Source organism: Arthrobacter sp. D3-16 (assembly GCF_054408515.1).
The window spans coordinates 1,700,249-1,757,227 of sequence record NZ_CP096437.1 but is presented as its reverse complement, the minus strand read 5'-3'; the positions used below and the strand labels follow the sequence as shown (position 1 = coordinate 1,757,227).

Genomic DNA, 56,979 nt, shown 5'->3' with positions numbered 1-56,979 from the left:
CCTCGCTGACGAGGTGGTCGGCGCTGCCCGTAAAGGACCGCGGCTCGAACCGGGCGGCGGTGGCGATGGTGGCGGCGAGGTCCGCCTGGTTTTCGAACAGCAGCGCGGTGTGGAAGAGTCCGGCTTCTCCCCTGCCCGGGAGGTTCAACCCCGGAGCTGGGGCGAGGTGCACGAGCGGTTTCTGCAGCCGGCCGAGGTAGAGCCCGCCGTCCTGCTCGGCAATGACCTCAAGACCGAGGGCGCGCTGGTAGTAGTCCGTCATCACCTTCATGTCGCCCACCTTGAGCATCACGGTGCCCATGGTCAGGTCGGCAGGAAGAAGATCCTGGCTGATGGCTTCTGCAGTCATTGAACGCTCCTGGTGTTGGCGGCCGTCCGGATGAGGCTGCCTGTCACAGTTAAAATTACTTGAACCTTCAATTTATTCCAAGTGCTTTTCCTGAATGGGAAATCAGCGGATGACGCGGCCCCCGAGCACGACGTGCGCCAGTTCGCTGACCGTTCCAGGAGCCTGCCGCGGATCTTCCCGGCACAGCACGACGTCGGCACGGGCGCCCTCCTGCAATCCCTCGGCACCCAGCCAACTCCGGGCACCCCAGCAGGCGGCGTCGAGGGCAGCGGCCATTGGCAGGCCTGCACGGTGAAGGGCCAGAATCTCATCGGCGATCCTGCCGTGCCGTATAACGCTGCCCGCATCGGTACCGGCGTAGATCTGCACTCCTGCTTCGTACGCCTCCAGTACCCGCTCCGCCCGGCGCTCCCACAATGCCCGCATGTGTGCGGCGTACCGGGGAAACTTGGGCTCCGCCTGGGAGGCGATATCCGGAAACGTCGCGATGTTGATGAGGGTGGGCACAATCGGAACGCCCTGCTCGACGAACCTGGGCAGATGCCGTGGCAGGAGCCCAGTGGCATGCTCGATGCAGTCGATCCCGGCGTCCAGCATCTGGTCCAGCGTTTCTTCGGCAAAGCAATGGGCGGTAATCCGCGCGCCTTCATCGTGCACCGCCTGTGCGGCGTCCCTGACGACGGCGGCAGGAAAGGACGGCGCCAGGTCACCGGCGCCGCGGTCAATCCAGTCCCCCACGAGCTTGACCCAGCCGTCGCCGTCGCGGGCCTGTTTCCGGACAGCTTCCACCAGGCCGTCCGGTTCAACTTCCTCGGCGAAGCCCCGCAGATACCGCCGGGTCCTGGCAACATGCCTGCCGGCCCGGATGAGTACAGGGGCGTTCGGGCTGTCCTGCAGGAAGCGGGTGTCAGCAGGGGAACCGGCGTCCCGCACCAGCAGTGTTCCAGCGTTCAGGTCGGTTCTGGCCTGTTCCTCCGCAACTGCTGCCTCCACCGCCCCACCGGCTCCCAGCCCGATATGGCAGTGGGCATCCACGAATCCCGGCAACACCCATCCGTCCAGGACCGTGCGCGGTTCCCCTGCCGGCCGCTGGAATGTCAGCCTGCCGTCAACGGACCACAATCCCCGCCGCTCGCTGTCCGGCCCGGTGAGGACGGTTCCCGTGAAGTGGACGATCTCTGCCATGGATTTACCTCTTTCCCGCCCCGACAGGCTAGCACCGCCGCATGTGGCAGGAGCCCTTCGGCCTTGTCCCACCCTGGCCCTCCGGGGTCTGTGGTAGCTTTCATCTTGACCACACGGGTGCCCCTGCAGGGGCTGAGATCGGGCTGACGCAGCCTGCGACCGTTGAACCTGTCCGGGTAATGCCGGCGAAGGAAGTGAGTAAACCTTGAGTACACCCATTGCACCGTTGAACCCTGCCCACACTCTGTCCGGTACGGCGGAAGGCGGCCAGGACCAGGCTGCTGTCACGGAGTCGCTGAAGTCCCATTCCCTGGCCTTTGTCCGCGATGCCGCATCCGGCATACAGGTGCCCGTTACGGAGATAGCCCTGGCGCCTTCACCCAACGGCGACTCCAACGGTCCGTTCCGGATCTACCGCACTGCCGGCCCGGGGGGCGACCCCGTCCGGGGCCTCAACCCGTTCCGCTCACCATGGATAGAAGCGCGCGGCGACACGGAAACCTACGGCGGCCGCGGCCGGAACCTGCTCGACGACGGCCGCTCGGCTGTCCGCCGGGGTGCGGCCAGCGTGGAGTGGAAGGGCGCCCGTCCGGTGCCCCGCCGCGCCGTCGAAGGCAGGACGGCGACGCAGATGCACTACGCACGGCAGGGCCTCACCACCCCCGAGATGCGTTTCGTGGCGCTGCGGGAGAACTGCGATGTGGAACTGGTCCGCAGCGAAGTGGCCGCCGGCCGGGCGATCATTCCGAACAACATTAATCATCCCGAGTCTGAACCGATGATTATTGGCAAAGCCTTCCTGGTGAAGATCAACGCCAACATTGGCAACTCTGCTGTCACCAGTTCCATTGCCGAAGAAGTGGACAAGCTGCAGTGGGCCACCCAGTGGGGCGCAGACACCGTGATGGACCTTTCCACCGGCGACGATATCCACACCACCAGGGAATGGATCATCCGCAACTCACCCGTTCCGATCGGCACCGTCCCCATCTACCAGGCCCTCGAGAAGGTTAACGGCGAAGCAAACGCGCTGACGTGGGAAATCTTCCGCGACACCGTCATTGAACAGTGCGAACAGGGCGTGGATTACATGACCATTCACGCCGGCGTCCTGCTCCGGTACGTTCCCCTGACCGCCAACCGCGTGACGGGCATCGTGTCCCGTGGCGGATCGATCATGGCCGGCTGGTGCCTGGCGCATCACCAGGAAAACTTCCTGTACACGCACTTCGATGAGCTCTGCGAAATCTTCGCGAGGTACGACGTCGCGTTTTCCCTGGGCGACGGCCTGCGGCCGGGGGCAACGGCCGATGCCAATGATGCCGCGCAGTTCGCCGAACTGGACACACTGGCCGAACTGACGCAGCGTGCCTGGGAATACGACGTGCAGGTGATGGTGGAAGGCCCCGGCCACATACCGTTCCACCTGGTCCGGGACAACGTCGAACGCCAGCAGGAGCTGTGCAAGGGCGCGCCCTTCTACACTTTGGGCCCGCTCGTTACCGACGTGGCGCCGGGGTACGACCACATCACCTCAGCGATCGGCGCCACGGAAATCGCCCGCTACGGAACGGCCATGCTGTGCTACGTCACTCCGAAAGAACACCTGGGCCTGCCTAACAAGGACGACGTCAAAACAGGAGTGATCACGTACAAGATCGCAGCGCACGCCGCAGACCTCGCCAAGGGCCACCCGGGGGCGCACGAACGCGATGACGCACTGTCCAAGGCACGCTTCGAATTCCGCTGGCGGGACCAGTTCGCGTTGTCCCTGGACCCGGTGACCGCCGAGGCCTTCCACGACGAGACCCTCCCCGCGGAACCCGCCAAGACAGCGCACTTCTGTTCCATGTGCGGTCCCAAGTTCTGTTCCATGAGGATCAGCCAGGACATCCGGGACGAATACGGGTCAGCGGAGTCGCAGGCAGCGGTGGCGGAAATGGCAGCAGGAATGCGGGGAAAAAGTGAGGAATTCCTTGCAGCGGGCGGCAAGGTCTACCTCGCGGAGCTGGCTGTTCCGGTGAACGACCGCCCGTAGCTGCACCACAATTTCCGTCCGGCAGGCTATTGGGGGCCTGCCGGACGGGGAAGCTGCCCGCGGCAGGCCTCAGGAAGCCCTGGCAGGCTGGCTCCTGCTGACCCCGCTGATGAAGGAGCGGATGATGCGGTCACCTTCCGGGGAGTCATGGGGCCGGTGCCCTCCCGCCGCCGTGCGGTGCAGGGAGCCGGTCTCACGCAGGTAGCCGGCAATCTCCTCGTAGAGCGGCTCCCATCCCCCGGTGAGGACCAGGGTGGGGACGCCGGGAACAATGTGCAGCGGAGCCTCCCAGGAAGGAGCCTGCAGGCGCAGCCTCCTGGCGGACCGCTTCTCCTCCGCTGTGGCCGGCTGCTGCAGGTCCGTGGCATAGACCCGCCGGACGAACTCGCGCTGGAAATCCTGGTCGCTCATGTGGTGCCGGGCCTCGAACAGGGGTTGCATCAGCTTGATATGGGCCGCCGTGGCCGGCAGTTCCGCGGTGAGCGACAGGCAGGCGGGCTCCACCAGGGTCAAGGACAAGACAAGGTCGGGACGTTCGACGGCGGCCATCATCGCTGCGATGGCTCCCTGTGAGTGCGCAACGACGTGTCCGCCCGCGGCGCCCCTGCCGTCGTCGGCAAGGGACTGCAGCACAATGGCGGCGTCCTCCTCGAAGGAGGACTCAACGGGTTCAGCCACAGGATGGTACCCGTGGCGGCGCAGGAACAGTGCGTCATAGGACAGTGCCATACCGTGCTGGCGCGGCCAGGCCGCAGAGCCGAAGCTGCCGGCGCCGTGCACGAACACTACCCTCTGCTTGAACATGACCCAACCCTATTCGACGGCACCGATAACCCAGGAGAGTAACGCCAAGTGTCGTTCTGACCGCTCAAAACGAGGCTTGGCGCTACCAGGCAGCAGATGTGGTTACTGGCCGAGGAACTTGTCGAAACCCTTGGGCAGGTTCAGCTGCGAGGGATCAAAGTCGCCCGGCTGCTGGCCAAAGGCGGCCCCGGTGGGCAATGCCTTGGCTGCGTTCGCACGCCGGGCCTCGGCCTCCTTGCGTTCCTGGGCAGCCTTGGCGGGGTTACCTGACTTGGCCTTTTTCTTGGGGGCGTTCTTGGCGTTCTTCCGCGCGCCACCGCCCGCACCCGGCATGCCGGGCATACCAGGCATTCCGGGCATGCCGCCCTGGGCCATCTTCTTCATCATCTTCTGGGCCTGCGCGAACCGCTCCAGGAGGCCGTTGACCTCGGAGACGTGCACGCCGGAACCGCGGGCGATGCGGGCGCGGCGGGAGCCGTTGATGATCTTGGGAGCGACGCGCTCATGCGGCGTCATGGAGCGGACGATTGCTTCGACACGGTCGATTTCGCGCTCGTCGAACTGCTCAAGCTGCTGGCGGATGTTTTGCGCGCCCGGCATCATCATGAGCATCTTCTTCATGGAGCCCATGTTGCGGATCTGCTGCATCTGCGCCAGGAAGTCGTCCAGGGTGAAGTCTTCCTGGTCGGCGAACTTCTTCGCCATCCGGGCAGCTTCATCCTTGTCCCAGGACTTCTCGGCCTGCTCAATGAGCGTGAGGACATCGCCCATATCGAGGATGCGGGACGCCATCCGGTCCGGGTGGAAGAGCTCGAAGTCGTCCAGGCCTTCACCGGTGGAGGCGAACATCACTGGCTTCCCGGTGACTGACGCAACGGAAAGTGCGGCACCGCCGCGGGCATCGCCGTCGAGCTTCGACAGGACGATGCCGGTGAAGTTGACGCCCTCATCGAAGGCGTGCGCCGTGTTGACGGCGTCCTGGCCGATCATGGCGTCCAGGACGAACAGCACTTCGTTCGGCACGATGGCCCGGCGGATCTGCCGTGCCTGCTCCATCATGTCGGCATCAACGCCGAGGCGGCCGGCGGTGTCCACGATGACAACGTCGTGGAGTTTCTGGCGGGCTTCCTCAACACCGGCGCGGGCAACCTCGACGGGGTCGCCGGCCGGGTGCTCAAGCTCGGTGGAGGTGGCACCGGGGTGCGGCGCGAACACCGGAACCTTGGCGCGCTGGCCGACTACCTGCAACTGGGTGACGGCGTTGGGGCGCTGCAGGTCGCAGGCCACCAGCATGGGGCTGTGGCCCTGGGCCTTCAGCCATTTGGACAGCTTCCCGGCGAGGGTAGTCTTACCGGCGCCCTGGAGGCCGGCCAGCATGATGATGGTGGGCCCGTTCTTGGCCAGGCGGATCCGGCGGGTCTCGCCGCCGAGGATTTCCACCAGCTCCTCATTAACGATCTTGACGATCTGCTGGCTTGGATTCAGGGCCCCGGAAACTTCGGCACCCAGGGCGCGTTCGCGCACCCGGCCGGTGAATTCACGGACAACGGGAACGGCAACGTCCGCGTCCAGCAGGGCACGGCGGATCTCCCGGACTGTGGCGTCAACGTCCGCCTCCGTGAGGCGGCCTTTGCCGCGGAGATTCTTGAAGGTTGCTGTCAACCGGTCAGAGAGTGAATTGAACACGCGCCGTGCACTTCTTTCAGTGGATGATCAGGACTCGACTATCTAGGGTACCAAGTCGGGCCCGCAAGGTGGCATGCTGGCAAAATGACGAGCCAAACAACAGTGAAAACCCTGCTCATCCTCGGTGCTTCCGGCGACCTTACCGGGCGGCTGCTCCTGCCCGGCCTGGCGCGGCTTGTGGCCACAGGCCGCGCGGCAGGGCTCCGTCTCGTGGGGGCCGGCTCCGATTCCTGGACCCCGGAACAATGGCGGGACAGGGTCCGTACGTCCTTCGCGGCCTCCGCAGAGTCGGCTTCCCCCGAAGGCCTGCGGGCATTGGAGGACCTGGAAAAAGAGACCGTCTACCACCAGCTGGATGTCACGGCCGGCGTCGCGCTTGCATCGCTGCTCGCCAGCCTTGAGGGGCCCACGGCCGTCTACTTTGCCCTGCCGCCCAGGATCAGCCAGCTGGCCTGCGAAGCCCTCCGGCCGGACCAGGTACCGTCCGGAACGAGGCTGGTGATGGAAAAGCCCTTCGGTTCCAGTGAGGAGTCCGCCCGCTCGCTCAACCAGACGCTGGTGCGCCTGGTACCGGAGGACCATATCCACAGAGTGGACCACTTCCTGGGCAAGGCCACGGTGCTGAACATCCTGGGCCTGCGCTTTGCCAACAACTTCCTGGAGCCCGTGTGGAACCGTGAGCACGTGGAGAAGGTGGAGATCATCTTTGACGAGGACCTCGCGCTCGAGGGCCGGGCCCGCTACTACGACGGTGCGGGTGCGCTCCGGGACATGATCCAAAGCCACCTGCTCCAGATCATGGCGCTGATGGCGATGGAGCCGCCGTCGAGCATCAGCGAACGGGACCTGCGCGACGCCGTTTCCACGGTCCTGCGGGCGGGCAGCGTCCCCGCTCCCTATGCAGCTTCCACCCGCAGGGCGCGATACACGTCCGGGACGGTGGCCGGGAAGGAAGTGCCGGACTACGCGAAGGAGGACGGCGTGGACGCGTCGCGGGGAACGGAAACCCTGGCGCAGATCCAGGTGGGGATTGATAACTGGCGCTGGAAGGGTGTTCCATTCATCCTTCGCTCCGGGAAAGCCATGGGCGTGAAGCGCAAGGAGGCCGTGGTGACGTTCAGGCCCGTCCCCCACCTTCCCAAGGGTTTCACGGGGGTGGATTCGCCGAACCAGCTCAGGATCGGTTTCGGACCGGACACGCTCGAATTCGACGTCGATGTGAACGGGCCCGGCGAAATCCTCAGCCTCAGCCGGGTCACCCTGGAAGCGGAACTGAGCGCCTCCGAACTCCTGCCCTACGGTGAAGTGCTGGAGGGCGTTCTCACCGGCGATCCGCTGCTCTCAGTCCGGGGCGATACGGCAGAAGACTGCTGGCGGATTGTGGAGCCTGTCCTGAAGGCCTGGCAACAGGGCACCGTCCCGCTTGAGGAGTACGACGCCGGATCGGCCGGGCCCTCGGAACTGTCCAGTAGCGTGCGGGCCGGGTAAAACGCGGGCGTCCCCAGCGGGTGCGCCGAGCAGCGGACATAAGAGGGCACAACGGAAGAGCGGGCGGGAAACCCTTCCGGTTTCCCGCCCGCTCTTCCCTGGCTGTTTTCCTGCTTGTCGCCCGCCTAGATGGCGGCGACTCCCCGTTCCCCGGTCCGGACGCGCACTGCCTCAAAGACGTCCATGGTCCAGACTTTGCCGTCCCCGGCCCGGCCGGTGTTTGAGCTTGCGATGATGACATCCAGGATGTCGTCGGCCTGCTCGTCGGTGGCCAGGACTTCCACCCGGATCTTCGGCAGGAGGTCCACGTTGTACTCGGCTCCGCGGTACACCTCCGTGTATCCGCGCTGCCGCCCGTAGCCGCTGGCCGCGCTGACCGTCAGGCCCTGTACGCCGTAGGCTTCCAGTCCTTCCCGGATGGCTTCGAGCTTTTCCGGCCTGACGATTGCGGTGATCAGTTTCATGCCCCCACGCTTTCCTTGCCTGTTGTTGATTCGGTCTTCCGGGCGTCCCCGGCGGCCTCGGCAGCCTCCGGCTGGGTCTTGCCCGTAATCATGTCGTGCAGCGGCTGGAAGCTTCCGCCGTGTCCGCCGACGCCGAACTCGTAGGCGGTCTCGGCGTGCAGGCTGAGGTCCACACCCACCGTTTCCTGTTCCTGCGAAACCCGGAAGCCCATGGTCTTGTGGATCGCCAGGGCGATGATGGCCGTGAGGATCGCCGAGTAGGCGATGGCGATGCCGGCAGCTGCGAGCTGGGCCCACATTTGGGTCATGCCGCCGCCGTAGAAGAGGCCGCCGCCCACGCCGTCTGTGGGCAGTGCGATGAAGCCCAGGGCCACGGTGCCGATGATGCCGGAGACCAGGTGAACGCCGACGACGTCAAGTGAGTCATCGAAGCCCCAGCGGAACTTCAGGCCGACAGCGAGGGCTGAGGCCACACCGGCCACAACACCGAGGCCGAGGGCGCCGACCGGGCTGACGTTGGCGCAGGCGGGGGTGATGGCCACCAGGCCGGCGACAACACCTGAGGCTGCACCCAGTGAGGTGGGGTGGCCGTCGCGGATACGTTCGGTGACAAGCCAGCCGAGCATGGCGGCAGCAGGTGCGGCGAGCGTGTTGACCCAGATGAGGCCGCCCTGCTCAGCAGTGGTGGCGGCGCCGCCATTGAAACCGAACCAGCCGAACCACAGCATGGCTGCGCCAAGCATCACAAACGGGATGTTGTGAGGGCGGTGGTTGGGATCCTTGCCGAAGCCCTTGCGGTTGCCGATGATGAGGACAAGTACCAGTGCGGCTACGCCTGCGTTGATGTGGACCACGGTGCCGCCGGCGAAGTCGATGGCCGGGCCGAGTGCCTGGCCCACGGCGCCTTCAGGACCGAAGAGTCCGCCGCCCCAGACCATGTAGGCCAGAGGGCAGTACACCAGGGTGACCCAGACGGGAACGAAGACGCTCCAGGCGCCGAACTTTGCCCGGTCCGCGATGGCACCGCTGATGAGTGCGACGGTGATGATGGCGAAGGTGGCAGCGTAGCCGATCTTGATCATTCCGTCAGGAGTGTCGATACCCTCGAGGCCGAAGGTGGCGAACGGGTTGCCGACGATCTGCAGGAACCCGTCACCGGAGCTCATGGAGGCGCCCCACAGGACCCAGACAACGCCCACCATGCCGATGGAGATGAAGCTCATCATCATCATGTTCAGGGCGGCCTTGGCACGGGTCATGCCGCCGTAGAAAAATGCCAGACCCGGCGTCATCAGCAGCACGAGGGCTGCCGACACCATGATCCATACGTGACCTGCGGTAAGTTCCATGGTGCACGTCCTCTCTGGTCGAATATTGCGGAGTCCTCCGCCTGCCAACGCCTTTTTGCGTCCTGTAACGAGTTTGTCCGCGCCGTGTTTCGCCCACGGAGGATTTAGATTGCCGGCCTGTTACAACAACCTCTAGGAAGTAAATGGTGCATATCGCGCTTGTTACGGTTGTGTTTCATCGTTTCCGCCGACCCCCGGCCCTCCAGATTGCAAGGATTTGCGCATCATGACGGCACCACCCCGCGGCAGCGGCGCCACTTCAAGGATCCTGGCCCGGCTGCGGCCGCAGCGGGAGCGGCTACCCCGCGATATTAAGGTGATGCTCGTCGCGGCGTTCCTGATTGCGCTGGGATTCGGGCTTGTTGCGCCTGTATTGCCTCAGTTCGCCACCACGTTCGGGGTGGGCAACACCGAGGCATCCGTGATTGTTGCCATCTTCGCGTTCATGCGGCTCGTGTTTGCCCCGGCGGGCGGCAGCCTCATCGGGCGGTTTGGTGAACGCCCTGTCTATGTGGCCGGATTGCTGATTGTGGCAGTATCCACGGCGGCGTGCGCGTTCGCCCAGGATTACTGGCAGCTGCTGCTTTTCCGCGGGCTCGGCGGCGCGGGGTCGGTGATGTTCACCGTGGCGTCCATGGCCCTGGTGATCCGGTTGGCACCGCCGGAGAGCCGGGGCAGGGTGTCCGGCGCGTACGCGTCAGCGTTCCTGATCGGCAATGTCTGCGGGCCGATTGTGGGCGGGCTGCTGGCCGGATTCGGCCTCCGGGTACCGTTCCTGGCGTATGCCGCAGCCCTGATCGTTGCCGCCCTGGTGGTCCAGACGCAGCTCAGCCATCAGCGCCGCGGGTCGGGGGAGGCGCAGCAGCGGGCGCCGGAGATGAAGCTTGGCGAGGCCCTGGCGACAGGACCGTACCGGGCTGCGTTGATATCCAGCTTCGCCAACGGCTGGGCCAGTTTCGGCGTACGCATGGCCACCGTTCCCCTGTTTGCCGCTGCCGCCTTCGGGGCCGGGCCCGAGGCGGCAGGGCTGGCCTTGGCGGTGTTCGCCGCAGGCAACGCCGTGGCGCTGACCTTCTCAGGCCGGCTCGCGGACAGCATGGGGCGCAAGCCCATGATGATCTCGGGCCTGCTGGTGGCTGCCGCTTCCACTGCCGGTATCGGCTTCGCCGGTGAGCTGGCGTGGTTCCTGGCAGCCTCGGCGCTTGCCGGCGTCGGCTCCGGCCTGTTCGGGCCCGCCCAGCAGGCCGCCGTCGCCGACGTGATCGGCAACGGGCGGTCCGGCGGCAAAGTCCTGGCGGTGTACCAGATGACATCCGACGTCGGGGCGATCGTCGGGCCCGTGCTGGCCGGCCTGCTGGCGGACCGCCTCGGCTACGGCTGGGCTTTCGGCGTCACCGGCGGCGTCCTGCTGGTTGCCGCCTGCAGCTGGTTAAGCACGCGCGAGACCCTTCGGGCAGGCAAAGCCGCGGACGGGCGCTAGTTCAGCAGTGCGTCCACAAACGCTTCAGCCTCGAACGGAGCAAGGTCGTCAGCGCCTTCGCCCAGTCCAATGAGCTTGACTGGCACGCCGAGGGTCTTCTGGATGGCGACGACGATGCCGCCCTTGGCCGTGCCGTCCAGCTTCGTCAGGACGATACCGGTGATGTTGACAACTTCCGAGAAGACTCGGGCCTGGCTCAGGCCGTTCTGGCCGGTGGTTGCATCCAGCACCAGGAGGACCTCATCCACCTCGGCCAGCTTCTCAACCACGCGCTTGACCTTCCCCAGTTCGTCCATGAGGCCGACCTTGTTCTGGAGCCGGCCTGCTGTGTCGATCATCACCACGTCGACTTCCTGGTCGATACCGGCCTTCACTGCCTCGTAGGCAACGGATGCCGGATCGGCACCCTCGATGTCCGACTTCACGGTGGGGACGCCCACCCGCTGGCCCCACGTGGCCAGCTGCTCAGCGGCCGCAGCACGGAAGGTGTCCGCGGCGCCGAGGAGCACGTCCTTGTCTTCCGCCACGAGCACGCGGGCGAGCTTGCCCACGGTGGTGGTCTTGCCGACGCCGTTCACGCCTACCACCATCATGACGGCCGGCTTGTCAGCGTGGCGCTGCACGTTCAGGGTTCGGTCCATGGTGGGGTCCACAAGCTTGATGAGTTCCTCCCGGAGCAGCACCTTGACCTGCTCCGGAGTCCGGGTGCCCAACACCTTGACGCGCTCCCGCAGGGCGTCCACAAGCTGCATGGTGGGCTCGGTGCCAAGGTCCGCCAGGAGGAGGGTTTCCTCCACTTCGTCCCAGACGTTCTCGTCGATCTGGTCGCTGGAAAGCAGTGCGAGGAGGCCCTTGCCCATGATGTTGTTGGAGCGGACCAGCCGTTCGCGAAGGCGGATGAGGCGGCCGGCAACGGGCAGCGGCGTCTCGACCGGGATGACTTCAAGGCCGGCTGCATCGTCCGGCACCGTGGTGGTGTCCAGACCCTCCAGGTCGACGCCGTCGGGGGCCCGGCGGTCGGTTACCGGGGCCGGACTGTCATCGACCGCTGTGCTCCCGCTCCGTGGCAGGACGGGGTCGTTCGCATCCCGCGTGTCCGGGTACTGGGTGATGTTCTTCCGCGTCTTGAGCAGGACCGGAATCAGCCCGCCAATAACCGCCAAGGCAGCAACAATGGACAAAATTATGGGGAGGATGTCATTCACTCCCCTAGCTTCTCATAACGCAGCAGGCGTTACGGGCGGCGCCGGGGCGGCCCTGGGGACAGCGCGCCTACACCTCGGCGCCCAGGCGCTGGCTGATGACGGTTGAGACACCGTCGCCCCTCATGGTCACGCCATAGAGCGCATCGGCTACTTCCATGGTCCGCTTCTGGTGGGTGATGACGATGAGCTGGCTGGACTCCCGGAGTTCCTCGAAGATGGTGATGAGGCGGCCAAGGTTTGTGTCGTCCAAAGCGGCTTCCACCTCGTCCATCACGTAGAACGGCGACGGCCGGGCCTTGAAGATCGCAACCAGCAGGGCCACTGCCGTCAGGGATCGTTCACCGCCGGACAAGAGCGAAAGCCGCTTGATTTTCTTTCCGGCAGGGCGGGCTTCCACTTCGATGCCGGTGGTGAGCATGTCCCCCGGATCGGTGAGTACCAGCCGTCCTTCACCGCCGGGAAACAACCGGGCGAAGACCCTGGTGAACTGCGCCTGGGTGTCCTCGAAGGCTTCCGTGAAAACCCGCTGGACGCGGTCATCCACTTCCTTGATGATGTCCAGCAGGTCCTTCCGGCTGGCCTTCAGGTCCTCCAGCTGCGAGCTGAGGAACTGATGGCGCTCCTCAAGCGCGGCGAATTCCTCAAGCGCCAAGGGGTTGACCCTGCCCAGGCTGGCGAGGTCGCGTTCTGCTTTGCGAAGCCGTTTCTCCTGCTCCTCCCGGACGTAGGGCTTGCCCTCGATGATGTCCGCTCCGGCGGCGTCCACCGGTGCGCGCAGGGCGGCCCACTTGTCGCCGTTTTCTTCGGCAGGGACCGGAACGGGGACCTGCGGCCCGTAGTCCGACACCAAGGCATCGGGGGTGATTCCGAGTTCATCGATGGAACGGCTTTCCAGGGCTTCGATGCGGCCCCGTTGCTGGGTGCGGGCGAGTTCATCGCGGTGAACGTTGTCCGTGAGCTCGGCAAGTTCCCGGGCGAACAGGTCGTTCGCGCTCCGGAGGTGCAGCAGTTCCTTGTCCCGCTGTTCCCTGTTCTCTTCAGCAAGGTCGCGTTCGTGCCTTGCCAGGTCCACGGACAGATCCATGTACTGGAGTGCCAGTTCAACTGCGGCGGCCACAGCGGCAGCGCGTTTCGCCTGGGCCCGGCGGCGGCGGGCGCGTTCGGCTGCTTCCTCCCGGGCACGGCGCTCGGTGGCAGCGGCCCGTTCCAGCGAATCAACCCGGTTCCGGGTTGCTGTTAGCTGCTCTTCGGCGCTGCGCAGCGCCAGCCGTGCCTCCACCTCGGCGGCACGGGCTGTGGAGGCTGCCTGGGCGAGGGCATCCCGGTGTTCGGTGGAGGGCTCCTGTTCCAGGGGCGCCTCCTGGGCTGCGGCAAGCCGCGCCGCCACGGCGGCGAGTGCCTCCTGCTCTGCCACGACGTTCGCTTCGGCTCGAGCCAGTGACGCCGCCAGCCGGTCGCTTTCGCCCACTGCGCTGCGGAGTACAGAGTTGAGGTGGCCGAGGCGTTCCGCCACGGCCGCCAGCCTGGCATCTGATTCGTGCAGCCGGTCGAGTGCCGCATCGGCGCGTTCCTGCGCCTCCGCACGCCGCGCCTCTGCCCCGGCAAGGGCGAACCTGTTCCGCTCCAGCTCGGCCGTGACGGACGAAAGCCTGCTCTCGGCGTCGTCCACGGCGGCTTGGACTTCAAGGAGCGACGGCGCCTTCGCGGAGCCGCCCGTGGCTGAAACCGCAGTGAAGACGTCCCCTTCCCGCGTCACCGCGGTGATACCGGAGCGTGCGGACACCAGCGCTGCGGCCGCCCGGACGTCGGTTACGACGGCGGTGCCTGCGAGCAGGTGCCTCACCGCCGGGGCTGCGCGTCCGGCGTCCTGCACCAGGCCCGCGGCCCATCGGGCACCTTCCGGCAGGGGCGGTGCTTCATCCGCCTCCGCTCCGTGCGCGGCGCCCCCGGCATGGAGCAGGAACGATGCCCGCCCGGCGTCGTCGTCCTTGAGGAGTTGAACCACACCGGCGGCTGCCTCATGGTCTTGTACGAGGACGGCGTCCGAGGCTTCCCCCAGGGCAGCGGCTATCGCCGTTTCATAGCCGGGTTCCACCGCCAGTTCCCCGGCGAGGGTGCCAAGTACTCCTGCCAGTCCGGAGTCGAGGACGTGCCCTCCCCCGTCCTTCCGGTTGAGCCCAAGTTGAAGGGCGTCACGGCGCGCCACCAGGGCATCACGCTTGCGGATTCCCTCGCTGACGGCCGCCTTGAAGCCGGAGATCTCCTGAAGCACTGCATCGAGTGCTTCACTGGCCGCCTCATAATCGGCGTCAAGGGATTCCTCCCCTTCTTCCACGCCGGCCACCTGGTTTTCCAACGCCGTGAACTCGGACTGGGCGCGGGCACGCCGTTCCGCCCCGGCAGCCTGGGATTCCCGGAGCCTGCCCAGCTCGGCTTGCGCGGATTCCACCCGTGACCTCGCTGCAGCCACCTGGCCGGCCAGCCGGGCCAGTCCTTCACGCCGGTCAGCGGCTGCCCGCAGCACCGCAGTGAGCCTTTTGTCCTCTGCCAGTGCGGCTGCCTCTGCCTCCGCCTTCGCGGCGCTGGCGGCCTCAAGGGCACTTCGCATACTGAGGATGTCACGTTCGAGCCCGGCAAGTTCCCCGCGGACCCGTGCGGCCTGCCGCTCCAGCTGCTCAGGATCGCGGCCCGCTGCCGGGGGCTCCGCCGACCCGAGCAGGCGGGTGCGTTCCTGCGCCAACGTACCGAGGGAACGGAACCGTTCACGCGAGGCCGTCAGCCGGTACCAGGTGTCCCTTGCCGCGTTCAGCTTCGGGGTTGCTTCCGCGGCCAACTGCTCCAGGGCAGCCTGATGCCGGCGCCCGGTTTCCAGTTCCTGCTCGACGGCGGCCCGCCGGGATTTCAGCGCGGCTTCGTCCGCGACGTCCTGCGCCAGCGCTTCCTGGAGCTGGACGAGGTCATCAGCGAGCAGCCGCGCCCTGGCATCGCGGACGTCGAACTGGACGCGCTGGGCCCGCCGGGCCACCTCGGCCTGTTTACCCAGCGGGGTCAGCTGGCGCCTGATTTCGCCGGTCAGGTCAGTGAGCCGCTGCAGGTTGGCCTGCATGGCTTCCAGCTTGCGGACTGTCCGCTCCTTGCGGCGCCGGTGTTTGAGGATTCCGGCGGCTTCCTCAATGAAGCCCCGGCGGTCTTCGGGGGTGGCGTGGAGGACCCGGTCCAGCTGGCCCTGGCCCACAATCACGTGCATCTCCCGGCCCAGGCCTGAGTCAGACAGCAGTTCCTGGATGTCGAGCAGCCGGCAACCCGCGCCATTGATGGCGTACTCGGAACCGCCGGCCCGGAAGAGCGTCCGCGAGATAGTGACTTCGCTGTACTCGATGGGCAGTGCACCGTCAGTGTTGTCAATGGTCAGCGACACGTGTGCACGCCCCAGTGGGGGCCGGCCCGACGTTCCGGCGAAAATGACGTCTTCCATCTTGCCGCCGCGCAGGGTTTTGGCCCCCTGCTCCCCCATGACCCAGGCAAGGGCGTCCACTACGTTGGACTTGCCGGAGCCGTTGGGGCCCACTACGGCGGTTACACCAGGTTCAAAATTGAAGGTGGTGGCGGACGCAAACGACTTGAACCCCCGGACGGTCAGGCTTTTGAGGTGCAAGGCTTTTGGATCTCCTGGATGGCTGGGACGGATGCTTCCCTGCACCAAATCTACTGCTTACCGGTGAAATGGCCCGGATTGACGGGCCACTGCTCCTGCGCGACGGCACCGGGACGTCCAGCCTGCCTTCCTGTTACCAGCGGCCGTTGCGGGGACGGGGCTGGCACACGGGGCAGGTGTGTGAGGACCGGTTCATGAACTGGTCCCGGCGGATGGTGGCGTGGATTCCCGCAGCGGCGCACCGCTTGCACGGCTGCCCCTCCCGCCCGTAGGCGTTAAGGGCCCGGTCAAAGTATCCCGAGGCGCCGTTGACGTTCACGTACAGGGAGTCGAAGCTGGTTCCACCCGCAGCCAAGGCATCCAGCATGACCTCCCGCGCGCTGCCCAATACCCTTTCAGCGTCGGCGCGGCGCAGGGTGTCAGTAGGCCTGGCGAAGTGGAGACGGGCGCGCCACAACGCCTCGTCGGCATAGATATTTCCGATGCCGGACACCAGGCCCTGGTCCAGCAAGGCCCGCTTCAGGCCTGTTTTGCGTTTGCGGAGGCGGCGATAGAAAAGGTCAAAGGAAAAGGCCGGATCCAGGGGGTCCCGTGCAATGTGGGCTGCTTCTTCCGCGATGAGCGGAAGAGGCGATTCTGCGAGGCCGCCCGGACCGCCGTCGTCCGTGGGGACCAAAGCGGTGACGAACAGGCCACCGAAGATCCGCTGGTCCACGAACCGCAACTGTTCCGGCATGCCTTCGCGCGGCCTCAGCCGGATCCGTACCTTGAGGTGTTTCTCGTCCGCAACGCAGCCATCCTGCATCAGCAGCTGGCCGCTCATGCCAAGATGGGCCATCAGCGCCACTTTCGGGGGGCCGTCACTGTCACCCGGACGTGGCCCGCCAGGACGGGCGGAGGCATCAAGCAGCGGCATCCAGAGGAACTTGCCCCGCCGCACGACGTCGGCCACGGTTGCACCTTCGAGGTTTCCGATGAAATCCTCGGTGCCCAGTGCGTGACGGCGGATGGAGCGCTGGTCCAGGACTTCCACGTGTTCGATGGTCCTGCCGCGGACCCAGCTGACCAGGCCGCGGCGGACCACCTCAACCTCAGGAAGTTCGGGCATGTCGCCTACTGGGCAGCGATCGAACCGGCCGACTTGCCCGCCGGCGCGGAACCGGCGCTGCCGGTGAGGGCACGCCAGGCGTCGGCAGCAGCTTCCTGCTCCGCTTCCTTTTTCGAGTGGCCGGAGCCCTTGCCGTAGGCCGTGCCGCCAATGTGCAGGACGGCGGCAAATATCCGCGCGTGGTCCGGGCCGGAGCCCTCTACCGCGTAGTGGATGGTTCCGAGCTGGCGGCTTGCTGCGAGTTCCTGGATGCTGGTTTTCCAGTCGGTTCCGGCACCCAAAGCGGCGGCGTCCTTGAGCAGGGGCCCGATCAGCCGCATCACCAACTGGCGGGCGGTCTCGATGTCGTTGGACACGTACGTGGCACCAATCAGCGCTTCCATGGTGTCCGCCAGGATAGAGGCCTTGTTTTTGCCCTCGGTCAGCTTTTCGCCCTGCCCGAGGTAGATGTAGTCGCCAATGCCGAGGCTGCGTCCGATGCCGGCGAGGGCACGGGTGCTGACCACGGCGGAGCGCCGCTTCGCAAGGTCGCCTTCGGGCAGGTCAGGATTGTCCCGGTACAGAGCGTCCGTCACGGAGAAGCCAAGAATGGAGTCCCCGAGGAATTCAAGCCGCTCATTGGTAGGGATGCCGCCGTTTTCGTAGGCGTAGGAACGGTGTGTGAGCGCAAGACGAAGCGTCCCGGCGTCAATAGAGACACCGAGACGCTTCAAAAGCTCTTCAGTTGAAGACATCATGTCAGCCGGAGGGGCCGATTAGACGTCCGCGACCTTGCGGCCCTTGTACTCAAGGAACAGCGCGGTGCCGGCCGAGTCGGTGACAACCTTTGCCTGGTGCGGCAGGCTGTAAGTAACCTGGCCGTTCTCCACGGTCTTCACCAGGTGGGGGGCGGTCGCCTTCCACTGCGAGCGGCGGGCGCGGGTATTCGAGCGAGACATTTTCCGCTTGGGAACAGCCACGGCTAACTCATTTCTCTCTAGACAAACACGTACAAATCAATTTTGCCGGTCAGGCTTAGCCATATCAGCTAGGGCAGCCCAGCGAGGATCCAAGACCTCGTGGTGGTGCCCCGGCTCGTCTTCCAGGCGAACTCCGCATTCGGAGCAAAGGCCCTGGCAGTCTTCCCGGCACACCGGCTGGAACGGCAGATTGGTGACAACCGCGTCCCGCAACACCGGTTCAAGATCGATTACATCGTGCTCGACTCGACGTTGCTCTTCATCATCTTCTTCGTCCGAAAGCTCTGCGCCTTCATAGAAGAAAAGTTCTTGCACATTGACCTCAAGGTCATACGCAAGGGGATCCAGGCATCGCCCGCATTCACCGGTTACTTCGGCAAGCGCGGTTCCTGATACCAGAATTCCTTCGTGTACGGCCTCAAGCCTCAGATCCAGCTCGATATCCGAGCCTTCCTGAACACCAATAAGCGCCACACCAAGATCACTTGGTGCGGGTACATGTTCCTTCAGTGTCCGCATGCTTCCCGGACTGCGTCCGAGGTCCTTGACGTCGAACGCCAGGGGCGAACCAGCATCTCGTTTAATGAGAACTCCTGTTGAACATATGACCGACGTACCATCTTAGCCTGAAGAGCCGCAGGGACTCAAACCAGGTAGCCGGCGGCGCCGAAGTACCCGACTAGCCTACCCTCTTGGCTGCTGTTCGGGCGCCGACTCGCCTGCAAGCATTCTCCGGTGCACGGACCTGGGCACGTAGTCCGAAACGCTGCCGCCCAGGCTCGCGACCTCTTTGATCAGGGTGGAGGACAGATGGACGTAGTGGGCCTCGGCCGGCAGGAACACTGTTTCCACGCCGCTGAGCTGGCGGTTCATGGTGGCCATGGGGAGCTCGTAGTCGAAGTCCGAAGAGGACCTCAGGCCCTTGACGATCGCGGAGACGCCGCGCTGCCGGCAGTATTCGGCGAGGAGACCTTCCCCAACAGGCTCCACCACGATTCCCTTCAGCAGGGCCAGGGTTTCACGGGCCATTTCAAGGCGTTCATCCAGGCTAAACCTGTACTTCTTGGCCGGGTTGGTGGATACCGCAACGATGACCTCATCAAAGAGGCCGGCAGCCCGTGCAATAACCTCGAGATGGCCGTTGTGGATGGGGTCATAGGATCCGGGGCAGACAGCTCGTCTCATGCTCCGAACCTACCCCATGAAAAGGCCGGGATACCATGACTGGATGCATCCACGACGGGAAGTTTCCACCCCCTTGGCCCCCGCCCCCTGGCAGCGGACCGCGCTCGGAGCCAACCTCCTGGGGCCCGGCGGCGGGCTGGGAGTCACCATCTTCGAGGAAATGACGGCCCTGGCGGTGCAGACCGGTGCGATAAACCTTGGTCAGGGCTTCCCGGACGAGGACGGGCCGCTGGAGATACGTGAAGCGGCCCGAGCAGCCATCGCATCCGGGCAGAACCAGTACGCGCCGGGGAAGGGCCTGCCGGAGCTCCGGGAAGCAGTGGCTGCGCACCAGGCAAGGTTCTACGGCCTGTCCCCCGATCCGCAGACCGAAGTGATCGTTACCACCGGCGCCACCGAGGGCATCGCCGCCTCCCTGCTGGCTTTTGCAGGACCAGGCGACGAGGTACTGACCTTTGAGCCGTTTTACGATTCCTACGGCGCAGTCATTGGCCTGTCCGGGGCCACGCACGTGACGGCTCCGCTGCTGGCTCCGGATTTCATGCCTGACTTTGCCGCGCTGGAGGCTGCCTTCAACGCGCGGACCCGGATCGTGTTGCTGAACAACCCCCATAACCCCACCGGTGCTGTGTTTCCGCGCCCTGTTCTGCAGCGCGTCGTCGACCTGGCCCGGAAGCACGACTGCCTGATCATCACTGACGAGGTGTACGAACATCTCACCTTCGGCGACCGCCACGTCCCGGTGGCATCGCTGCCAGGGGCCGGTGACCGGACCATCACCATTTCCTCGGCCGGCAAGACGTTCTCCCTGACCGGGTGGAAGATTGGCTGGCTTACGGGCCCCGAGGAGCTCGTGTCCGCTGTGCGCACGGTCAAGCAATTCCTCACCTATAGTTCGGGCACGCCGTTCCAGTCGGCCATTGCCGGCGGGCTTGGCCTGCCGGACGCCTTCTACACCGATATTGCGGCCACCTTGAAGCACAAGCGCGACATCCTCAGTGAAGGCCTTCGGGCAGCCGGTTTCACCGTTTTCGCACCGCAGGGAACGTACTTTGTCAACGTGGACACCGCGCCGCTGGGCATCCATGACTCGGTGGACCTGGCCCGCAGGCTCCCCGGCCTGGTGGGCGTGGCCGCCATCCCGGTCCCCGTTTTCTGCCACCCCGAAGGTGCTGAAAGGACACGCAGCCTCCTTCGGTTCGCGTTCTGCAAGAAAACCGAAGTCCTGGAGGAAGCGGCTGCCCGGCTGGCAACCCTCAGCGGACGGCTCTGATGGCGGCCGGGAACGATAGACGGGCGGAACGGTTCCTCCGAACCACCGGACAGCACGCAACCATCGCACCGGACGCCTTCACGGACGGCAGCTACGTGCTCAGCATCGGCGGGGCAGAGCAATCACATGTGAATTTGGCACAGCCGGACGAGATTTTTTACGAGTACCTGCGGCGGATCGGCCACCTCGTGGATCTGGCCGCACCTCCCGGAAAGCCTGTGACAGCACTGCATTTGGGGGCAGGGGCACTGACCCTGGCCCGCTATATCCAGGCGACCAGGCCGGGCTCCGCTCAATATGCGGTGGAACTGGAACGTGAACTGCTGGACTTCGTCGTGCGCCAGTTGCCCCTCCCGGAGGGGACGGACCTGAGCACCATCATCGGAGACGCCCGCGGGGCACTCGCGGAACTCGAACCGGGACTGCGGTTCGACGTCGTTATCCTCGATATCTTCTCCGGGCCGGAGGCCCCGGCCCACCTTGCCTGCAGGGAGTTTTACAGCGAGGTACGGGAACGGCTTACCCCGCGGGGGCTGCTGATTGTCAACGTGGGCGACGAACCGGGCCTCACCCTGGTCCGCAGCCAGGTCGCGGCGATGCGGCAGGCGATGGGCGATGTAGCGGCGCTGGCCGAAGCAGGCATGTTCGAGGGCCGCTACCCGGGCAACATCATCCTGGCCGGCACCCAGGCGCCCTGGCCGGAAGGCTGGTCCGAAGCATTGGCAGCCCGCGGACCGCATCCCGCCAAAGTTCTTGCCGGCGTGGACCTGGACGCGCTTTCGCCCTAGTCCTGATCAACCTGGTCCCGATCAACCACGTCCTGGTCCACCAGGCCCTGGTCAACGACATCCGGGTCAACGGCGTCCGGCACAAAAGGCTCTGCGTACCACAGCCGGGTCTCACCGTACTTTTTCTCCGCGAACCGGGCCAGGCCGCCGGGCCAGCCAGGCTCCGGGGAGCGGGACGAGCGTTCCACCACCACCACAGCCGCCGGCGAAAGGTGGGCAGCGAGCTTTTCGAGCACCGCGGACAGCGCGACCTCCTCCAGCGGATAGGGCGGGTCCAGGAAGACGAGGTCCCAGATTGCCGTGGCCGCGGCGCGTTCCAGGAAAGGCTCGACCTTCGACCGGTGGACCGTCACGGCTTTGCGGCCCAAAACCCCGTTGATGAGATCGGCGTTGCGCTGGCAGACTGCGCTGGCCTTGGCGTCGAATTCCACCAGGTCCACGGTCTGCGCGCCCCTGCTTCCGCTCTCCACACCGAGCGAACCTGAGCCGGCGTACAGGTCCAGGACCCGCGCACCGCTGATGACGCCGAAGGCGTCCAGCCTCGAGAACAGTGCTTCCTTCACGCGGTCCGTGGTGGGCCTGGTCAGGGAACCCGGAACAGCCTGCAGGGGCGTCCCGCCGGCGGCCCCGGAGATGATGCGGCTCATTCGGAACCACCGCTTCGGACGCCGTAGACTCTGGATTCAACCGTGCTAACCGCGTTCAAGGAACGCCTCCTTTTCGGGGTTCAGGTACTTGTCGATTGCCTCTGACAGATCCGGGTGTGCACCCAGCGACGGGTCCTGCGCCACAATGTGCTGGGCATCGTCCCTGGCGCGGCTGATGACAGCTTCATGCTCGAGCACCCGAAGAAGTCTCAGCGTGGAGCGCCCGCCGGATTGGGAAGCGCCCAGGATGTCGCCCTCGCGGCGCAGCTTCAGGTCTTCCTGGGAAAGTTCGAAACCGTCCGTGGTGGCGGCCACTGCGTCCAGCCTCCGCCGGCTGGGGTGTTCCGGTTCCAGGGCGGTGACCAGCAGGCAGGTCCCCGGCAGGCCGCCACGGCCAACCCGGCCGCGCAGCTGGTGCAGTTGGGAGATGCCGAACCTGTCGGCGTCGAGAATGACCATAAGGGTGGCATTGGGAACGTCCACACCCACCTCAATTACGGTGGTGGAGACCAGGAGCTTGACGGCGTTTGCCGTGAAGCCCGCCATGGTGGCGGTTTTCACTTCGGGTGGCTGGCGCCCGTGCAGCGGTGCCAACGGAACCCCGGAAAGGGCAGGTTCGTCCAGAAGCTGTTCGACAACGGCGTTCACCGATGCCAGTTCCCGTCCGCTCTCCCCGTCGGAGCCCTCGGCCAGGTCGGCCTCCCCGGGGCTGAAATCGCCGTCGTCATCGGTACCGATCTTCGGGCAGACGACGTACACCTGGTGTCCGGCGTCGATTTCCTCACGGGAACGGGCCCAAATGCGGCCGGCCCAGGCAGGGTTCTCCGCAAGCCCCACCAAATGCGTGCTGATGGGCGCCCGGCCCTCGGGGAGCTCGTCGAGAACCGACGTCTCAAGGTCCCCGAACACGGTCATGGCAACGGTCCGCGGGATGGGGGTGGCGGTCATCACCAGCAGGTGGGGCGGCTTCCTGGCCTTGGCCCGGAGTGCATCACGTTGCTCCACGCCGAAGCGGTGCTGCTCGTCCACCACGATCAGGCCAAGATCGTAAAAAGTGACGTTTCCGCTGAGGAGGGCATGGGTGCCGATGATGATCCCGGCGGTTCCCGAGGCGGCGTCGAGCAGGGCCTGCTTTCGGGCGGCGGCAGGCATGGAACCGGTCAGCAGCGTGACCTGGACGGACGCGTCGCCGAGCCCTCCCAGCAGGCCGTCCCTGGAGAGCGGCCCCAGTGCGCGGCGGATCGACTCGAAATGCTGCGCCGCGAGGACTTCGGTGGGCGCCAGAAGTGCCGCCTGTCCCCCGGCGTCCACCACCTGCAGCATGGCACGCAACGCCACGATGGTCTTGCCGGAACCTACTTCGCCCTGCAGCAGTCGGTTCATGGGAGTATCACGGGCCAGTTCCGCTGCGAAGGTCTTCCCGACGGCGGCCTGCCCGGCCGTGAGGGTGAAGGGGAGGTTAGCGTCGAACGCGGCAAGGAGACCTTCCGCGACGGGACGGCGTGCCGTCGCCTCCTCCGAGGCCAACTGTGCTCGGCGCCTGGCCAGCGCGGACTGCAGCACTAGGGCCTCGTGGTACCTGAAGCGGTCCCTCGCCCGGCGCCAGTCATCAGCGGACCCGGGAGCGTGGATAAGCCTGTACGCCTGGGCGAGCGGCAGGAATTCCTCACGCGCAGCGATGGCCACCGGGACAGGATCAGGCAAGGCGTCCAGGTCCAGGGTTTCCAACAGGGTCTCTATGGTCTTCTGGATTTTCCAGCTGGGGAGTTTGGCCGTTGCCGGGTACACGGGGATGGGCATGGCTGCGAGTTTTTCCGGGTCCTGTCCGCCCTCGCTGAACGGATCTTCATCCAGGAGCTGGAAATCCGGGTTGGTCAGGCCAAGTGATCCTTTGAAGCTGGTGACCTTCCCCGAGAACAGGGCGCGGCGGCCCTGCAGGAGTTCGGCTTTCGCTTTGTAGCCGTTGAAGAAGCTGATCTTGAGCGTGCCGGGAACTTTGCCGCGGTAGTCCCGGCCGCCTACCAGCCGGAGCCCCTGCTGCCCGTCGTCGTCGGAAACTATGACGTCGGTGATCGTCCCGCGCCGTGCCTGCATGTTCCGTGTGCTGCTGGACAGCACCCGGGCAATAAGGGTGACTTCCTCGTCGAGGGGAAGCTCGCTGATGGGCGTCAGCTCACCCCGGGTCATGTAGCGGCGCGGAAAGTAATGCAGGAGGCCTTCCACGGTGGCGATGCCCAGGTGCTTTTCAATGACCGCCGCGGAACGTTTGCCTATCCTGCGTTCCAGCGCCAGGTCCGTTTCAGCGTTCATGCCCACTGGAGTTCACTGCGTCCGGGTGCGGTTCCCGCGGCAGGGCGAGTTCGCTGATACTGATCTGGGCGGGCTCCCCGAGGGAACGGATGATGGCAACAGCCGCTTCCGGGGCCGGAACGTGGACGTGGACCCGCCAGCGGTAGTTCCCGTCACTGTCGGGGTTGCTGCCCACCTGGCTCATGATGACCGACTCGCCGATTTCATCGAGCTGCTGCCGAAGCGTCGCGGCATTCAGGGGTGAGAGGTTGATGGTGCACATGACTTCGACGCCGTCGTCATCGGGCATGGCAGTGTGAATGTGGGGATCGGACACGTCATAGCCGTGCAGCCCGTCAAGGAGCTCGCTTTGGAGTTCCACCCCCAGGACAGCGGACCGGAGGCAATCCAGGATCAGGAGCATGCCCACTCCACCGGCATCCACCACGCGCGCGGATGTCAGGGCGTCAAGCTGGTCCTCAGTGCGGATAACGGCGGCCAGGGCGGCTTCGACGGCGGCATCAAGGGCCAGGCCAAGGGCATGGTTGCTGTCATCGTTGTTTTGTCCGGCATCCACCGCGGCTGCCGCCCGGGCAGCAGCCTCCATCACCGAAAGCATCGTTCCAGGGACAGGATCACTCAGGGCAGACCACGCGCGGATTTGGGCGCGGTTCAGGGCCGCTGCCAGCAGTGTGGACGTCAGACGCGTGTGGCCTGCCAGTGGCTCAGCCGCCGCGCAGAGGAACACTGAGAACAAGGTCCCGGAGTTCCCCCTTGCTTCCTCCATCGCCGCCTGCCCTGCCCTGGCCAGTACTGCGCCAACGTCCAGCTGTGCAGGCTGGTCACCGGCCGCCGCAGCAGACTGGGCCGCTGCCCGGACTGTGAGGTACAGGTTGGTGCCTGTGTCGCCGTCCGCCACCGGGAAGATATTGATGGCGTTGAGGCGGTCGCTGTGGTTTCCAAGGACGGTCTCAGCCTTGCCCAACCACCTCTTCATCGCTTGCGCGTTGGCGGCAACCTTAGTGTGCAAAGTGATCCCATCCCCCGGTGTCCGCGGACCGGCCCGCTATCTTGACGCTCGGGCTTTCGTTGCTTCCCAATGCTTGTATTGAGCCTATCGCAGTGAATCCGGGAGGCAGCTGAACATCCGATGGGAATGTGGCGAGCAGTCCATGGTCCTCCCCGCCGGCCAGGACCCACGTCATCGGATCCGTTCCCAGCAGGTCCGAGGCTGGCACCAGCACCTCTGCCAATGCGCGCAGCGGCGCCGGATCCAGATCCATGCCCACGCCGCTGGCAGCCGCCAGCCGCAACCCGTCCCGCAGCAGGCCGTCGGAAATATCCAGCATGGCAGTGGCACCGGCGGCCCGGGCGGCAGGCCCGGCAGCCAGAGGAGGCCTGGGCCTGCACTGGAGGTCCAGGAAGAAGCGCTGTTCTGGCTGGAGGGCATGGACGTCTAAGGCGGATTCGAGGATTGCCAGGCCGGCGGCAGCGTGCCCAACCGTTCCGGCAAGGGCCAGGACATCCGTCGGACGGGCGCCCGACCGGAGGACGGCGTGGTGGCCGTCGAGGGTCCCCAGCACGGCCACTGTCACGGAGATTTCCCGGCCGCGGCCCAAATCGCCTCCGGCCACCGAACACCTGCCGGCACCCAGGTCCGTGATTCCAGCCGTCAATCCGTCCGCCAGGTCCTCCACCCAGGTGACAGGTGTCTCCGCGGGAAGGGTGAGGCTCACCACCAAAGAAGTTGGCGTGCCTCCCATCGCGTTGATGTCGCTGAGGTTCTGCGCTGCGGCTTTCCAGCCGACGTCGAAACCAGTGGTGCGGTAACCGTTTGGCCATTCCAGCCGGAAATCCTGGTCCTGGACCTGGGTGTCAATGCTGATGACGGTCTTCCCGTCCGGTGCCGCTACAACGGCGGCGTCGTCGCCCGGACCGAGCAGGGTAGCGACGGTGTGCTCCCCACCCATGGAGAGGCGTGGAAATATCCGCGCCAGCAGCTCAGTTTCGGAGAGGGCGGCGACGGCGGGCGGCTGCTCTTGGACGGTCAAACGCTTTTCAGGCACGCCACTACGCTACAGCGGGCCCCCGACATTGCGGCCCTTGCCGCCGGCACCGCGTCCGGAACAGTGGAGCTGCAACGATAGTCTTGAGGTATGCACCGTCCACAGCTTTCCCTGCCCGCCCGCGTTGCCAGGATGGCGCTGACCGGGATGGTTGCTTCCCTCGCCTTGGCCGCATGCTCCCCCGCGGTGGACGTCCCTGCAGCCCGGGACGCTGCAAACCCCGCCTGTGCTCCCATGATGGTGTCCTTGCCGGAAGCGATCGGCGACTCCGCGCTGCGCAAAACAAACAGCCAGGCCACTGCGGTCTGGGGTGATCCGTCCCTGGTGATCCTTCGCTGCGGCGTGAACGTCCCCGGACCCACCACCGACCGCTGCGTGACCGTCAACGGAATCGACTGGGTGATCAAGGAAGGCGACCCCGTCTGGACCCTGACCACCTACGGCCGGGAGCCGGCCACCGAAATCCTGATGGATCCGGACAAGATCAGCTCTGCGACTGTCCTCGCCGATCTTGCCGTTGCCGCCGGTGAGATCCCGCCCCTCAGGAACTGCGTGGGCCAGGAAGAGCTGCAGAACCTGCCGAAAAGCCAGTAGTTTTCAAATCCAACCACCAGACGAGCGGCTCCTAGCGGAGGCCCGTCTTCCGGTTCAAGGCCAGGTAGATGAGTTCGTCAATGAGCTCGGCGTAGTCCAGCCCCGATGCGGCCCACATCTGCGGGTACATGCTCTTGGGGGTGAAGCCGGGCATGGTGTTGATCTCGTTGATGATCAGCTGGCCGTCCGGCGTGTAGAAGAAATCCACCCGGCTCAGGCCCTCTGCACCCACCGCGTCAAACGCGGCTGCGGAGAGCTCCCGCACCCTGGCAATCGCTTCCTCCGGCAAGTCCGCCGGACAGCTCAGTGATGCGGCATCGTCCTCGACATACTTCGCGTTGAAGTCGTAGAACTCGTGGGTACCGCCGGACACGGAGATCTCGCCCGGCATGGAGGTGCGGGGGGCGTCGGTACCCCTGCCCTCCAGTACTGCGCACTCGATTTCCCGGCCGGTGATTCCGGCCTCAATCACCAGTTTGAGGTCGTGCCGGCGCGCCTCCTCGATGGCGGCGTCCAGTTCCTCGAGCGAATCAACTTTGGAAATTCCCATGGATGAACCAGCCCTCGCAGGCTTAACGAAGACAGGGAAACCCAGCAGGTCCACCTGTTTCCGCACGGATTCCGCATCCTTGCGCCACTGCCTGTCCGTCACGGCAATGTAGGGACCAACCTGCAGGCCGGCCGCTTCAAAAACCACTTTCATGAAGTGCTTGTCCATGCCCACTGCCGAGGCCAGCACACCCGCTCCGACGTACCGGGTGTCGGAGAGTTCCAGCAGGCCCTGGATGGTGCCGTCCTCGCCGAAGGGGCCGTGAAGCAGCGGGAACACCACGTCCACGGCGCCGAGTTCCTGGGGGACCTCGTTCGGTGCGGCCACAATCAGCTGGTGTTCGCCGCCGATCTGGGCCAGCGTCACGGTTTGCGGCGACGGAACCACCTCCGGCAGCGAGGACGCTGCCAGGGACCACTGTGCGGTATCGCCGCCGGCCAGCACCCACTGCCCCGACTTGGCGATCCCGATGGGGATGACCTCGTACTTATCCTTGTTAATCGCACCGAGAACGCCGGCGGCGGTAACGCAGCTGACGGCATGCTCGCTGGAACGGCCGCCGAAAAGTACCGCAACCCGGGGCTTTGCCCCGCCGGCCGGCTCTGATGCGGTCAGTTTGTCTTGGGACATGGTCAGTAATCGCCTTCAGGTTTCAGTTCCCGGGCCAGCAGGACAGGCCCCAGTTGGTCAACGGACAGCTTGCCTGCCAGCACGGCGACGACGGCGGCCGTGATGGGCATGTCCACGCCCAGCTTTTCTGCCAGTTCGTGGACGGCCTGGCCGGACTTGATGCCTTCGGCGGTCTGGGTCATTTTTTGGCCCACTTCCTCCAGCGTGAGGCCCTGGCCCAGCAGTCGCCCCGCAGTATGGTTCCTCGACAGGGGCGAGGAGCAGGTTGCCACCAGATCGCCGAGGCCGGCCAGCCCGGCCATGGTTTTCGCATCCCCACCCAAAGCAAGGGCAAGGCGGGACGTTTCGGCGAGGCCGCGGGTGATCACGGAAGCCTTGGTGTTGTCCCCCATCTGCCTGCCCTCGCAGATGCCGACCGCCAGGGCAATAACATTCTTGACGATGCCGCCGATTTCCACCCCGACGATGTCCGAGGTGGTGTAAGGCCGGAAATAGGGTGCGGTGCAGCTGCGTGCGATCCAGCCTGCTGCAGCGGGGTCGGTACAGGCAACCACGGAGGCCGTTGGCTCTTCGCGGGCAATCTCCATAGCGAGGTTGGGCCCTGAGACGATGGCAATGCGCTCTGTGGGCAGGCCAAGTTCCTCGCTGATGACCTCGCTCATCCGGGCGTCGGTGCCCAGTTCAAGACCCTTCATCAGGGAAACCACCGTGGCCCCGGGAGCGATCAAGTCCTTCCAGCCGCGCAACTGCGGGCGCAGGGACTGTGCCGGCACGGCCAGGACCACCAGGTCGGCGCCTTCGAATACTTCGCGTACGTCCGTGGAGGCTGTGATGCTGTCAGGAAGGGCAATGTCCTTCAGGTACTGCGAGTTGCGGTGGTACGTGTTGATTTCCTCCACCACTTCGCTACGCCGGCCCCAAAGGCGGATGGCGCGCGGCTCGCCTGCCGCCGTGGCAGCATCGGCCAGGATCTTGGCGAACGTCGTCCCCCATGAACCCGCACCCATCACTGCTACGGAGCGGGCCGAACCGAAGTGGTTGCCCTCAAAGGTCACCGGGCGTCCGTTCCCCGGCCTGCTGATGCCCGCGCTCCACGAAGCGGCCGTGTTTCGCCTGCTGCCGCTTGGCCGGATCCCAGCGCTCCGCCGGAGCCTGCTCGCCCCGGATCTCTGCAAGGAGTTGGGTGATGGCATCCATGATGGCGTCAGTGGCCCCGGTCAGCGTGGCCTTGTCCAGGGGCAGTCCGCTGAAGGCACTCAAATCGACGGGCTCGCCCACGACTACCCTGGACCTCTTGCGCGGGAACAGGTGGAACCGCTTGCCGTAGCGGGGGAAAACCTCATGGGCTCCCCAGTGGGCGATCGGAACCACCGGAATACCGCCCTCGAGTGCAAGCCGCGCAGCACCGGTGTGGCCCTTCATTGGCCATAGGTCCGGGTCCCTGGTGAGGGTGCCTTCGGGATAAATGATGATGGCGCCGCCCTCGGCCACGATCTCCTGCGCGAGCTGGAGGGACCGGTTGGCTCCCGCCGTGGAGCGCTCCACGGGAATCTGCTTGGTTGCGCGGAGGACCCAGCCCAGAACCGGAACCTTAAAGAGTCCGGATTTCGCCAGGAAGTGCGGTGCAATCTTGTGGTTGTAGAGGAGGTGGCCGATGATCAGGGGGTCGATCTCGGTGCAGTGGTTGGGTGCTGCGATGAAACCGCCGGCGGGCAACCTTTCGGTGCCCTCCCACTTCTTGTCCATCATGAGATTGAACAGGGGACGTACTATTCCCGCTACCACGGCAAGGGTCGTGCGGCTCTTGGCCGATTCCTTCACGTCGGTACCGCTACTTCGTCGTGGTGATGTCGAAGTCGGCACCCAGTCCCGCGAGCTTTTCGGTGAAACGCTCGTAGCCCCGGTTAATGATGTCGATTCCGGTCACCCGTGAGGTTCCGGTGGCGGCCAGCGCCGCGATCAGGTGGCTGAAACCTCCGCGGAGGTCCGGCACGTCGATGTCGGTTCCCTTGAGCTGGGTCGGCCCGGAAATCACGGCGGAGTGCAGGAAGTTGCGCTGGCCGAACCGGCACGGAACGCTGCCCAGGCACTCCCGGTGCACCTGGATGCTGGCGCCCATCCGGATCAAGGCATCAGTGAAGCCGAAGCGGTTCTCGTAGACCGTCTCGTGAACGATCGAGACGCCCTCGGCCTGGGTCAGCGCCACCACCAATGGCTGCTGCCAGTCCGTCATGAATCCGGGGTGTACGTCCGTTTCCAGTACCAGGGGGGTGAGCTTCCCGCCCCGGTGGTAGAAGCGGATGCCTTCCTCGCCGATATCCATGCCGCCGCCCACCTTGCGGTAGGTGTTGAGGAAAGTCATCATGTCGCGCTGGGAGGCGCCCTCGACGTAGATGTCACCCTTTGTCACCAGGGCAGCGGAGGCCCACGACGCCGATTCGTTGCGGTCCGAAAGCGCCCGGTGGTTGTAACCACCAAGGTCGCGGACGCCTTCGATACGGATAGTGCGGTCGGTCTGGACGCTGATGATCGCGCCCATCTTCTGCAGCACAGCGATGAGGTCAATGATCTCAGGCTCCGTTGCCGCCCCGGAAAGTTCGGTGATGCCTTCGGCGCGGGTGGCGCTCAGCAGCACCTGCTCGGTGGCACCGACAGAGGGGTAGGGCAGGGAAATCTTTGCGCCGTGCAGCCCCTTGGGAGCGGAGATGTGGATGCCGCCGGGACGCTTTTCCACCACTGCACCGAACTGGCGCAATACGTCCAGGTGGTAGTCAATGGGACGGTCGCCAATCTTGCAGCCGCCAAGATCCGGGATGAACGCCTCGCCGATGGCGTGGATCAGTGGGCCGCACAGCAGGATGGGAATCCTGGAGTCGCCGGCATGCGCGTCGATGGCGGTGCTCGGCGCAGTCTTGGCTGCCTTCGGGTCCAGCGTCAGGTCCCCGTTGACGGGGTCCTTCACTACAGTCACTCCGTGCAGCTGCAGGAGGGAGGTGACTACCTCCACGTCCTTGATCTCCGGCACGTTCCGCAACACCGACGGTTCGTTGCCCAGCAGGGCAGCCACCATGGCCTTGGGAACGAGATTCTTCGCTCCCCGGACGGTGACGCGGCCTGTCAGCGGGACTCCGCCGCGGATGGTCAGAACACTACTCATATACCGGTTTCCTAACGATGACTAGCCCCCAAATCCTTGCAAAGGCTCCAACCAAGCATAGGAGGTCGCGTTACCGAACCGAAATACGCGGGCGACGGCGGCAGGGCGTGGCGCGCCGCCGTCGCCCTTGTCAGAGCTGCTTCAGCCGGCTCAGGAGAGGCGCGCCGGCAGGGTTTTGGGCTTGAAGGCGGGCCGGGTGGCTTCGTAGGCAGTGATGTCCGCCTCATGCTGGAGGGTCAGCCCGATATCGTCCAGTCCCTCGAGCAGGCGCCACCGGGTGTAATCGTCGATTTCGAAGGGTGCCACGATGTTGCCGCACACCACCGTCTTGGACACGAGGTCCACGGTTACCTCGGTCCCGGGAGCGTTCTCCAGTTCCTTCCAGATCAGTTCGATATCGTCCTGTGCCACTTCGGCCGCGAGCAGTCCCTGCTTGCCCGAGTTGCCCCGAAAAATGTCGGCGAACCGGGAGGAGAGCACGGTTTTGAAACCATAGTCCTTAAGTGCCCACACCGCATGCTCTCGTGAGGAACCGGTGCCGAAATCCGGACCGGCAACCAGGACGGATCCGGCGCTGAAAGGAGCCTGATTCAGGATGAAGGACGGATCCTTGCGCCACGCCGAGAACAGGGCGTCCTCGAACCCCGTGCGGGTGATGCGCTTGAGGTAGACAGCAGGGATGATCTGGTCCGTGTCCACGTTGCTCTGGCGCAGCGGGACGCCGATTCCGGTGTGGGTGGTGAACTTTTCCATGGCGGTGTCCTAGGCGGCGTCGGTGCGGATGGGGGTCTGGACAGGCTCAACCACCGGATCGGGATCCAGGTCCGACGGTGAGCTGAGCGTGCCACGGATGGCAGTGGCTGCGGCAACCACCGGGGAGACCAGGTGGGTGCGGCCGCCCTTGCCCTGGCGCCCTTCGAAGTTGCGGTTGGAGGTGGAGGCGCAGCGCTCCCCCACCTCCAGCTGGTCCGGGTTCATGCCCAGGCACATGGAGCAGCCGGCGAAGCGCCATTCCGCGCCGAAGTCCTTGAAGACCTTGTCCAGGCCCTCGGCCTCGGCTTCAAGGCGGACCCGCGCCGAACCGGGCACCACCAGCATCCGGATATTCGGGTCCTTTTGGCGCCCGCGGATAATGTCGGCCGCGGCCCGCAGGTCCTCCATACGGGAGTTGGTGCAGGAGCCGAGGAACACGGTGTCCACCCGGATCTCCTTCATGGGCGTGCCGGCTTCCAGTCCCATGTACTGAAGGGCGCGTTCGGCGGCAGCCTTCGCGTTTTCGTCGCCGAAGTCCTCCGGGGAGGGCACGGATTCGGACAGCGAGACGCCCTGGCCGGGGTTCGTGCCCCAGGTGACGAACGGCTCCAGCGTGTCGGCGTCCAGGTCAACTTGGGCGTCGAAGGTCGCGTCGTCGTCGGTACGGAGGGTGTTCCAGTACTCGACGGCGGCTTCCCAGTCCGCGCCCTGGGGGGCGTGCGGGCGGCCCTTCATGTAGGCGTAGGTGGTCTCGTCCGGCGCCACCATGCCGGCACGGGCGCCGGCTTCAATGGACATGTTGCAGATGGTCATGCGGGCGTCCATGGACAGCGCACGGATTGCGGACCCACGGTACTCCAGGACGTAGCCCTGGCCGCCGCCAGTGCCGATTTTGGCGATGACGGCGAGGATGATGTCCTTGGCCGTGACACCGGGACGCAGTGTGCCCTCGACGTTGATGGCCATCGTTTTGAACGGCTTCAGGGACAGCGTTTGCGTGGCCATCACGTGCTCCACCTCGGATGTACCGATGCCCATGGCCAGCGCGCCGAAGGCACCATGCGTGGACGTGTGCGAGTCGCCGCAAACTACCGTCATGCCGGGCTGGGTGAGACCCAGCTGCGGTCCCACCACGTGCACGATGCCCTGTTCGGCGTCACCGAGGGAATGCAGGCGGACACCGAACTCGGCGCAGTTGTTCCGGAGCGTTTGAATCTGCGTCCGGCTGGTCAGGTCGGCGATAGGCTTGTCGATGTCAAGCGTAGGAGTGTTGTGGTCCTCCGTTGCGATGGTCAGGTCCGGCCGGCGCAGTTTCCTGCCGGCCAGCCGCAGGCCCTCAAAGGCCTGCGGCGACGTGACCTCGTGGACAAGGTGGAGGTCGATGAAGAGAAGGTCGGGCTGGGCGTTGGCTCCATCGCCGTCGCCTTTGCGCACCACGTGCGCGTCCCAGACTTTCTCGGCCAATGTCTTTGCCATGGCCATCTCCCTTCACTGCTGTTTGGCTGATGAGTTCCACTGAACCAGTACACGTTCGCACTGCGCCAGCCGAAAGATTTGCATCTCAGATATTGAGACGGCAATATCATTACATGGACAATTCTAGTGGAGTCGGTGTCATTGATAAAGCGGCCCATGTACTTGATGCACTCGAGGCCGGCCCCACTACTTTGGCGCAGCTCGTAGCCGCGACCGGCCTGGCCCGGCCCACTGTCCATCGCCTTGCCCTTGCACTGGTGCACCACAGGCTGGTGAGCCGCGATATCCAGGGCCGATTTGTGCTCGGAAGCCGCTTGGTTGAGCTGGCCTCGGCTGCCGGCGAAGACCGTTTGATCGCATCTGCCGGCCCCGTGCTGATGCAACTGCGCGACGCTACGGGCGAAAGTGCCCAGATTTTCCGCCGCCAGGGCGACTGGCGCGTATGCGTGGCTTCTGCGGAGCGTCCCATCGGCTTGCGCGACACCATCCCGGTAGGCACCCAGCTGTCAATGAAGGCGGGATCGGCGGCCCAGGTGCTGCTCGCCTGGGAGGACCACGACCGCCTGCTGGAAGGATTGCAGTCGGCCCGCTTCACGCCGACCGTTCTGGCAGGCGTACGACGGCGGGGCTGGGGCCAGAGCCTCGGCGAACGCGAGCCGGGGGTCGCTTCAGTTTCCGCACCGGTGCGGGGACCTTCCGGCCGGGTCATAGCGGCCGTTTCAATTTCCGGCCCGATCGAGCGCCTCACCCGCCAGCCCGGCCGGTTGCATGCAGAAGTGGTGTGCAACGCCGGCCGTATCCTCACCGAGGCACTGCGCAAGAACAACGACTGAGGTAAGAACACAGCCTGACAGCCTACGCCGGCTGCTGGCGCTAGGATTCTCGCCATGGGCAGCTATGCAGTGTTTCTCCGGGGCGTCAACGTGGGCGGCATCAACATCAAAATGGCAGACCTCCGGGAAGCGCTGAAAGCCACGGGCTTTTCCGGAGCACGGACCCTGCTTGCCAGCGGCAACGTGGTGTTAACAAGCAGTCTCGACGCGTCAGCGGTGAAGCTGGAGTGCGAAAAGTGCCTCCGCGACGCGTTTGGCTATGACGCCTGGGTGGTGGTGCTTGACGCAGCGCGGGTGTCCGAACTGGTGGCAGCCTGCCCCTACCCGGACGACGACAAAAGCACGCACACCTACATCACGCTTTCCTCCGACCCGGCAGTGCTTGATGAACTCGATGCAGCGGGGGCTGCGCTGGAGAGCGCGGAACAGAAAAGGTTGGGGCCGGAGGCCCTGGCCTGGCTGGCACCGGCCGGCGGAACCTTGGACAGCCCCTTCAGCAAAATTTCAGCCAAACCCCAGTTCAGGGCCTCCACCACCACTCGCAACCTGCGGACCCTGATTAAGGTCCGGGACGCCGCTGCCGAACTTGCGGCCGCCGGCAGCTAGCTGCTGCCGGTCAGGGCCGGCCTGCTGTTGTCCTCAATGCACGGGGCGGGTTTTCAGATCTGACCTGCCCCGGCCGTCTTCAGTGCGGCATTAAAAGCGGCAAGCCTGCTGACTTCCACCTCGACCGGCTCCACCACCAGCTCCTGTGCCACGGAGGAAACTGCGGCATTGAGCCGCTTACGCGCCCTGGCAGCCCTGGCGTTCGCCGCGGCCGCGGCAATGAAGCGGCCGGTAATGGCCAGGAAGATCCCCAAAACCACTCCCGCTGCAATCATCAGCGTAGGCAGGGGCCAGCCCTCAACCCTTGGCACCTCGGGAACCGGCATCTGGAAATAGCCGAGGGCAGCCAGGACGCCGAGCCAGCCGAGGCCGCCCAGCACCGTGAGCAGGGCCAGCCATTGCACCACGTTGAACACCCCCCACCACCAGGACCTGCGGTTGGCGGCAAGGTCTGTTCCGGCGATGGCCTGGTCAAGGGCATCGGGCAACTGTTCCCTGCCCTCCCGCGCGGCGCTGCGGATGGCAGCCCGCCAAGGGCCGGGGGCTCCCGCGCTGGCGGCGTCAGCGAACTCCCGAACCGCCGCGTCCGTCCGCGCGCGTTCCGGCGCCCCTGCCTGCGGAAGCGAGGTCCGGTTCAACTCCGACGGGGCAGCGCTGCGCAAATTAAGCCGGCGCAACGGATCGGGCCGAAATCTGGACAACCATCTGGTGACCGGCCAACCGGTGCGCTTCACAGACTCAAGCCGGTAGGACTGGCCAACCGCCCGGACCACGGTTGGCACATTGGCTGCCACGGCCAGCTCATCGGACAGGCGCGTCTTTGCGCCCGCCCTAACCCCGGCTGCCTCTCCCCCGCCGGACACTGCGCCCAGTTCAGCGGATGCCCTGGTGATGTCGGCAGCGAGCCGCTGCGACTGCGCTTTGCGCTTGATGGCAACGCTCCGGATGGCCGCCCGGACCTTGTCCACTCCCGTGCCTGCCACGGCGGACGCCGCCAGCACTTGGACCTTGGCGAGTCCGTCGCGGGCCAGGATGGCCCGCAGCGATTCCAGGACAGGCTGAACGTCATGCTCCGGAAGCCGGTCCACCTGGTTGAGCACCACCAGCGTCACGGCACCGTGAGACGCCAGGCGCGACAGGAAATCATGATGTACGGCCGCGTCCGCATACTTCTGCGGGTCAAGGACCCACACCAGGACGTCCACGAGGCCCACCATCCGCTGGACCACTTCGCGGTTGGATGCCCGGGTGGAATCAAAGTCCGGCAGGTCCAGCAGGATCAGGCCAGAGTCCTCGTCAGCGAAGCCCTCCACAGCTGCCGCGTGGTGCCGGTTGCGGACCTCCAGCCAGTCGAGCAGCGGCTCGCTGCCTTCCGCTCCCCACACCCCCGCCAAAGGTTCCGACGTTGTGGGCCGGCGCGCCGCCGCCGTCGCGATTTCAGCTCCGCTGACCGCATTGAACAGGGAGGATTTGCCGCTTCCGGTGGCTCCGAAGAATCCCACCACCGTGTGGTCGGCCGAAAGCGACCGGCGTGAACTGGCCCGCTCAAGGACGGTGAATACTTCCTGGAGCGACGCATCCGGAAGGACCCCTTCACCGAGCTCACGGGCGTCGTTGAGGGCCGCCAGCCGGCGGTCAAGCCGGGACTCGTCCCGGGTGTCGCTGTGGCGGCTCATGCGGTATCCGCCAGACGGACCAGGGCTGCGGCGTGGGCGGCAAGGGTTTGCGGGGCTCTTTCATCGCGCTCCGGCAGCCGGGAAAGGAACTTCTGCTGCTCGTCCTCCAACAGCCGCTGGCAGCGGGCGTGCAGGTCCTCCCGAGCTTTTTCGGCCATGCGCCGTACGGCGTCCTCGCCGAAGACTGCTTCGAGCAGCCGCTGGCCCACAACCGCCGTTCCGCCTGCCACCCCAACCTCGAGTCCTGTCAGGCCGGCCGTCATCGAGAACACCACAATCATCAGTGCGGCCCCCAGCCCGTTGATCCCGAAGGACAGCCAGCGGGCCTGGGTCCGCTTCCCCTGTCCTTCAGTACGGATGAGTTCCATCAGGGCCTCCTGCCAGGCGCGAATCTCGGCAGCGGCCCGGTCCTCAAAGCCCGGCGTGGTCCCGGAAAGGTCGTCCGTCCCCAGCAGTTGGCGCCCTGCCGGGTCGGTCCGCCACCGCTGGTCGGTGTCCTCGGCGGCATTTGCAGCTTCGTCGATGATGACCGCCTGCAGCCCCGTCTCGATGGCTGCCTCGACGCGCACGGCGGGCGGCGGCTCGCCCCGGAAGAAGGCCCCCATCCGGTCGCGAAACCGGCCCACGTTCTGTTCCAGGACCCGGAAGAACTCGCCGGTGCCCACGAAGTCCTGCCAGCGGGCGAGCACCTCACCCCGCAGCAGTGCACCGTCCTTGGTAGCGTCGAGAATCCGGCCGGCAGCATCACCATAGGCCGATGCCGCCGCGGCTTCAAGGTTGTCCGCAGCAGCCTGCTGCTCCCGGGCCGCCTGTACCACGGCAGCAACACGGCCGGCCAGTGCCCTGACTGTCCCGTTGAGTGTACGGCGGGCGATCTCCGAACGGCCGGCGGCATCTGCGGCGAGCTCTCCGAGCCACGTCCTTAAGGGAAGGACGGTGCCGGCCGGCAGCATGCCCAGTGGATCCAACGTGGTCTCCGGGATCATGAACAGCTGTGCGGCGTCCAGGCCCTCGCGGTCCAGGAGGCTGCGCAGGTCCTCGCTGACTTCCTTTTCCGCCTCCGGCGGTACGCGGTCCAGCACCACAGCCACCATGATGTCCCGCGAAGCTGCGTCCAGGAGCAGTTTCCACGGGACGGCGTCCGCGTAGCGGTTGGCTGTCGTGACGAAGATCCACAAATCGGCAGCAGCAAGGAGCTGCGCTGCCAGCTTGCGGTTGTCATCTGAAATTGAGTCAACGTCGGGAGCATCCAGGACTGCGATGCCTGCAGGGACAGCGGGGTCGGCCACCAGCACCAGGGAAGACATGGCGCCTGCGTCAGGAACGGCGCCTGCGCGGCTGGCTGGCACAGGACTGCTGGCCACGTATCCGCGGATTCTGCTCAGGCTTGGCAGGACGCGCTGGCCTTCGAACCAGGCTGCCTCCGACGGGTGGTGCAGGAGGATGGGCTGGCGGGTGGTGGGGCGGATGGCGCCCGAACGGGTGACGGGGTGGCCAACCAGGGCGTTGACGAGTGTGGACTTGCCCGCGCCGGTGGAACCGCCGACGACGGCCAGTAGCGGGGCATCGAGGCTGCGGTACCGCGGGAGGATGTAGTCGTCCAGCTGGGCGAGGGCACCGGAGGCGTCACGCCGGGCCTGCTCAACGTCCGGCAGTGCCAGCGGCAGTGCCACGGCGGCAAGATCACCCCGCACCTCTTCCAGCAGGGTCACTGCCGCCAGTGCGGGCGGAGCCGTCTGCGAATCGTGCGGTTCGTCTTGCTCGTTCCGGGAGGTCACAGCAACATCATGCCAGTTGACGACGGGATGGTCCCGTTGATGGCGTTCCACGGCTTGCCGCCGAACGAAAAATGGCCCCGGGCGTTTGCCCGGGACCATTTCGTTGGTGACCCCAGCGGGATTCGAACCCGCGTTACCGCCGTGAGAGGGCGGCGTACTAGGCCGCTATACGATGGGGCCGTGTACTTTACCGTACTTCTTTCCAGCGTTTCCGCTGGTCAGCTCAGTGATTGTTTCACACACTTTGCTGTGGTTTCAAATCGGCGAACCGGCTGAAACCTTCTGCTTTCGGCCCGCAGCGGGGCCTCTGAACAGAGCTGGGATACCAGGACTCGAACCTAGAATGACGGTACCAGAAACCGTAGTGTTGCCAATTACACCATATCCCAATGATACTTTCGGGCCGGTTTTCAGGGCCTTTGCCCTGCTCCGTGCGCCTCAGCACGAGAAATTACTTTACCCGAGACTTCGGGCCCGCACAAATCGGCCAGGTGTGACTTAGCTGACCAGCTGGTCCAGGGAGGTGACCATTCCGCCGTCGAATCCGGCTGCCGCCTCCCCCGCCCGGTTCAGCCAGACACCCAGGAGGCCGGCCGCCGTCGAGCCCTCGGCATCAAGGAGGCGGTTGTCTCCCACATACAGCGTGTCGGCAGGGGCGGTGCCCAGAAGCCGGACGCCCTCGAGGTAGATGGCCGGATCCGGTTTGGCCACACCGAGGGTGTCCGTTCCCACCAGCCGCCTGACCCGGGCGAGTCCAGCCCCATCCAGCTTGGCGCGCTGGTAGTCATGCACATTGTTGCTGACCGCCCCATAGGGGATGCCGGCTTCGTCCAGGACATCCAGCAGCGGCATCACATCCGGAAACGGTTTTACGTAGGCCGGCTGCTTTTCCATGTACGCGCTAAGCCACTGATGAGATTGCTCGCCCTCGGCAAGTTCAATCCCGAAGTGGCCCAAGGCCGCCCGGCCCCGCAGCAGGCGCTGTTCGTTGAACGTCAGTTCACCTGCCAGGTAGCGGTCGTAGTAGTGCGTGGTCTCATGCGTGAAGATGCGCCCGAAGCGCTCCCACCCGGCCTGGTCAAGGCCGGGCAGGAGGTGTTCGCTGACTTCCCGCAAGGCAGTGGTCATCGAATATTCCAAGTCGACCAGGGTGTCATCGATATCGAAGAGCACCCCACGGACAGAGCCGAAAGGCGTGTCCAGGACCGCGCCGCCTACCTGCATGGGAGCCGTCATCAGCCGCGGAATGAGCGAAGGCGGCGGAGGGAGGACTCCTTGCCCAGGATCACCATGGACTCGAACAGCGGCGGCGAGATCCGTCGGCCCGAAACGGCCGTACGCACCGGTCCGAAAGCGAGGCGCGGTTTGATGCCAAGGTCCTCAACGAGTGCCTGCTTGAGCGCGGTCTGGATGTTGTCCGGCGTCCAGTCCTCGACAGGTTCGAGCGCTGCGATGGCCGCATCCAGTACTTCCACCAGGTTCTCCGGGAGTCCCTTCCGGGCATCGGCGGCAACGTCGATGGCGTCATCCGCTTTGAAGAGGAACGCCAGCATTTCGGGCGCCTCGCCCAGCAGCGTGATGCGCTCCTGGACCAGCGGCGCGGCCTCGGTGAGGATTTCCTCTTCACGGTCGGTTAGGATCTCCCCCACCAGATCCGCTGAACGCAGGTACGGAACGAGGCGTTCCCGGAATACGTCAGGCGGGAGCATCCGGACGTGCGTGCCATTGATCGCTTCAGCCTTCTTGAGGTCGAAGCGTGCGGGATTGCCCAGGACGTCGTGGATATCGAAGTGCTCCACCAGCTGTTCAACGGTGAAAATGTCCTCGTCGGCGCTCAGGGACCAGCCCAGGAGCGAGAGGTAGTTCAGCAGGCCTTCTGGGATGAAGCCGCGCTCCCGGTGCAGGAACAGGCTCGATTCGGGATCGCGCTTGGAGAGCTTTTTGTTGCCCTGGCCCATCACGTACGGCAGGTGGCCGAATTCGGGCATGTACTGTGCAACGCCGACGGCGTACAGGGCGCGGTAGAGGGCAATCTGGCGCGGCGTTGAGCTGAGCAGGTCCTCACCCCGAAGGATATGGGTGATGCCCATCAGGGCATCGTCCACCGGGTTCACCAGCGTATACAGGGGCGCTCCGTTCGCACGGACCACTGCGAAGTCCGGGATGGACCCGGCACGGAAGGTGATCTCGCCGCGCACGAGGTCATTGAAGGTGATGTCTTCATCGGGCATCCGCAGCCTCAGGACGGCCTCGCGGCCTTCTGCCTTGAACTGGGCGAGCTGCTCCTCCGTCAGGTGGCGGTCAAAGCCGTCATAGCCCAGCTTCGGATCGCGTCCCGCGGCGCGGTGGCGTGCTTCGATTTCCTCCGGCGTGGAGTACGACTCGTAGACAAATCCACCCTCCCGGAGACGGGCAATGACGTCCTGGTAGATGTCGCTCCGCTGCGACTGCCGGTACGGCTCATGCGGGCCGCCTACTTCCACGCCCTCGTCCCAGTCGATCCCCAGCCACTTCAGTGCGTCCAGCAGCTGGTGGTAGCTTTCCTCGCTGTCCCGCGCCGAGTCCGTGTCCTCGATCCGGAACACCATGGTGCCTTTGGTGTGGCGGGCGTAGGCCCAGTTGAACAGTGCCGTGCGGATCAGCCCGACGTGGGGAGTGCCCGTGGGCGAGGGGCAGAAGCGGACCCGGACGGGCGTGTCGGCAGTGACGGGCGGGATGGAGGCAGCATTCGACGCAGAAGCAGTAGTCATAGTGGCTCCAACTTTACCGTCTGGCGCCGAGCCCCGGCGCGGAGCCGGGCGTCAGCGGCGGACGATGGGGTTGGACAGGCGGCCGATCCCCTCGATCTCCACTTCGAAGCGGTCCCCGGCGTTGACCAAGCCCACTCCGGCGGGCGTCCCGGTCATGATCACGTCGCCGGGAAGGAGGGTAAATGCCTGCGAGACAACGGACACGAGTTCGCGGACTCCCCTGATCATCTGGCTGGTGCTGCCGTCCTGCCGCAGCTCGCCGTTGAGCCGGCCCTGGATCTGCAGGTCCTCGGTATCAAGGTCGGTCTCGATCCACGGGCCCAGGGGCGCCGAGGTGTCAAAGCCCTTGGCCCGGGTCCACTGCAAATCGGTCTTTTGGACATCCCTGGCCGTGAGGTCGTTGCCGCACGTGTAGCCGAAGATCACGTCGTCCACGCGTTCCTCGGGCACGTCCTTGCAGATCCGTCCGATCACGACGCACAGTTCCGCCTCGAAGGAGACTTCCTCGGAGAACTCAGGCAGCACCACGGGATCGTTGGGGCCAACGACGGCGGTGTTGGGCTTCAGGAAAAGAAGCGGCTGGGCGGGAACTTCGTTTCCGAGTTCATGCGCGTGTTCCACGAAGTTGCGTCCCACGCCGATGACTTTGCTGCGCGGAATGATGGGGGCGAGCAGCCGGACGTCTTCCAGCTTGTGCCGGACGGAGGTACGTTCCACCCCGTTGAAGAAAGGGTCCCCGTGGATGACAGTGATTTCCTCACTGCCCGTGTCACCTTCGACAACGCCGTAGAGGGGATCAGAATCGACGACAAACCTGGCAATACGCATGGCTCCTACCCTACCGTCTCGCCACCCCCGCGCCTGTCGTTTTACGGCCCGGCGGCTCAGCCCCGCAGGTAGTGAAGCTGGGCGGCAACGGAGGTCTCAGCAGCGCGCCGCACGGAAGGGTCGACGTCGGAATAGACGGCGTCAGTAACGTCACCGACGGCGGCATCCTGGCCGAGCCGGACCAGGGCAGCGCGGATCTGCGCCAGGCGTTCGAGGCGATGGGCGCGGTAGTCGCCGACGACCTCCGTCAAGGACGGGAGGACAGGGCCATGGGCGGGCAGGACGGTGGCCGGCCCCAGCGATTCCAGCCTGTCGAGAGAGGCCAGGTACTCCCCGAGGGTCCCGTCCGGGTAGTCAAGCATTGTGGTGCCGCTGCCCAGGATGGTGTCCCCGGTCAGCACCGAACCCTGCGGGCCGTCGCCGGCAAGGTGGAAGCATAATGAATCGGAGGTGTGGCCGGGCGTTGCCACCACGTTGACGTCGAGGCCTGCTGAATGGAGTACCTCACCGTCGAGCAACGGCGTGCCGTTTCCGTGGCAGTGGGCAGGGTCAGCGGCGCGCACCGGGGCGCCAGTCAGTTGATGCAGCCGTGCGGAGCCGGCGGTGTGATCCGCGTGGCGGTGGGTGATGAGGATAAGTTCAACGGGGCCGGCACCGGCGAGTGCCTGGAGGTGGGCTTCCTCCAGGGGACCCGGGTCAACCACGACGGCGCCCGGATGACCGGGGTGCCGCAGGACGTAGGAGTTGGTGCCGGCGAGGCTCATGGGACCCGGGTTGGGTGCCAGGACGAACTCTGTCAGGGCTGAGCTGCGCTGCAGGATGGGGCCGGAAGCTGAAGTCACCATCCCATCTTTGCATCGGCACGTGCCCCCTGGCCGTTCCCGCCCGGATAAGGCGCCGGAATAGAACAGGCAGGGCTCCGGGTTGACCACCAAGGAAGACTAATCGATCCTTTAGAAAGCCGGAACCACACCCTATGAGCACCGCAACCAGACTTGCCGACCTCCTCGCCGAAGCCGATGCCGCCGGCAACGACCATGCCGCAACGGAGAAGAGCAGTGGGGTCCGGCATATCCACAACCACGCGACGGGCAGCATTGTCTGGTTTCCCACCTGGAAGAAGTTCCGCGAGACCGCGGACTGGAACGAGGCGGTGGATGGCCTCACCAAGGATCTCAAGCGGGGTACGGAACCCGTGGAGGAAACGGCATTAGGGCTCCTGGCGGAAGAACTGGACCAGCTCCTGAAGCGCGCCGCTGCCTCCGGGGACGCCCCCCTGTTTGTCCAGGAGAACCTGACACCCCACCTGACAAGGACCTGGGCTGTGGGTGACGCCGTCGCGAAGGCAGCAGGGCAGGAGCTGCCCACCGGCAGCACCACGCCGTCCGTCTTTGCCGGGTATCCCTATGACGTCTATGCCCAGGACGGCGGCGTCTTTGCGACCACGCTGTGGAACGACATCATTGATGCCCGCCGCAACCAGGCCATCGCCGAAGAAACGGCCCGGAAGGCCCTGAAGCCTGTCTCCCGGAAGGCTCAAAAGAATGCCGCCAGGAAAGCTGCCCGGCGCTAACCCTCCCCTGCCGGAAGGAACAGACACCACGCGCAACGGCGCCTGCTGGACCCAGGTCCGGCAGGCGCCGTCGTATGTTTGAAACGGGGCAGGCTAGGCGAGCCGGGTCAGCCAGCCATGCGTATCGGGAACGGCGCCGGTCTGGATGCCGAGCAGCTTTTCGCGGATGGCCATGGTGGTCTCCCCCGCTTTGGCATCCTCGGAGCCGATGAACTCGGTGGTGTCCTTGAGGACCCCGATCGGGGTGATGACGGCGGCAGTACCGCAGGCGAAGACCTCGGCAATCTCGCCGGAGGCAACGCCGTCGCGCCATTCGTCCAAGGTGATCTTGCGCTCGGTGACTTCGCGGCCCATGTCCTTGGCCACCTGGATGACGGACATCCGGGTGACGCCTTCCAGGATGGTGCCGGTGAGCGCGGGAGTGACCAGCGAGCCGTCCTTCATCACGAAGAACACATTCATGCCACCCAGTTCCTCGACGGCGTTGTCGTTGAACTGGTCCAGGAAGAGGACCTGCTTGCAGCCGTTGGCTTCGGCCTCCTGCTGGGCGATAAGCGAAGCCGCGTAGTTGCCGCCGCACTTCGCTGCCCCGGTACCGCCACGGCCCGCGCGGGCGTATTCGCGGGAGATCCAGATGGACACAGGCTTGAGTTCGCCGCCGAAGTAGTTGCCGGCCGGCGAAGCGATCACCCGGAAGGAAACCTCGCTGGCCGCACGGACACCCAGGAAGGCCTCGGTGGCGATCATGAACGGCCGGAGGTACAGGGCTTCGCCGTCGCCGGAGGGAACCCATTCCTTGTCGGCGGTAACGAGCTCCCGGATGGCCGCGAGGAAGTACTCTGCCGGCAGTTCGGGAAGAGCGAGCCGGCGGGCGGACTTGTTCAGGCGCGCGGCGTTTGCCTCGGGGCGGAACGTCCAGATGGAACCGTCGGCGTGCCGGTAGGCCTTGAGCCCTTCGAAGATCTCCTGGCCGTAGTGCAGCACTGCAGCTGACGGGTCCAGGGAGATCGGTCCGTAGGCTTCCACCCGGGCGTTGTGCCAGCCGCCGTTGCCGTTCTCGTCCACGCTGTAGTCGACGACGGCGGTGTGGTCGGTGAAGTGATTGCCGAATCCCGGGTTGGCCAGGATGGCTGCACGCTCTTCAGCAGACTTCGGGTTGTCCGAGAGCTGCTGCGAAAATTCGACGCCGTGGGCAGTCTGAGTCATGGTTCCTCCACGATCGGCCGCCCTGGCTTCAGCGTTGAACGTCAAGGCGGCATTTGGTGATTCGAGACAAGCTTACGCCCGTTGCCGCCAGCCCCAGGCGCGGCTACAGGCCGGCGGCGATGGCGTCGCCCACCGCGCTGGTGGTGCGTGCACCGCCGTCGCGCTTTTCGACGTCGGCAACAACTGCCGCCTCGATCCTCCGGGCTGCGCGGGTGTAGCCGAGGTGGTCCAGCAGGAGGGCTGCGGACAGGATGGCGGCTGTGGGGTCGGCCTTGCCCTGGCCGGCGATATCGGGAGCGGAGCCGTGGACCGGTTCGAACATGGACGGCGCTGTGCGGTCCATGTTGATGTTCCCCGAAGCTGCCAGTCCGATGCCGCCTGTAATGGCTGCAGCAAGATCGGTGAGGATGTCGCCGAAGAGGTTGTCCGTGACGATCACGTCGAAGCGGGACGGATCGGTGACCATGAAGATGGTTGCGGCGTCCACGTGCAGGTAGTCGTGGGTGACTTCCGGGAACTCCTGCGCCACGGCCTCGACCGTGCGCTTCCAGAGGTGCCCGGCGTAGACCAGGACGTTGTGCTTGTGCACCAGGGTGACGTGCTTGCGCTCCCTCGCGCTGGCCCGGCGGAAGGCATCGCGGACCACGCGCTCCACGCCATGGGCAGTGTTCAGGGAGACTTCGGTGGCAACCTCGTGCGGAGTACCGGCGCGGAGGCTGCCGCCGTTGCCCACATACGGGCCCTCGGTTCCTTCGCGCACCACGATGAAATCGATGACTCCGGGATTGGCCAACGGGCTGCCCACGGTTCCATAGAGCCGGGAGGGCCGCAGGTTGACGTAGTGGTCCAGGCTGAAGCGGAGCTTGAGCAGCATCTCGCGCTCAATGATGCCGGAGGGAATGCGGGTATCGCCAGGGGCTGCACCTACTGCCCCGAACAGGATGGCATCCCGGGTCCGAAGATCCGCCAGGACGTGGTCCGGCAAGGTCTCGCCAGTGGCCAGCCAGTGCTCGGCGCCGAGCTTGTAGTGCGTCTGCTTGAGCTCGACGCCCTCGGAAGCGACAGCCTTCTCCAGCACCTTAAGTGCTTCCGCAATGACCTCAGGGCCAATGCCGTCGCCGGGAATAACTGCAAGATCAATGGACGATGCGCTCATACTTTCAGCGTAGCCAAGACATCCATATGCTGGTCAAGCTGTCTCAGCATACGAGCAATTCTCAGCTGCCGTCCTTCACTTCTGGTGAAAGAGCGTTCGTGGAAAACGTGCAGGAAGTGGGAGAGCGTCAGGCCTCAGCGGGCTCCTCGTACTTGGGGAACACCGGTGACGGAGCCGGAAGTTCCGTCCCGGGCGCAATCGGCGTTCCTACCGCAGAGAACTGGCGGGCCTCCCCTTCCGGCTGGCCGAGGGTGCCAAGGAGCGCCGCTGTTGCGGCCGGCATGACCGGCTGGGCAAGAATGGCCACGATCCGCAGGACTTCAAGCGTGACGTACAGAACCGTGTTCATGCGTTCGACGTCGGTCTTCCGCAGTACCCAGGGCGCCTGCTCGGCAAAGTAGGCGTTGGTGTCACCCAGGACGCCCCAGATCGCTTCGAGCGCACGGCTGAATTCCTGCTTGTCGAAGGCAGCCCGCGCAGCATCGAGGAGCCCTGCGGCCTGCGCCAGGATGGCGTTGTCCTCCGCCGTGAACACTCCCGGGACGGGAACCTTGCCATCACAGTTCTTGGCCACCATGGACAGGGACCGCTGGGCCAGGTTTCCGAAGTTGTTGGCGAGGTCCGCGTTCATCCGGCCAACGATTGCCTCATGGTTGTAACTGCCGTCGGCACCGAAAGGCACCTCGCGGAGGAAGAAGAAGCGCACCTGGTCAAGGCCGTACTGCTCCACGAAGTCGGCCGGGGCCACGACGTTGCCCAGCGACTTGGACATCTTCACGCCGTTGTTGTTCAGGAACCCGTGGATCATCACCCGCTTGGGCAGTTCCAGGCCGGCGCTCATCAGGAAGGCGGGCCAGTAGATGGCGTGGAACCGGGAGATGTCCTTGCCAATAATGTGGACATCGGCCGGCCAGAACTTCCGGAACTTTTCCGAGTCGACATCCGGGTACCCCACGCCTGTGAGGTAGTTGGTCAGGGCGTCCACCCACACGTACATCACGTGCTTGTCGTTGCCCGGGACCGGCACACCCCAGTCGAACGTGGTCCGGCTGATGGACAGGTCCTCCAGGCCGCGCTTTACGAAGCTGATGACTTCATTGAACCGGTACTGCGGGGCACCGAACTCGGGCTGGGCCTCGTAAAGGGCCAGCAGTTTTTCCTGGTAGGCGGAAAGTCGGAAGAAGTAGCTCTCCTCCGCCGTCCAGGTCACCTCGGTGTCCGTCTCCTTGGAGTAGCGCACGCCGTCGTCCTTCACCACCGTGTCGTCCTCGCCGTAGAACGCCTCGTCCCGGACGGAGTACCAGCCCTCGTACTTGGAAAGGTAGATGTCGCCGTTGGCTTCCATCTTTTTCCAGATGGCCTGCGAGGCGGCGTAGTGGTCCTCGTCCGTGGTCCGGATGAAACGGTCGTACGAGATGCCCAGGGCCGAGTGTGCCGCCTTGTAGACCTCTGCGTTCCGGTCCACCAGTTCCTTGGGCGTGATGCCTTCCTTTTCAGCGGTCTGGGCGATCTTCATCCCGTGCTCGTCCGTGCCGGTCAGGAACATCACGTCATAGCCGTCCAGCCGCTTGAAGCGGGCCATGGCGTCCGTGGCAATGTACTCGTAGGCGTGGCCGATGTGCGGCACGCCGTTGGGGTAGGTGATGGCCGTGGTGATGTAGAACGGCGTTTTCTCTGAAGCAGTCACGTGCGGACGTTACCTTTGGTGCGGAGGGACAGGCTAGATCAGTTCGGTCAGGGAGTCGCTGAGCCGGACGAGTTCGTGGTCGTGCGAAGCCACCAGGACCGCGATGCCATCCGAGGTGGTGTCCTTCAGGATGCTGATGATCCGGTTTGCGGAGGCACGGTCCAGGCTTGCGGTGGGTTCGTCCACCACCAGGACCCTGGTCCCCAGGATCAGGGCACGGGCGATGGCGACGCGCTGGCGTTCACCACCGGACAGCTGGGCGGGGCGGTGCCGCATGCGGCGGCCCAGGCCCACAAGGTCAAGCAGGTCCTTGGCCATGTCCCGGCGCTGGTCCACCTCGCCGTCCGGGACAGCCGGCAGGAGGACGTTCTCCAGCGCGCTCATTCCGTCAATGAGGGCGCCGCCCTGGTCCACGTAACCGATGAGGGCACGACGGCGGTCGGCGATTTCGTCGTCGCCCATGCTTTCCAAGGAATCGCCTTCCCAGAAGACACGGCCCGACGTCGGCAGGGTAAGCCCCGCGCCGACCGTCAGGATGCTGGTCTTGCCGGAGCCGCTTCGGCCGGCGACGCAATGCATCTCGCCGGCATGCAGGGTCAGGTCGAAGCCTTCCACCACGCTGACTGCCTCAGCACCGCCTTTGCCGCCGCCGTAGCGGATGGTGATGTCGCTGAGTTCCAGCGGGGTGCCGTGGTCAGCGGCCTTGAGGATGGTGTTGGCGCGCGTCTGCAGGGGGACGTCGCCGGAGCCGCTCCTGCGGCTCCGCTGGACATTGGTCTGGTTTGTCATTGGACCACTTTCGTTGCAATCGGTATCCAGCAAAGTACAGCCACGAGGCCGGCCACGCCTGCCCACAGTGCGGCATAAGGGGCGAGCAGCAGGCCGATGCCCAGGGCGCCGAGCACGCCCAGCGGCAGGGCTACCGTTCCCACCAGCGCGTTCTCGAACAGGCGGACCTGGCGGAGCATGTCCGGGTTCCACCCCATGGCCTCGAGGATCCCGAGGTACTGCCGCTTCGCGTTGAGTTCAAACCGTCCGGTGACCAGTGTCAGGACCAGTCCCACGACCACCCCGGCAAGCGCCAGGAGGATGCTCGGCAGCGCCACGCTGGCAGCGGCGAGCCCGCTCAGCGCACTGGCGCCGGCCGCGCGGGGAATATCGATCAGCAACGCGATGAGCCCGCCGACGGCTGCCCCGAAGACGCCAACGGCAACAGCCAGGGCGAGGGTGTTGAACTTGTTGGTGCTCAGCTGGCGGTTCGCGAAGGTCAGGGGCGAATCCACCGGTATGAGGCGCTCATCGTGCTGCGGCTCCTGGTCGATGACGTCGCGGTGGCGAAGCTGTTGCGCCGCGAAGAACGCAGCACCGGCGTAGAGGACCAGGACGGAAACGCACACGAGGGCGGTGGTGAGGCTCCAGCTGACCAGGCTCAGAACGAGCCCGGCAATGGCAAGCAGTACCGCGCCCACACCGAATTCCTCCAGGACCCAGCTACGGATCCGGCGCTGGGTCCACCCCATGGCGCGCAGGGTTCCTGCCTCGCTGCGCCGCTTGCGGATATAGCTCACGGTGGAAGCACCTGTAAGAAGCGCTGCACCGCAAAGCGTCAGGAAGAGCAGCGTGATGTTCGTTCCGGAGAGGGACCCTGTCACGGCGTCGGCTGCATTCTGCCTGACCCATGACTGCTGGACGGTTCCCAGGGCGGATTCCTTGCCGGCGTCGTCCTTGGAGTAGCCGGGGACGAAGATGCTGGCGTCCTCGCGGGCAGAGCCGGCAACGATGGTGGCCTCCAGGCCCATGTCCCGGATCTCACGTGCCAGCTTCTCCACGTCCGGCTGGGCTTCCTTCCAGCTGCCGGGCGCATCGGCCCGGACCCGGACGGCGTCGATGACCGCGGCGTTGTCCTTGTAGCCCCGGGCAGCCGCCAGGCCGTAGTAATCGGTGATGGCACCTGCGGACTGGCTGGCAAGGCCGGTGGCACTCAAGGAAGGTTCAAGCTCAGCGGCCGGGACGTCCTTACCTTCGGCGTCCTTGACCAGGGTGAAGGTAGTGGGGTCGTAGCCGCCCAAGGGAAGCTTGTTGACGTCCCCGGCAGCCTCTGCCACTGCGGAAGGATCGAATGTACCGTAAACCATGGCAAGGGGAGCTGCTGCCTTTTGCTCCCCCGTCTCCAGGTTCTCGCGGTAGGAGCGCTCGTCCACGGGCTCGCGCTGGGTCTGGTCAACGGGGGTACCGTTGGCGCTCTTTTCGGGCAGCCGGTTGACTGTGACCCATTCGCCGGGCACAGCCGTCTTGCCGACGGCGCCGTTAGCCGCTTCCTCGCCGTCGGTGTACTTCGGGGCCGCAGCGAAGTCCGTGCTCCACTCAGCGGGAGTGTAAAGGCCCTGGTTGAAGTTGCCGGTGGCTCCGAGCAGCGAGGAGTGGTCCGTGGATCCGGGCCATGAGAGAACGAAGGGGTCCTTGGAGACAAACGGCAGGTAGTCCTCCCCCAACGACCGGGAGACTGTTCCGACGTCCTTGACTACCTTGCCGGCGTCGTCGATTTCCTCGATCTTGACGTTGTACTTCAGGTCAAGGGACGTGCCCGAGCGCACGATGAGTGGAATGGCCTGGGAATCGGCCGTCAGCTGTCCGTTGCGCTTGGCCTGCTGGTACTGCGTCATCAGGGGTGCCCAGTACTTGAGCTTTACACCCAGGAAGTCCGGGCCTTCTTCCAGCTCGTCCAGGCCGATACCGTTGGTGAAAAGGCCTTCAAAGTAGCGGCCGATAGCACCGGCGTCCCGCGCATCTGCGGGCGGGGCCTTTTCCAGCGGGGCCAGGAAGTCACCGGCAGAACCGAGCAGGGCGCGCTCGGAAGCGGGATCGACGGCGACTACGGATTCCGTGACCTCCGGTGCGAGGGGCAGGGACACTGACAGGTTGAACAGGTTGTGTTCGGAGCCGCCGGCCGGGGCGGCGAACTTGATGCCCGTTTCACCCTCGGGAGCGGCGATGCGGATGCTGCTGCCGCCGGCTGCCCGTTCTTCCACAAGCTTGGCTTTGCCCAGGGTGCCTTCGGCAGTGGACTTGAAGAGGGTCTGCTCTGAGACGCCGTCGGAGCTCACTGCGCTGGCGGTCAGCCGGTACTTCCTGGCCTCGTCGCTCAGCACGGACTCTGCCGCGGGCCACTCGGCCGGGGCAGTGGCCCCGGCAGCCTGGTCCGCCGTCGCAGTGCCTGCGAGCCCGGCGTTGTAGCCGAGGTAGTCCATAGCGTCCAGCCGCGGGGCTTCAAGGTTCTGCGTCACCCGGGACACAAGGCTTATCGGCGCTGCCACTGAGGTTCCCGACAGCTTCCGGATACCCTCCAGCTGTTCGAAGCTGATGCCGCCGGTGCCGTTGGCGATCTCCGGCTGCAGCAGCGCACCCGAGGGCGCCTTTGCCTGGACCAGGACATCGTAGAGTCCCCGTGAATTTTCATCCACTGTCCGGCTGAGCGCGGCCTGCGATTGGCTTTGTACGAGGACCGACAAGCACATGGCTGCGATCAAGATGGCCGCGGTCAACAGCAGCACTTTGCTTCTGATGAACCTCTGGACGGCGTTCATTGAACTCCCTGAAACCTGGATTGCGTGCGCACATTCGATGCCGCGCGGGGCGGACGTGGACGATCACGGACGGATGTGCAAAAGGTATTGGCCGGCCTGCCGGCCCGGTCCTTCAAGAGGACCCAGCCATTGTAAGCAGACCGGCCAATCATACGTGGCCCCGCACGGACGCGCCGAGCGGAGGGTGGCGGTTCGGCGTTTCGGCCGACCGCGGGTTAGTCCTCCAGGTCCACTTCCCGGACCATATCAGCACCGATGCCGGCCTTGATGGCGTCAAGGACCTGCTGGGGTACGGAGCTGTCGATGGTGAGGAGCGCGAGCACCTGGCCGCCCTGGTCGTGGCGTGCCACCTGCATGCCCGCGATGTTGATGTTGTTCATGCCCAGGATGTGGCCGATGGTACCGATCACGCCGGGACGGTCGGTGTAGCCAACCACCACCAGGTGCTCGCTGATGGGGATTTCAACTTCGAACCCGTTGATACCCACCAGCTTTTCGATCTGCTTGGGGCCGGTCAGGGTACCGGCCACGGAGATCTGGGTGCCGTCGCTGAGGGCACCGCGCAGGGTGAGGACGTTGCGGTAGGACTCGGTTTCCGGGGTGGTGATGAGGCGGACATTGATGCCGCGCTGCTCGGCGATCACCGGGGCGTTAACGTAGGAGACCTGCTCGGTCACCACATCCGCGAAGATTCCCTTAAGGGCCGCGAGCTCCAGGACCTTGACGTCCAGGGACGAGATCTCGCCGGCCACCTCGACGTCGAACTGGGTCAGCGACGCATGGGTCAGGGCGGTGAAGATCCGGCCCAGCTTTTCGATCAGCGGGATGCCCGGGCGGACGTCGGGGGCGATGACGCCGCCGGCGACGTTGACCGCGTCCGGGACGAGTTCGCCCGCCAGTGCCAGGCGGACGGACTTGGCGACCGATACGCCGGCCTTTTCCTGCGCTTCGTCCGTTGATGCGCCGAGGTGGGGGGTGACCACCACGTTGTCCAGCTTGAAGAACGGCAGGTCGGTGCTGGGCTCCTTGGAGAATACGTCCACGCCGGCACCGGCAATCGCGCCGTCCTGGAGGGCGGTGAACAGCGCCTCCTCGTCCACCAGGCCACCGCGTGCAACGTTGACCACGTAGGCGGTGTTCTTCATCTTCTTGAAGGCGTCCGCACCAAGCATGCCCACGGTCTCGGGGGTCTTGGGCATGTGGATGGTGATGAAGTCGGACTGGGCCAGGAGCTCGTCCAGGGTCACCAGCTGCACCCCGAGCTGCGCTGCCCGGGCGGAGGTGATGTAGGGGTCGTAGGCAAGGATCTTGGTGTCAAAGCCCTTCAGGCGGGCCGCGACGAGGGCACCGATCCGGCCCAGGCCGATGATGCCGATCTTCTTTTCGAACAGCTCGATGCCCGTGTACTTGGAGCGCTTCCACTCGCCGTCCTTGAGCGCCGCGCTGGCCTGCGGGATGTGGCGGGCAAGGCTAAGGATGTGGCCCACAGTGAGCTCGGCCGCGGAGACGATGTTGGACGTGGGTGCGTTGACCACCATCACGCCGGCCTGCGTGGCGGCCTTGATGTCCACGTTGTCCAGGCCGACTCCTGCACGGGCGATAACCTTCAGGTTCTTCGCGGCAGCAATCGCCTCAGCGTCCACCTGGGTGGCTGAACGGACCAGGATAGCGTCGACGTCGGTGATGGCAGAGAGCAGCTGGGAGCGGTCAGCGCCGTCTGTCTGGCGGATCTCGAAGTCCGGGCCGAGGGCCTCAATAGTGGCGGGGGAAAGTTCTTCGGCGAGCAGTACTACGGGTTTTGACACGGCTGATCCTCTGCGTTGCAGTCCTGGGGATGGAAACAAGTCTAGGCCGACGGAAAGGCCGGGCTCACATTGTTAAGTGTGAACCCGGCCTCACTGCTGCCTTTATGGCGGCGCCTAAGCGGCAGCCTTAGCGGGCGGCGGAACCTTCAACGTAGTCCACGTCCTGCTGCTGCCAGGAGAACAAGGACCGCAGCTCGCGGCCAACAGCCTCGATGGGGTGCTGCTCAGCCTTGGCGCGCAGCTCCTTGAACTCGGCGCCGCCGTTGTCCTGGTCCTCGATGAAGCGCTTGGCGAAGGCACCGGACTGGATGTCGGCGAGGACAGCCTGCATGTTTTCCTTGACTGCAGGGGTGATGACCCGCGGGCCGGAGACGTAGTCGCCGTACTCAGCCGTATCGGAAACGCTCCAGCGCTGCTTGGCGATGCCGCCTTCCCACATGAGGTCAACAATGAGCTTGAGCTCGTGGAGCACCTCGAAGTAGGCGATCTGCGGCTGGTAGCCGGCCTCGGTCAGGGTCTCGAAGCCGTACTGGACCAGCTGGGACACGCCGCCGCAGAGGACAGCCTGCTCGCCGAAGAGGTCCGTTTCGGTCTCTTCGGTGAACGTGGTCTTGATGACGCCGGCGCGGGTGCCGCCGATTGCCTTCGCGTAGGACTTGGCCAGGTCCCAGGCGGAGCCGGAAGCATCCTGCTCGACGGCGATGATGTCGGGGATGCCGCGGCCGGCCTCGAATTCGCGGCGCACGGTGTGGCCCGGAGCCTTCGGGGCAACCAGGATGACGTCAACACCCTCGGGGGCCTGGATGTAGCCGAAGCGGATGTTGAAGCCGTGGGCGAAGGCAAGGGCCTTGCCGGGGGTCAGCTTGTCCTTGATCGAGTCGTTGTAGATCGAGCGCTGGTGCTGGTCCGGTGCCAGGATCATGATGACGTCGGCCCATTCGGCGGCGTCGGCGACGTTCTTCACCGTGAAGCCGGCGTCCTCGGCCTTGGCGGTCGAGCTGGAGCCGTCCTTCAGGGCGATGGTGACCTCGACGCCGGAATCCCGCAGGTTGAGCGCGTGGGCGTGGCCCTGGGAGCCGTAGCCAACAATGGCAACCTTGCGGCCCTGGATGATGGTCAGGTCGGCGTCGTCGTCGTAAAACATTTCAGTCACTTGCGTAACTCCTCTTGAGTGGATTTCCAGATAGGTGTTTGGTGGTGCGGTTACGGGCGTTGCGTACTGCCGGGCGGAACCTTGGCGGTGTCCTACGCGGAACGCAGCGCCCTGTCACTCATGGAGCGGGATCCCCGTCCAACGGCCAGGGTGCCGGACTGCACAATTTCGCGGATGCCGAAGGGCTCGAGCACTGAAAGCAGTGCGGTGAGCTTTTCGGGGTGGCCGGTTGCTTCAATGACGACGGAATCGGTGGAGACGTCGACCACTGAGGCTCGGAACAGGTCTGCAGCCTGGGTCACCTGCAGACGTGTTGCGGCATCCGCACGTACTTTGACCAGGATGTGGTCACGCTGTACGGAAGATTCGGAGGTCAGCTCAACGATCTTGATGACGTTGATCAATTTGTTGAGCTGTTTGGTGACCTGTTCGATGAGGTCGCCGTCGGCGTCGACCACCACGGTCATCCGGGAGATTCCCGGCACTTCGGTGGGGCCAACGGCCAGGGAGTTGATGTTGAAGGCGCGGCGGGCGAAAAGGCTGGCGACGCGGGTCAGCACGCCGGGCTTGTCTTCCACCAGGACGGAAAGTGTGTGGCGGCTCATGATCAGTCCTCTTCTTCCCATTCCGGGGTCATGTTGCGGGCAACCTGGATCTGGTCGTTGCTCACGCCGGCGGGCACCATCGGCCACACCATGGAGTTAGGGCTCACCACGAAGTCGATGACCACCGGGCGGTCGTTGATTTCGAGGGCCTTCTGGATGGTGGCGTCGATGTCCTCGTCGCGTTCGCAGCGGAACGAAGCGCAGCCGTAGGCCTCCCCCAGCTTGACGAAATCCGGGATGCGGACGGTGTCGTGGCCGGTGTTGAGGTCGGTGTTCGAGTAACGGCCCTCGTAGAAGAGGGTCTGCCACTGCCGCACCATTCCCAGCGAGGAGTTGTTGATGACCGCAACCTTGATGGGGATGTTGTTGATGGCGCAGGTAGCCAGTTCCTGGTTGGTCATCTGGAAGCAGCCGTCGCCGTCGATCGCCCAGACCACGCGGTCCGGCTCCCCCACCTTCGCACCCATGGCAGCCGGGACGGCATAGCCCATGGTGCCGGCTCCGCCCGAGTTCAGCCAGGCATGCGGGCGCTCGTACTTGATGAACTGTGCTGCCCACATCTGGTGCTGGCCGACGCCCGCCACGTAGATGCCTTCCGGCCCGGTCAGCGCACCGATGCGCTCGATGACTTTCTGCGGTGCAGTCAGTCCATCGTCCGGCTCGGTCCAGCCCAGCGGGTAGGTTTCCTTGAGGTTGTTGAGGAAGGCCCACCAAGTGGTGAGGTCCGGAGCGCCTGCAGCCTGGAACTGGGTGCGTACCGCTTCGGTGAGCTCCGGAATGATTTCCTTCACGGAGCCAACGATGGGGACGTCCGCGGTGCGGTTCTTGGAGATCTCCGCAGGATCGATGTCTGCATGGATGACTTTTGCCATGGGCGCGAAGGTCTTCAGCACGCCGGTAACGCGGTCATCAAAGCGGGCGCCGAGGGTGATCAGGAGGTCTGACTGCTGCAGGGCGGTCACGGCTGAGACGGTGCCGTGCATGCCGGGCATGCCCATGTGCTGGGGATGGGAGTCCGGGAAGGCACCCTTGGCCATCAGCGTGGTTACAACCGGGGCTCCGGTGGCTTCGGCGAGTGCGAGCAGTTCCGCGGAGGCATGCGCCTTGACCACACCGCCGCCCACGTACAGCACAGGCTTGCGGGCTGCCGCGATCAGCTTGGCTGCCTCGCGTACCTGCTTATTGTGTCCGCGGGTGACCGGCCGGTAGCCCGGCAGGTCAATCCGGGGCGGCCAGGAGAACGTCATCTGGCCAACCTGGGCGTCCTTGGCCACGTCCACGAGGACAGGTCCCGGGCGGCCGGTGGAGGCGAGGTGGAACGCCTCGGCCATCACGTGCGGAATGTCGTTGGGGTCGGTCACCAGGAAGGAGTGCTTGGTGATGGGCATGGTGATACCCACAATGTCGGCTTCCTGGAACGCATCGGTACCGATGACACCGCTGGACACCTGGCCGGTGATGGCCACCAGCGGCACGGAGTCCATGTGGGCATCCATGATGGCGGTGACGAGGTTGGTGGCGCCCGGGCCCGAGGTGGCGATACAAACGCCTACCCGGCCGGTGACCATGGCGTAGCCTTGCGCGGCGTGGCCGGCTCCCTGTTCGTGACGGACCAGGACGTGGTTCATGCTGGAGGCCATCAAGGGGTCATAGGTGGGCAGGATCGCGCCACCGGGCAAACCGAAAATATCGTCGACGCCGAGTTCTTCGAGCGAGCGGACGATAGCTTGCGAGCCGGTCATCACCGTTGGGGGTACAACGTTGTTCGGCCCAAGGACAGGAGAGACGGCAGCAAGGTCGGCGACGACGACGGCGTGGTCGGCCGTCCGGTCGGCGCGTTCCGGAGCCTTGGCGGCTCCAGCGGACTTAGTAGCCATCAGCGAGGGGCTGATCGGCGATCCTTTGCTCATCGGACTCTTCCTTGTGGATCATTGTGGTTCGTGGAAACTGCGGGAAATAAAAAAACCCCTCAGCCTGGCGGCTCTTCGAGGGGTTGCGCGTGACGGTTCGTTACCTGGCTAATGTGCCACGCGCTGGGTAAGGACGACGACTGCTTCTGCAGCGGCGCAGCTGGTAACGAAAGTCATGCGTTCAGTTTTCCCTCTGGTGGGATGCAAGTCAACGAGGCGCTACCCGATCTCACCATGTGGACATCATTGTCCACCTTTTGATCCCGCTGTACGGGATCAACCCCTGCCCGCCCAACTGTAGCCAACCGCAAAAGGCGGCAGGGCCTAATAAGGCTAAGGCCGAGGGCCCCAAGGGATTCGGCGCCCCGCGCCGAATCCCTTGGGTAGGCCTTAGCCGCAGTATGCGCCGGTGCTGGCGCTGTGCACCAGCTTGGCGTACTTGGCAAGCACGCCCTTGGTGTACCTGGCGGGAAGTGGCTCCCAGCCCACCTTGCGGGCTTCGAGCTCGGCCTCGTCCACCAGGAGGTCGAAGCTGCGGGCTCCGATGTCCACGCGGATCCGGTCGCCGTCCTTGACGAAGGCGATGGGGCCGCCGTCGACGGCTTCGGGAGCAACGTGCCCGATACACAGGCCGGTGGTACCGCCGGAGAA

General features: G+C 65.3%; 48 protein-coding genes, 2 tRNA genes and 1 riboswitch (2 of these 51 only partly in view). Of the genes, 9 read left to right on the top strand and 41 right to left on the bottom strand.

The features are described from left to right. Both M1D32_RS08365 and M1D32_RS08360 read right to left on the bottom strand, forming a co-directional pair. Positions 1-349, bottom strand: the 5' portion of a protein-coding gene (locus M1D32_RS08365; protein WP_458781775.1) for a VOC family protein. 527 nt of this gene lie to the left of the window's left edge; 349 of the gene's 876 nt are visible here — the first part of the coding sequence; it begins with the start codon at positions 347-349; the stop codon falls past the left edge of the window. A gap of 102 nt (positions 350-451) precedes the next feature. Further along, positions 452-1,534 carry an amidohydrolase family protein gene (locus M1D32_RS08360; protein ID WP_458781774.1) on the bottom strand — a complete coding sequence of 361 codons (1,083 nt, stop codon included), beginning with the start codon at positions 1,532-1,534 and terminating at the stop codon, positions 452-454. 103 nt (positions 1,535-1,637) lie between these two features. Then, a riboswitch (TPP riboswitch) is annotated at positions 1,638-1,745 on the top strand. Positions 1,746-1,760: 15 nt separating this feature from the next. On the opposite strand from M1D32_RS08360, the gene thiC reads away from it, so the two are divergent. Continuing rightward, the gene (thiC, locus tag M1D32_RS08355) at positions 1,761-3,572 is read left to right on the top strand and encodes a phosphomethylpyrimidine synthase ThiC (protein ID WP_458782140.1); all 1,812 of its coding nucleotides are present in this window, start codon (positions 1,761-1,763) and stop codon (positions 3,570-3,572) included. A 69-nt stretch (positions 3,573-3,641) separates the two neighbouring features. Here thiC and M1D32_RS08350 read toward each other — a convergent pair whose 3' ends face one another. Together M1D32_RS08350 and ffh are read right to left on the bottom strand one after the other, a co-directional pair. Further along, positions 3,642-4,376 carry an alpha/beta hydrolase gene (locus tag M1D32_RS08350; RefSeq protein ID WP_458781773.1) on the bottom strand — a complete coding sequence of 245 codons (735 nt, stop codon included), beginning with the start codon at positions 4,374-4,376 and terminating at the stop codon, positions 3,642-3,644. Between the two features lie 102 nt (positions 4,377-4,478). Beyond that, positions 4,479-6,062, bottom strand: coding sequence for a signal recognition particle protein (gene ffh / locus M1D32_RS08345; RefSeq protein WP_458781772.1), 1,584 nt, complete (start codon positions 6,060-6,062; stop codon positions 4,479-4,481). Positions 6,063-6,146: 84 nt separating this feature from the next. Here ffh and M1D32_RS08340 point away from each other — a divergent pair, with 84 nt between their 5' ends. Continuing rightward, positions 6,147-7,550, top strand: a complete 1,404-nt coding sequence (locus M1D32_RS08340) for a glucose-6-phosphate dehydrogenase (RefSeq protein WP_458781771.1) — start codon at positions 6,147-6,149, stop codon at positions 7,548-7,550. Positions 7,551-7,675: 125 nt separating this feature from the next. Here M1D32_RS08340 and M1D32_RS08335 read toward each other — a convergent pair whose 3' ends face one another. Both M1D32_RS08335 and M1D32_RS08330 read right to left on the bottom strand, forming a co-directional pair. Continuing rightward, positions 7,676-8,014, bottom strand: a complete 339-nt coding sequence (locus M1D32_RS08335; protein WP_015937412.1) for a P-II family nitrogen regulator — start codon at positions 8,012-8,014, stop codon at positions 7,676-7,678. Then, on the bottom strand, positions 8,011-9,363 hold the full coding sequence (locus M1D32_RS08330) for an ammonium transporter (protein ID WP_458781770.1): 1,353 nt from the start codon (positions 9,361-9,363) through the stop codon (positions 8,011-8,013). The genes M1D32_RS08335 and M1D32_RS08330 overlap by 4 nt, the downstream gene beginning before the upstream one ends. A gap of 226 nt (positions 9,364-9,589) precedes the next feature. Between M1D32_RS08330 and M1D32_RS08325 the strand changes: the two genes are divergently transcribed. Next, positions 9,590-10,843: an MFS transporter gene (locus tag M1D32_RS08325; protein ID WP_458781769.1), complete on the top strand. Its 1,254-nt coding sequence runs from the start codon at positions 9,590-9,592 to the stop codon at positions 10,841-10,843. Here M1D32_RS08325 and ftsY read toward each other — a convergent pair. The 7 genes from ftsY to coaD all read right to left on the bottom strand — a co-directional run bounded on the left by ftsY (position 10,840) and on the right by coaD (position 18,955). Beyond that, positions 10,840-12,048, bottom strand: coding sequence for a signal recognition particle-docking protein FtsY (ftsY, locus tag M1D32_RS08320; RefSeq protein ID WP_458781768.1), 1,209 nt, complete (start codon positions 12,046-12,048; stop codon positions 10,840-10,842). The two genes, M1D32_RS08325 and ftsY, sit on opposite strands and share 4 nt — an antisense overlap. Before the next feature lie 67 nt (positions 12,049-12,115). Next, complete coding sequence (smc, locus tag M1D32_RS08315) at positions 12,116-15,703, bottom strand: chromosome segregation protein SMC (RefSeq protein WP_458781767.1); 3,588 nt, start codon at positions 15,701-15,703, stop codon at positions 12,116-12,118. A 133-nt stretch (positions 15,704-15,836) separates the two neighbouring features. Beyond that, entirely contained in the window at positions 15,837-16,811 is a 975-nt protein-coding gene (mutM, locus tag M1D32_RS08310; protein WP_458781766.1) for a bifunctional DNA-formamidopyrimidine glycosylase/DNA-(apurinic or apyrimidinic site) lyase, read from the bottom strand. 5 nt (positions 16,812-16,816) lie between these two features. Then, positions 16,817-17,545: a ribonuclease III gene (gene rnc, locus M1D32_RS08305; protein WP_458782139.1), complete on the bottom strand. Its 729-nt coding sequence runs from the start codon at positions 17,543-17,545 to the stop codon at positions 16,817-16,819. 21 nt (positions 17,546-17,566) lie between these two features. Then, positions 17,567-17,770, bottom strand: coding sequence for a 50S ribosomal protein L32 (gene rpmF, locus M1D32_RS08300; protein WP_009356569.1), 204 nt, complete (start codon positions 17,768-17,770; stop codon positions 17,567-17,569). 36 nt (positions 17,771-17,806) lie between these two features. Next, on the bottom strand, positions 17,807-18,331 hold the full coding sequence (locus M1D32_RS08295) for a YceD family protein (RefSeq protein WP_458782138.1): 525 nt from the start codon (positions 18,329-18,331) through the stop codon (positions 17,807-17,809). A 123-nt stretch (positions 18,332-18,454) separates the two neighbouring features. Next, positions 18,455-18,955: a pantetheine-phosphate adenylyltransferase gene (coaD, locus tag M1D32_RS08290; RefSeq protein WP_458781765.1), complete on the bottom strand. Its 501-nt coding sequence runs from the start codon at positions 18,953-18,955 to the stop codon at positions 18,455-18,457. A 43-nt stretch (positions 18,956-18,998) separates the two neighbouring features. On the opposite strand from coaD, the gene M1D32_RS08285 reads away from it, so the two are divergent. Both M1D32_RS08285 and M1D32_RS08280 read left to right on the top strand, forming a co-directional pair. Further along, positions 18,999-20,228 (top strand): aminotransferase class I/II-fold pyridoxal phosphate-dependent enzyme, encoded by a 1,230-nt coding sequence (locus M1D32_RS08285; RefSeq protein WP_458781764.1) that lies wholly within the window; start codon positions 18,999-19,001, stop codon positions 20,226-20,228. Continuing rightward, positions 20,228-21,016, top strand: coding sequence for a spermidine synthase (locus M1D32_RS08280; protein ID WP_458781763.1), 789 nt, complete (start codon positions 20,228-20,230; stop codon positions 21,014-21,016). Before M1D32_RS08285 ends, M1D32_RS08280 begins: the two co-directional genes overlap by 1 nt. Here M1D32_RS08280 and rsmD read toward each other — a convergent pair. Genes rsmD through thiL form a run of 4 tightly spaced genes read right to left on the bottom strand, consistent with a single transcriptional unit; the run spans position 21,013 to position 26,018 of the window. After that, entirely contained in the window at positions 21,013-21,663 is a 651-nt protein-coding gene (gene rsmD / locus M1D32_RS08275; RefSeq protein WP_458781762.1) for a 16S rRNA (guanine(966)-N(2))-methyltransferase RsmD, read from the bottom strand. The genes M1D32_RS08280 and rsmD overlap by 4 nt on opposite strands. Positions 21,664-21,708: 45 nt before the next feature. Then, positions 21,709-23,973: an ATP-dependent DNA helicase RecG gene (locus M1D32_RS08270; protein ID WP_458781761.1), complete on the bottom strand. Its 2,265-nt coding sequence runs from the start codon at positions 23,971-23,973 to the stop codon at positions 21,709-21,711. Then, the gene (locus M1D32_RS08265) at positions 23,963-24,949 is read right to left on the bottom strand and encodes a DAK2 domain-containing protein (protein ID WP_458781760.1); all 987 of its coding nucleotides are present in this window, start codon (positions 24,947-24,949) and stop codon (positions 23,963-23,965) included. The genes M1D32_RS08270 and M1D32_RS08265 overlap by 11 nt, the downstream gene beginning before the upstream one ends. 22 nt (positions 24,950-24,971) lie before the next feature. Continuing rightward, a complete protein-coding gene (gene thiL / locus M1D32_RS08260; protein WP_458781759.1) occupies positions 24,972-26,018 on the bottom strand; it encodes a thiamine-phosphate kinase in 1,047 nt (348 codons plus the stop codon). Between the two features lie 90 nt (positions 26,019-26,108). On the opposite strand from thiL, the gene M1D32_RS08255 reads away from it, so the two are divergent. Continuing rightward, positions 26,109-26,612 (top strand): DUF3515 family protein, encoded by a 504-nt coding sequence (locus M1D32_RS08255; RefSeq protein ID WP_458781758.1) that lies wholly within the window; start codon positions 26,109-26,111, stop codon positions 26,610-26,612. Between the two features lie 31 nt (positions 26,613-26,643). Here M1D32_RS08255 and M1D32_RS08250 read toward each other — a convergent pair whose 3' ends face one another. The 6 genes from M1D32_RS08250 to leuC form a co-directional block, all read right to left on the bottom strand. Further along, on the bottom strand, positions 26,644-27,792 hold the full coding sequence (locus tag M1D32_RS08250; RefSeq protein WP_458781757.1) for a D-alanine--D-alanine ligase family protein: 1,149 nt from the start codon (positions 27,790-27,792) through the stop codon (positions 26,644-26,646). Between the two features lie 2 nt (positions 27,793-27,794). Next, entirely contained in the window at positions 27,795-28,799 is a 1,005-nt protein-coding gene (locus M1D32_RS08245) for an NAD(P)H-dependent glycerol-3-phosphate dehydrogenase (protein WP_458782137.1), read from the bottom strand. Positions 28,800-28,836: 37 nt separating this feature from the next. After that, complete coding sequence (locus M1D32_RS08240; protein WP_458781756.1) at positions 28,837-29,613, bottom strand: lysophospholipid acyltransferase family protein; 777 nt, start codon at positions 29,611-29,613, stop codon at positions 28,837-28,839. 10 nt (positions 29,614-29,623) lie between these two features. Further along, positions 29,624-30,949 carry a UDP-N-acetylglucosamine 1-carboxyvinyltransferase gene (gene murA / locus M1D32_RS08235; RefSeq protein ID WP_458781755.1) on the bottom strand — a complete coding sequence of 442 codons (1,326 nt, stop codon included), beginning with the start codon at positions 30,947-30,949 and terminating at the stop codon, positions 29,624-29,626. 150 nt (positions 30,950-31,099) lie between these two features. Further along, the gene (leuD, locus tag M1D32_RS08230; protein ID WP_458781754.1) at positions 31,100-31,702 is read right to left on the bottom strand and encodes a 3-isopropylmalate dehydratase small subunit; all 603 of its coding nucleotides are present in this window, start codon (positions 31,700-31,702) and stop codon (positions 31,100-31,102) included. A 9-nt stretch (positions 31,703-31,711) separates the two neighbouring features. Continuing rightward, entirely contained in the window at positions 31,712-33,178 is a 1,467-nt protein-coding gene (gene leuC, locus M1D32_RS08225) for a 3-isopropylmalate dehydratase large subunit (RefSeq protein ID WP_458781753.1), read from the bottom strand. A 113-nt stretch (positions 33,179-33,291) separates the two neighbouring features. Between leuC and M1D32_RS08220 the strand changes: the two genes are divergently transcribed. Together M1D32_RS08220 and M1D32_RS08215 are read left to right on the top strand one after the other, a co-directional pair. Next, positions 33,292-34,011, top strand: coding sequence for an IclR family transcriptional regulator (locus M1D32_RS08220; protein WP_066292257.1), 720 nt, complete (start codon positions 33,292-33,294; stop codon positions 34,009-34,011). 54 nt (positions 34,012-34,065) lie between these two features. Next, positions 34,066-34,617, top strand: a complete 552-nt coding sequence (locus M1D32_RS08215) for a DUF1697 domain-containing protein (RefSeq protein ID WP_458781752.1) — start codon at positions 34,066-34,068, stop codon at positions 34,615-34,617. Positions 34,618-34,670: 53 nt separating this feature from the next. Here M1D32_RS08215 and M1D32_RS08210 read toward each other — a convergent pair whose 3' ends face one another. The 8 genes from M1D32_RS08210 to M1D32_RS08175 all read right to left on the bottom strand — a co-directional run bounded on the left by M1D32_RS08210 (position 34,671) and on the right by M1D32_RS08175 (position 42,494). Continuing rightward, the gene (locus M1D32_RS08210) at positions 34,671-36,293 is read right to left on the bottom strand and encodes a GTPase (protein WP_458781751.1); all 1,623 of its coding nucleotides are present in this window, start codon (positions 36,291-36,293) and stop codon (positions 34,671-34,673) included. After that, positions 36,290-38,071, bottom strand: coding sequence for a dynamin family protein (locus tag M1D32_RS08205; protein ID WP_458781750.1), 1,782 nt, complete (start codon positions 38,069-38,071; stop codon positions 36,290-36,292). Before M1D32_RS08205 ends, M1D32_RS08210 begins: the two co-directional genes overlap by 4 nt. A 104-nt stretch (positions 38,072-38,175) precedes the next feature. Next, a tRNA-Glu gene (locus tag M1D32_RS08200) sits at positions 38,176-38,251 on the bottom strand. Positions 38,252-38,388: 137 nt separating this feature from the next. Next, positions 38,389-38,460: transfer RNA gene (locus tag M1D32_RS08195), tRNA-Gln, on the bottom strand. A gap of 109 nt (positions 38,461-38,569) precedes the next feature. Beyond that, a complete protein-coding gene (locus tag M1D32_RS08190; protein WP_458781749.1) occupies positions 38,570-39,307 on the bottom strand; it encodes an HAD family hydrolase in 738 nt (245 codons plus the stop codon). Beyond that, positions 39,307-40,821 (bottom strand): glutamate--tRNA ligase, encoded by a 1,515-nt coding sequence (gltX, locus tag M1D32_RS08185; protein ID WP_458781748.1) that lies wholly within the window; start codon positions 40,819-40,821, stop codon positions 39,307-39,309. Before gltX ends, M1D32_RS08190 begins: the two co-directional genes overlap by 1 nt. 51 nt (positions 40,822-40,872) lie before the next feature. Beyond that, on the bottom strand, positions 40,873-41,649 hold the full coding sequence (locus M1D32_RS08180) for a fumarylacetoacetate hydrolase family protein (RefSeq protein ID WP_458781747.1): 777 nt from the start codon (positions 41,647-41,649) through the stop codon (positions 40,873-40,875). Between the two features lie 56 nt (positions 41,650-41,705). After that, positions 41,706-42,494, bottom strand: a complete 789-nt coding sequence (locus M1D32_RS08175) for an MBL fold metallo-hydrolase (RefSeq protein ID WP_458781746.1) — start codon at positions 42,492-42,494, stop codon at positions 41,706-41,708. Positions 42,495-42,625: 131 nt separating this feature from the next. Between M1D32_RS08175 and M1D32_RS08170 the strand changes: the two genes are divergently transcribed. Next, on the top strand, positions 42,626-43,222 hold the full coding sequence (locus tag M1D32_RS08170) for a hypothetical protein (protein WP_458781745.1): 597 nt from the start codon (positions 42,626-42,628) through the stop codon (positions 43,220-43,222). A 93-nt stretch (positions 43,223-43,315) separates the two neighbouring features. On the opposite strand, the gene M1D32_RS08165 is transcribed toward M1D32_RS08170, so the two are convergent. The 10 genes from M1D32_RS08165 to ilvD all read right to left on the bottom strand — a co-directional run. Further along, positions 43,316-44,428, bottom strand: coding sequence for a branched-chain amino acid aminotransferase (locus tag M1D32_RS08165; protein WP_458781744.1), 1,113 nt, complete (start codon positions 44,426-44,428; stop codon positions 43,316-43,318). Between the two features lie 103 nt (positions 44,429-44,531). Further along, positions 44,532-45,584: a 3-isopropylmalate dehydrogenase gene (locus tag M1D32_RS08160; RefSeq protein ID WP_458781743.1), complete on the bottom strand. Its 1,053-nt coding sequence runs from the start codon at positions 45,582-45,584 to the stop codon at positions 44,532-44,534. Positions 45,585-45,711: 127 nt separating this feature from the next. Further along, positions 45,712-47,271, bottom strand: coding sequence for a methionine--tRNA ligase (gene metG, locus M1D32_RS08155; protein ID WP_458781742.1), 1,560 nt, complete (start codon positions 47,269-47,271; stop codon positions 45,712-45,714). A gap of 33 nt (positions 47,272-47,304) precedes the next feature. Next, positions 47,305-48,060 carry an ABC transporter ATP-binding protein gene (locus tag M1D32_RS08150; RefSeq protein WP_458781741.1) on the bottom strand — a complete coding sequence of 252 codons (756 nt, stop codon included), beginning with the start codon at positions 48,058-48,060 and terminating at the stop codon, positions 47,305-47,307. Next, the gene (locus tag M1D32_RS08145; protein WP_458781740.1) at positions 48,057-50,855 is read right to left on the bottom strand and encodes an ABC transporter permease; all 2,799 of its coding nucleotides are present in this window, start codon (positions 50,853-50,855) and stop codon (positions 48,057-48,059) included. Before M1D32_RS08145 ends, M1D32_RS08150 begins: the two co-directional genes overlap by 4 nt. 215 nt (positions 50,856-51,070) lie before the next feature. Beyond that, on the bottom strand, positions 51,071-52,660 hold the full coding sequence (gene serA, locus M1D32_RS08140; RefSeq protein ID WP_458781739.1) for a phosphoglycerate dehydrogenase: 1,590 nt from the start codon (positions 52,658-52,660) through the stop codon (positions 51,071-51,073). A 127-nt stretch (positions 52,661-52,787) separates the two neighbouring features. Continuing rightward, positions 52,788-53,813 (bottom strand): ketol-acid reductoisomerase, encoded by a 1,026-nt coding sequence (ilvC, locus tag M1D32_RS08135; protein ID WP_458781738.1) that lies wholly within the window; start codon positions 53,811-53,813, stop codon positions 52,788-52,790. A gap of 92 nt (positions 53,814-53,905) precedes the next feature. After that, the gene (ilvN, locus tag M1D32_RS08130; RefSeq protein WP_050054685.1) at positions 53,906-54,418 is read right to left on the bottom strand and encodes an acetolactate synthase small subunit; all 513 of its coding nucleotides are present in this window, start codon (positions 54,416-54,418) and stop codon (positions 53,906-53,908) included. 2 nt (positions 54,419-54,420) lie between these two features. Continuing rightward, the gene (locus tag M1D32_RS08125) at positions 54,421-56,328 is read right to left on the bottom strand and encodes an acetolactate synthase large subunit (protein ID WP_458781737.1); all 1,908 of its coding nucleotides are present in this window, start codon (positions 56,326-56,328) and stop codon (positions 54,421-54,423) included. Between the two features lie 390 nt (positions 56,329-56,718). After that, positions 56,719-56,979, bottom strand: the 3' end of a protein-coding gene (gene ilvD, locus M1D32_RS08120) for a dihydroxy-acid dehydratase (protein ID WP_458781736.1). The gene runs 1,461 nt beyond the window's last position; the window shows 261 of its 1,722 coding nt (coding positions 1,462-1,722); the start codon falls outside the window, past its right edge — the gene reads right to left on this strand; it ends in the stop codon at positions 56,719-56,721.

What these genes read in the sequence shown, in the direction of transcription:
- M1D32_RS08190 (WP_458781749.1), bottom strand. Translation starts at nt 39,307, where the DNA reads ATGACGGCTCCCATGCAGGTAGGCGGCGCGGTCCTGGACACGCCTTTC.
- M1D32_RS08360 (WP_458781774.1), bottom strand. Translation starts at nt 1,534, where the DNA reads ATGGCAGAGATCGTCCACTTCACGGGAACCGTCCTCACCGGGCCGGAC.
- M1D32_RS08265 (WP_458781760.1), bottom strand. Translation starts at nt 24,949, where the DNA reads ATGAAGAGGTGGTTGGGCAAGGCTGAGACCGTCCTTGGAAACCACAGC.
- leuD (WP_458781754.1), bottom strand. Translation starts at nt 31,702, where the DNA reads ATGGAAAAGTTCACCACCCACACCGGAATCGGCGTCCCGCTGCGCCAG.
- rnc (WP_458782139.1), bottom strand. Translation starts at nt 17,545, where the DNA reads ATGTCTTCAACTGAAGAGCTTTTGAAGCGTCTCGGTGTCTCTATTGAC.
- M1D32_RS08145 (WP_458781740.1), bottom strand. Translation starts at nt 50,855, where the DNA reads ATGAACGCCGTCCAGAGGTTCATCAGAAGCAAAGTGCTGCTGTTGACC.
- M1D32_RS08250 (WP_458781757.1), bottom strand. Translation starts at nt 27,792, where the DNA reads ATGTCCCAAGACAAACTGACCGCATCAGAGCCGGCCGGCGGGGCAAAG.
- M1D32_RS08245 (WP_458782137.1), bottom strand. Translation starts at nt 28,799, where the DNA reads ATGGGTGCGGGTTCATGGGGGACGACGTTCGCCAAGATCCTGGCCGAT.
- M1D32_RS08175 (WP_458781746.1), bottom strand. Translation starts at nt 42,494, where the DNA reads ATGGTGACTTCAGCTTCCGGCCCCATCCTGCAGCGCAGCTCAGCCCTG.
- M1D32_RS08165 (WP_458781744.1), bottom strand. Translation starts at nt 44,428, where the DNA reads ATGACTCAGACTGCCCACGGCGTCGAATTTTCGCAGCAGCTCTCGGAC.
- rsmD (WP_458781762.1), bottom strand. Translation starts at nt 21,663, where the DNA reads ATGAGCCGCATCATCTCCGGGGCCGCCGGCGGGACGCCCCTGCAGGCT.
- ilvN (WP_050054685.1), bottom strand. Translation starts at nt 54,418, where the DNA reads ATGAGCCGCCACACACTTTCCGTCCTGGTGGAAGACAAGCCCGGCGTG.
- M1D32_RS08215 (WP_458781752.1), top strand. Translation starts at nt 34,066, where the DNA reads ATGGGCAGCTATGCAGTGTTTCTCCGGGGCGTCAACGTGGGCGGCATC.
- M1D32_RS08220 (WP_066292257.1), top strand. Translation starts at nt 33,292, where the DNA reads ATGGACAATTCTAGTGGAGTCGGTGTCATTGATAAAGCGGCCCATGTA.
- M1D32_RS08160 (WP_458781743.1), bottom strand. Translation starts at nt 45,584, where the DNA reads ATGAGCGCATCGTCCATTGATCTTGCAGTTATTCCCGGCGACGGCATT.
- M1D32_RS08125 (WP_458781737.1), bottom strand. Translation starts at nt 56,328, where the DNA reads ATGAGCAAAGGATCGCCGATCAGCCCCTCGCTGATGGCTACTAAGTCC.
- M1D32_RS08180 (WP_458781747.1), bottom strand. Translation starts at nt 41,649, where the DNA reads ATGCGTATTGCCAGGTTTGTCGTCGATTCTGATCCCCTCTACGGCGTT.
- M1D32_RS08350 (WP_458781773.1), bottom strand. Translation starts at nt 4,376, where the DNA reads ATGTTCAAGCAGAGGGTAGTGTTCGTGCACGGCGCCGGCAGCTTCGGC.
- M1D32_RS08325 (WP_458781769.1), top strand. Translation starts at nt 9,590, where the DNA reads ATGACGGCACCACCCCGCGGCAGCGGCGCCACTTCAAGGATCCTGGCC.
- M1D32_RS08210 (WP_458781751.1), bottom strand. Translation starts at nt 36,293, where the DNA reads ATGAGCCGCCACAGCGACACCCGGGACGAGTCCCGGCTTGACCGCCGG.
- M1D32_RS08280 (WP_458781763.1), top strand. Translation starts at nt 20,228, where the DNA reads ATGGCGGCCGGGAACGATAGACGGGCGGAACGGTTCCTCCGAACCACC.
- leuC (WP_458781753.1), bottom strand. Translation starts at nt 33,178, where the DNA reads ATGGCAAAGACATTGGCCGAGAAAGTCTGGGACGCGCACGTGGTGCGC.
- M1D32_RS08330 (WP_458781770.1), bottom strand. Translation starts at nt 9,363, where the DNA reads ATGGAACTTACCGCAGGTCACGTATGGATCATGGTGTCGGCAGCCCTC.
- M1D32_RS08285 (WP_458781764.1), top strand. Translation starts at nt 18,999, where the DNA reads ATGCATCCACGACGGGAAGTTTCCACCCCCTTGGCCCCCGCCCCCTGG.
- coaD (WP_458781765.1), bottom strand. Translation starts at nt 18,955, where the DNA reads ATGAGACGAGCTGTCTGCCCCGGATCCTATGACCCCATCCACAACGGC.
- gltX (WP_458781748.1), bottom strand. Translation starts at nt 40,821, where the DNA reads ATGACTACTGCTTCTGCGTCGAATGCTGCCTCCATCCCGCCCGTCACT.
- murA (WP_458781755.1), bottom strand. Translation starts at nt 30,949, where the DNA reads ATGAGTAGTGTTCTGACCATCCGCGGCGGAGTCCCGCTGACAGGCCGC.
- M1D32_RS08150 (WP_458781741.1), bottom strand. Translation starts at nt 48,060, where the DNA reads ATGACAAACCAGACCAATGTCCAGCGGAGCCGCAGGAGCGGCTCCGGC.
- M1D32_RS08335 (WP_015937412.1), bottom strand. Translation starts at nt 8,014, where the DNA reads ATGAAACTGATCACCGCAATCGTCAGGCCGGAAAAGCTCGAAGCCATC.
- M1D32_RS08170 (WP_458781745.1), top strand. Translation starts at nt 42,626, where the DNA reads ATGAGCACCGCAACCAGACTTGCCGACCTCCTCGCCGAAGCCGATGCC.
- M1D32_RS08270 (WP_458781761.1), bottom strand. Translation starts at nt 23,973, where the DNA reads ATGAACGCTGAAACGGACCTGGCGCTGGAACGCAGGATAGGCAAACGT.
- M1D32_RS08255 (WP_458781758.1), top strand. Translation starts at nt 26,109, where the DNA reads ATGCACCGTCCACAGCTTTCCCTGCCCGCCCGCGTTGCCAGGATGGCG.
- mutM (WP_458781766.1), bottom strand. Translation starts at nt 16,811, where the DNA reads ATGCCCGAACTTCCTGAGGTTGAGGTGGTCCGCCGCGGCCTGGTCAGC.
- M1D32_RS08340 (WP_458781771.1), top strand. Translation starts at nt 6,147, where the DNA reads ATGACGAGCCAAACAACAGTGAAAACCCTGCTCATCCTCGGTGCTTCC.